Source organism: Planococcus alkaliphilus, assembly GCF_057031095.1.
The window spans coordinates 172,077-228,151 of sequence record NZ_CM168060.1 but is presented as its reverse complement, the minus strand read 5'-3'; the positions used below and the strand labels follow the sequence as shown (position 1 = coordinate 228,151).

At 45.9% G+C, this 56,075-nt stretch carries 64 protein-coding genes, 1 pseudogene and 1 riboswitch (2 of these 66 cut by a window edge); of the genes and pseudogenes, 3 read left to right on the top strand and 62 right to left on the bottom strand.

Going from position 1 to position 56,075, the window contains the following annotated elements; genetic code table 11:
• From fliP to flgB, 16 genes are all read right to left on the bottom strand, one after another.
• Window positions 1-433, bottom strand: partial view of a flagellar type III secretion system pore protein FliP gene (gene fliP / locus AC2EXB_RS01250; protein WP_483603109.1) — the 5' portion only. Its footprint begins 260 nt before the window's first position; the window shows 433 of its 693 coding nt (coding positions 1-433); it begins with the start codon at window positions 431-433; its stop codon lies beyond the left edge, outside the window.
• A complete protein-coding gene (locus AC2EXB_RS01245; protein WP_483603107.1) occupies window positions 433-1,098 on the bottom strand; it encodes a flagellar biosynthetic protein FliO in 666 nt (221 codons plus the stop codon). Before AC2EXB_RS01245 ends, fliP begins: the two co-directional genes overlap by 1 nt.
• A gap of 26 nt (window positions 1,099-1,124) precedes the next feature.
• Window positions 1,125-2,189, bottom strand: a complete 1,065-nt coding sequence (gene fliY / locus AC2EXB_RS01240) for a flagellar motor switch phosphatase FliY (RefSeq protein WP_483603106.1) — start codon at window positions 2,187-2,189, stop codon at window positions 1,125-1,127.
• The gene (fliM, locus tag AC2EXB_RS01235; protein WP_483603104.1) at window positions 2,179-3,168 is read right to left on the bottom strand and encodes a flagellar motor switch protein FliM; all 990 of its coding nucleotides are present in this window, start codon (window positions 3,166-3,168) and stop codon (window positions 2,179-2,181) included. The genes fliY and fliM overlap by 11 nt, the downstream gene beginning before the upstream one ends.
• Before the next feature lie 14 nt (window positions 3,169-3,182).
• Window positions 3,183-3,428 carry a flagellar FlbD family protein gene (locus AC2EXB_RS01230; RefSeq protein ID WP_483603102.1) on the bottom strand — a complete coding sequence of 82 codons (246 nt, stop codon included), beginning with the start codon at window positions 3,426-3,428 and terminating at the stop codon, window positions 3,183-3,185.
• A gap of 19 nt (window positions 3,429-3,447) precedes the next feature.
• Window positions 3,448-4,224: a flagellar basal-body rod protein FlgF gene (gene flgF, locus AC2EXB_RS01225; protein ID WP_235197876.1), complete on the bottom strand. Its 777-nt coding sequence runs from the start codon at window positions 4,222-4,224 to the stop codon at window positions 3,448-3,450.
• Between the two features lie 30 nt (window positions 4,225-4,254).
• The gene (gene flgD / locus AC2EXB_RS01220; protein WP_483603100.1) at window positions 4,255-4,722 is read right to left on the bottom strand and encodes a flagellar hook assembly protein FlgD; all 468 of its coding nucleotides are present in this window, start codon (window positions 4,720-4,722) and stop codon (window positions 4,255-4,257) included.
• Window positions 4,723-4,742: 20 nt separating this feature from the next.
• Window positions 4,743-6,068 (bottom strand): flagellar hook-length control protein FliK, encoded by a 1,326-nt coding sequence (locus tag AC2EXB_RS01215; protein ID WP_483603098.1) that lies wholly within the window; start codon window positions 6,066-6,068, stop codon window positions 4,743-4,745.
• On the bottom strand, window positions 6,065-6,532 hold the full coding sequence (fliJ, locus tag AC2EXB_RS01210) for a flagellar export protein FliJ (RefSeq protein ID WP_483603096.1): 468 nt from the start codon (window positions 6,530-6,532) through the stop codon (window positions 6,065-6,067). The genes AC2EXB_RS01215 and fliJ overlap by 4 nt, the downstream gene beginning before the upstream one ends.
• Complete coding sequence (gene fliI, locus AC2EXB_RS01205; RefSeq protein ID WP_251478085.1) at window positions 6,529-7,851, bottom strand: flagellar protein export ATPase FliI; 1,323 nt, start codon at window positions 7,849-7,851, stop codon at window positions 6,529-6,531. The genes fliJ and fliI overlap by 4 nt, the downstream gene beginning before the upstream one ends.
• Window positions 7,832-8,629, bottom strand: coding sequence for a FliH/SctL family protein (locus AC2EXB_RS01200; protein ID WP_483603094.1), 798 nt, complete (start codon window positions 8,627-8,629; stop codon window positions 7,832-7,834). Before AC2EXB_RS01200 ends, fliI begins: the two co-directional genes overlap by 20 nt.
• The gene (fliG, locus tag AC2EXB_RS01195) at window positions 8,622-9,635 is read right to left on the bottom strand and encodes a flagellar motor switch protein FliG (protein WP_251478092.1); all 1,014 of its coding nucleotides are present in this window, start codon (window positions 9,633-9,635) and stop codon (window positions 8,622-8,624) included. Before fliG ends, AC2EXB_RS01200 begins: the two co-directional genes overlap by 8 nt.
• 11 nt (window positions 9,636-9,646) lie before the next feature.
• On the bottom strand, window positions 9,647-11,287 hold the full coding sequence (gene fliF / locus AC2EXB_RS01190) for a flagellar basal-body MS-ring/collar protein FliF (protein ID WP_483603092.1): 1,641 nt from the start codon (window positions 11,285-11,287) through the stop codon (window positions 9,647-9,649).
• A gap of 32 nt (window positions 11,288-11,319) precedes the next feature.
• Window positions 11,320-11,616, bottom strand: coding sequence for a flagellar hook-basal body complex protein FliE (gene fliE, locus AC2EXB_RS01185; protein ID WP_235197869.1), 297 nt, complete (start codon window positions 11,614-11,616; stop codon window positions 11,320-11,322).
• 317 nt (window positions 11,617-11,933) lie between these two features.
• Window positions 11,934-12,389: a flagellar basal body rod protein FlgC gene (flgC, locus tag AC2EXB_RS01180; protein WP_483603091.1), complete on the bottom strand. Its 456-nt coding sequence runs from the start codon at window positions 12,387-12,389 to the stop codon at window positions 11,934-11,936.
• Window positions 12,390-12,394: 5 nt separating this feature from the next.
• Window positions 12,395-12,796 (bottom strand): flagellar basal body rod protein FlgB, encoded by a 402-nt coding sequence (gene flgB / locus AC2EXB_RS01175; RefSeq protein WP_235197868.1) that lies wholly within the window; start codon window positions 12,794-12,796, stop codon window positions 12,395-12,397.
• An 83-nt stretch (window positions 12,797-12,879) separates the two neighbouring features.
• Window positions 12,880-12,966, bottom strand: a riboswitch (cyclic di-GMP riboswitch).
• A 215-nt stretch (window positions 12,967-13,181) separates the two neighbouring features.
• Here flgB and AC2EXB_RS01170 point away from each other — a divergent pair.
• The gene (locus AC2EXB_RS01170) at window positions 13,182-14,036 is read left to right on the top strand and encodes a flagellar hook-basal body protein (RefSeq protein WP_483603090.1); all 855 of its coding nucleotides are present in this window, start codon (window positions 13,182-13,184) and stop codon (window positions 14,034-14,036) included.
• 18 nt (window positions 14,037-14,054) lie between these two features.
• Window positions 14,055-14,897, top strand: coding sequence for a flagellar hook-basal body protein (locus tag AC2EXB_RS01165; RefSeq protein WP_483603088.1), 843 nt, complete (start codon window positions 14,055-14,057; stop codon window positions 14,895-14,897).
• A gap of 244 nt (window positions 14,898-15,141) precedes the next feature.
• Here AC2EXB_RS01165 and flgL read toward each other — a convergent pair whose 3' ends face one another.
• From flgL to fliW, 21 genes are all read right to left on the bottom strand, one after another.
• Window positions 15,142-15,969: a flagellar hook-associated protein FlgL gene (flgL, locus tag AC2EXB_RS01160; RefSeq protein WP_483603086.1), complete on the bottom strand. Its 828-nt coding sequence runs from the start codon at window positions 15,967-15,969 to the stop codon at window positions 15,142-15,144.
• Between the two features lie 27 nt (window positions 15,970-15,996).
• A complete protein-coding gene (gene flgK / locus AC2EXB_RS01155) occupies window positions 15,997-17,292 on the bottom strand; it encodes a flagellar hook-associated protein FlgK (RefSeq protein WP_483603084.1) in 1,296 nt (431 codons plus the stop codon).
• Between the two features lie 24 nt (window positions 17,293-17,316).
• Entirely contained in the window at window positions 17,317-17,802 is a 486-nt protein-coding gene (locus AC2EXB_RS01150) for a flagellar protein FlgN (protein ID WP_483603082.1), read from the bottom strand.
• Window positions 17,803-17,830: 28 nt separating this feature from the next.
• A complete protein-coding gene (gene flgM, locus AC2EXB_RS01145) occupies window positions 17,831-18,103 on the bottom strand; it encodes a flagellar biosynthesis anti-sigma factor FlgM (RefSeq protein ID WP_235197863.1) in 273 nt (90 codons plus the stop codon).
• Between the two features lie 20 nt (window positions 18,104-18,123).
• The gene (locus tag AC2EXB_RS01140; protein ID WP_483603081.1) at window positions 18,124-18,558 is read right to left on the bottom strand and encodes a TIGR03826 family flagellar region protein; all 435 of its coding nucleotides are present in this window, start codon (window positions 18,556-18,558) and stop codon (window positions 18,124-18,126) included.
• A 63-nt stretch (window positions 18,559-18,621) separates the two neighbouring features.
• The gene (locus tag AC2EXB_RS01135; protein WP_483603079.1) at window positions 18,622-19,047 is read right to left on the bottom strand and encodes a flagellar basal body-associated FliL family protein; all 426 of its coding nucleotides are present in this window, start codon (window positions 19,045-19,047) and stop codon (window positions 18,622-18,624) included.
• Between the two features lie 17 nt (window positions 19,048-19,064).
• Window positions 19,065-19,838 (bottom strand): flagellar motor protein MotB, encoded by a 774-nt coding sequence (motB, locus tag AC2EXB_RS01130; RefSeq protein ID WP_251478121.1) that lies wholly within the window; start codon window positions 19,836-19,838, stop codon window positions 19,065-19,067.
• Window positions 19,828-20,625, bottom strand: a complete 798-nt coding sequence (gene motA, locus AC2EXB_RS01125) for a flagellar motor stator protein MotA (RefSeq protein WP_483603077.1) — start codon at window positions 20,623-20,625, stop codon at window positions 19,828-19,830. The genes motB and motA overlap by 11 nt, the downstream gene beginning before the upstream one ends.
• Before the next feature lie 348 nt (window positions 20,626-20,973).
• Entirely contained in the window at window positions 20,974-21,351 is a 378-nt protein-coding gene (fliS, locus tag AC2EXB_RS01120) for a flagellar export chaperone FliS (protein ID WP_483603076.1), read from the bottom strand.
• Window positions 21,352-21,365: 14 nt separating this feature from the next.
• Window positions 21,366-21,755: a flagellar protein FliT gene (gene fliT / locus AC2EXB_RS01115; protein ID WP_483603074.1), complete on the bottom strand. Its 390-nt coding sequence runs from the start codon at window positions 21,753-21,755 to the stop codon at window positions 21,366-21,368.
• Window positions 21,756-23,267 carry a flagellar filament capping protein FliD gene (gene fliD / locus AC2EXB_RS01110; RefSeq protein WP_483603072.1) on the bottom strand — a complete coding sequence of 504 codons (1,512 nt, stop codon included), beginning with the start codon at window positions 23,265-23,267 and terminating at the stop codon, window positions 21,756-21,758.
• Window positions 23,268-23,279: 12 nt separating this feature from the next.
• Window positions 23,280-23,627, bottom strand: coding sequence for a flagellar protein FlaG (gene flaG, locus AC2EXB_RS01105; protein WP_483603070.1), 348 nt, complete (start codon window positions 23,625-23,627; stop codon window positions 23,280-23,282).
• Window positions 23,628-23,784: 157 nt separating this feature from the next.
• Window positions 23,785-24,543: a glucosaminidase domain-containing protein gene (locus AC2EXB_RS01100; RefSeq protein ID WP_483603069.1), complete on the bottom strand. Its 759-nt coding sequence runs from the start codon at window positions 24,541-24,543 to the stop codon at window positions 23,785-23,787.
• Between the two features lie 272 nt (window positions 24,544-24,815).
• Entirely contained in the window at window positions 24,816-26,315 is a 1,500-nt protein-coding gene (locus tag AC2EXB_RS01095; protein ID WP_483603067.1) for a flagellin N-terminal helical domain-containing protein, read from the bottom strand.
• Window positions 26,316-26,491: 176 nt separating this feature from the next.
• Window positions 26,492-26,719: a DUF5320 domain-containing protein gene (locus tag AC2EXB_RS01090; RefSeq protein WP_483603065.1), complete on the bottom strand. Its 228-nt coding sequence runs from the start codon at window positions 26,717-26,719 to the stop codon at window positions 26,492-26,494.
• Window positions 26,720-26,793: 74 nt separating this feature from the next.
• A complete protein-coding gene (locus AC2EXB_RS01085; RefSeq protein WP_483603064.1) occupies window positions 26,794-26,970 on the bottom strand; it encodes a YjfB family protein in 177 nt (58 codons plus the stop codon).
• 431 nt (window positions 26,971-27,401) lie between these two features.
• A complete protein-coding gene (locus AC2EXB_RS01080; RefSeq protein WP_483604698.1) occupies window positions 27,402-27,503 on the bottom strand; it encodes a flagellin in 102 nt (33 codons plus the stop codon).
• A 353-nt stretch (window positions 27,504-27,856) separates the two neighbouring features.
• Window positions 27,857-28,642 (bottom strand): flagellin N-terminal helical domain-containing protein, encoded by a 786-nt coding sequence (locus AC2EXB_RS01075; RefSeq protein ID WP_483603062.1) that lies wholly within the window; start codon window positions 28,640-28,642, stop codon window positions 27,857-27,859.
• Window positions 28,639-28,794, bottom strand: coding sequence for a hypothetical protein (locus tag AC2EXB_RS01070; RefSeq protein WP_483603060.1), 156 nt, complete (start codon window positions 28,792-28,794; stop codon window positions 28,639-28,641). The genes AC2EXB_RS01075 and AC2EXB_RS01070 overlap by 4 nt, the downstream gene beginning before the upstream one ends.
• Window positions 28,795-28,825: 31 nt before the next feature.
• Complete coding sequence (gene csrA / locus AC2EXB_RS01065; protein WP_235197851.1) at window positions 28,826-29,047, bottom strand: carbon storage regulator CsrA; 222 nt, start codon at window positions 29,045-29,047, stop codon at window positions 28,826-28,828.
• A gap of 3 nt (window positions 29,048-29,050) precedes the next feature.
• Window positions 29,051-29,497: a flagellar assembly protein FliW gene (gene fliW / locus AC2EXB_RS01060; RefSeq protein WP_483603058.1), complete on the bottom strand. Its 447-nt coding sequence runs from the start codon at window positions 29,495-29,497 to the stop codon at window positions 29,051-29,053.
• A gap of 309 nt (window positions 29,498-29,806) precedes the next feature.
• Between fliW and AC2EXB_RS01055 the strand changes: the two genes are divergently transcribed.
• A complete protein-coding gene (locus AC2EXB_RS01055; RefSeq protein ID WP_483603056.1) occupies window positions 29,807-32,230 on the top strand; it encodes an EAL domain-containing protein in 2,424 nt (807 codons plus the stop codon).
• A gap of 52 nt (window positions 32,231-32,282) precedes the next feature.
• Here AC2EXB_RS01055 and AC2EXB_RS01050 read toward each other — a convergent pair whose 3' ends face one another.
• The 25 genes and pseudogenes from AC2EXB_RS01050 to AC2EXB_RS00930 all read right to left on the bottom strand — a co-directional run.
• Window positions 32,283-32,828, bottom strand: a complete 546-nt coding sequence (locus AC2EXB_RS01050) for an N-acetyltransferase family protein (RefSeq protein ID WP_483603054.1) — start codon at window positions 32,826-32,828, stop codon at window positions 32,283-32,285.
• Window positions 32,818-33,369: an SF0329 family protein gene (locus tag AC2EXB_RS01045; protein ID WP_483603053.1), complete on the bottom strand. Its 552-nt coding sequence runs from the start codon at window positions 33,367-33,369 to the stop codon at window positions 32,818-32,820. The genes AC2EXB_RS01050 and AC2EXB_RS01045 overlap by 11 nt, the downstream gene beginning before the upstream one ends.
• A gap of 27 nt (window positions 33,370-33,396) precedes the next feature.
• A complete protein-coding gene (locus tag AC2EXB_RS01040) occupies window positions 33,397-33,882 on the bottom strand; it encodes a tetratricopeptide repeat protein (protein ID WP_483603052.1) in 486 nt (161 codons plus the stop codon).
• Between the two features lie 5 nt (window positions 33,883-33,887).
• Window positions 33,888-34,844: an MBL fold metallo-hydrolase gene (locus AC2EXB_RS01035; protein WP_483603051.1), complete on the bottom strand. Its 957-nt coding sequence runs from the start codon at window positions 34,842-34,844 to the stop codon at window positions 33,888-33,890.
• Between the two features lie 24 nt (window positions 34,845-34,868).
• Window positions 34,869-35,666 (bottom strand): DUF2785 domain-containing protein, encoded by a 798-nt coding sequence (locus tag AC2EXB_RS01030; RefSeq protein ID WP_483603050.1) that lies wholly within the window; start codon window positions 35,664-35,666, stop codon window positions 34,869-34,871.
• An 11-nt stretch (window positions 35,667-35,677) separates the two neighbouring features.
• On the bottom strand, window positions 35,678-36,133 hold the full coding sequence (locus tag AC2EXB_RS01025) for a GNAT family N-acetyltransferase (protein WP_483603048.1): 456 nt from the start codon (window positions 36,131-36,133) through the stop codon (window positions 35,678-35,680).
• A gap of 127 nt (window positions 36,134-36,260) precedes the next feature.
• Window positions 36,261-36,746, bottom strand: a complete 486-nt coding sequence (locus AC2EXB_RS01020; RefSeq protein WP_483603046.1) for a hypothetical protein — start codon at window positions 36,744-36,746, stop codon at window positions 36,261-36,263.
• A gap of 107 nt (window positions 36,747-36,853) precedes the next feature.
• Window positions 36,854-37,420, bottom strand: a complete 567-nt coding sequence (locus tag AC2EXB_RS01015) for an NADPH-dependent FMN reductase (RefSeq protein ID WP_483603044.1) — start codon at window positions 37,418-37,420, stop codon at window positions 36,854-36,856.
• A 12-nt stretch (window positions 37,421-37,432) separates the two neighbouring features.
• The gene (locus AC2EXB_RS01010; RefSeq protein WP_483603042.1) at window positions 37,433-38,488 is read right to left on the bottom strand and encodes an LLM class flavin-dependent oxidoreductase; all 1,056 of its coding nucleotides are present in this window, start codon (window positions 38,486-38,488) and stop codon (window positions 37,433-37,435) included.
• A 163-nt stretch (window positions 38,489-38,651) separates the two neighbouring features.
• Window positions 38,652-40,493, bottom strand: a complete 1,842-nt coding sequence (locus AC2EXB_RS01005) for an adenylate/guanylate cyclase domain-containing protein (protein ID WP_483603040.1) — start codon at window positions 40,491-40,493, stop codon at window positions 38,652-38,654.
• Between the two features lie 11 nt (window positions 40,494-40,504).
• Entirely contained in the window at window positions 40,505-40,849 is a 345-nt protein-coding gene (locus tag AC2EXB_RS01000) for a DUF3307 domain-containing protein (protein WP_251478169.1), read from the bottom strand.
• A complete protein-coding gene (locus tag AC2EXB_RS00995) occupies window positions 40,846-42,000 on the bottom strand; it encodes a GAF and HD-GYP domain-containing protein (RefSeq protein ID WP_483603038.1) in 1,155 nt (384 codons plus the stop codon). Before AC2EXB_RS00995 ends, AC2EXB_RS01000 begins: the two co-directional genes overlap by 4 nt.
• 214 nt (window positions 42,001-42,214) lie before the next feature.
• Complete coding sequence (locus tag AC2EXB_RS00990) at window positions 42,215-42,391, bottom strand: hypothetical protein (protein WP_483603036.1); 177 nt, start codon at window positions 42,389-42,391, stop codon at window positions 42,215-42,217.
• Window positions 42,392-42,576: 185 nt separating this feature from the next.
• Window positions 42,577-43,977 carry a polysaccharide deacetylase family protein gene (locus AC2EXB_RS00985; RefSeq protein ID WP_483603034.1) on the bottom strand — a complete coding sequence of 467 codons (1,401 nt, stop codon included), beginning with the start codon at window positions 43,975-43,977 and terminating at the stop codon, window positions 42,577-42,579.
• Between the two features lie 196 nt (window positions 43,978-44,173).
• Window positions 44,174-45,010 (bottom strand): anti-sigma-V factor RsiV, encoded by an 837-nt coding sequence (gene rsiV / locus AC2EXB_RS00980; RefSeq protein ID WP_052654007.1) that lies wholly within the window; start codon window positions 45,008-45,010, stop codon window positions 44,174-44,176.
• Window positions 45,011-45,505 carry an RNA polymerase sigma factor gene (locus tag AC2EXB_RS00975; RefSeq protein ID WP_483603032.1) on the bottom strand — a complete coding sequence of 165 codons (495 nt, stop codon included), beginning with the start codon at window positions 45,503-45,505 and terminating at the stop codon, window positions 45,011-45,013. It lies immediately after the preceding gene.
• 425 nt (window positions 45,506-45,930) lie between these two features.
• Window positions 45,931-47,733 carry a glutamine--fructose-6-phosphate transaminase (isomerizing) gene (glmS, locus tag AC2EXB_RS00970; RefSeq protein WP_483603030.1) on the bottom strand — a complete coding sequence of 601 codons (1,803 nt, stop codon included), beginning with the start codon at window positions 47,731-47,733 and terminating at the stop codon, window positions 45,931-45,933.
• A gap of 664 nt (window positions 47,734-48,397) precedes the next feature.
• Window positions 48,398-49,608: pseudogene (locus AC2EXB_RS00965) on the bottom strand (ISL3 family transposase).
• Between the two features lie 164 nt (window positions 49,609-49,772).
• A complete protein-coding gene (gene glmM / locus AC2EXB_RS00960; protein WP_483603028.1) occupies window positions 49,773-51,122 on the bottom strand; it encodes a phosphoglucosamine mutase in 1,350 nt (449 codons plus the stop codon).
• Between the two features lie 74 nt (window positions 51,123-51,196).
• Window positions 51,197-52,204, bottom strand: a complete 1,008-nt coding sequence (locus AC2EXB_RS00955) for a CdaR family protein (RefSeq protein WP_483603026.1) — start codon at window positions 52,202-52,204, stop codon at window positions 51,197-51,199.
• Window positions 52,197-53,033, bottom strand: a complete 837-nt coding sequence (cdaA, locus tag AC2EXB_RS00950) for a diadenylate cyclase CdaA (protein ID WP_235197831.1) — start codon at window positions 53,031-53,033, stop codon at window positions 52,197-52,199. The genes AC2EXB_RS00955 and cdaA overlap by 8 nt, the downstream gene beginning before the upstream one ends.
• 283 nt (window positions 53,034-53,316) lie before the next feature.
• The gene (locus tag AC2EXB_RS00945) at window positions 53,317-53,949 is read right to left on the bottom strand and encodes a zf-HC2 domain-containing protein (protein WP_483603024.1); all 633 of its coding nucleotides are present in this window, start codon (window positions 53,947-53,949) and stop codon (window positions 53,317-53,319) included.
• A 12-nt stretch (window positions 53,950-53,961) separates the two neighbouring features.
• Window positions 53,962-54,525, bottom strand: a complete 564-nt coding sequence (gene sigW / locus AC2EXB_RS00940; RefSeq protein ID WP_235197829.1) for an RNA polymerase sigma factor SigW — start codon at window positions 54,523-54,525, stop codon at window positions 53,962-53,964.
• A gap of 222 nt (window positions 54,526-54,747) precedes the next feature.
• Window positions 54,748-55,656 (bottom strand): arginase, encoded by a 909-nt coding sequence (gene rocF, locus AC2EXB_RS00935; protein ID WP_483603022.1) that lies wholly within the window; start codon window positions 55,654-55,656, stop codon window positions 54,748-54,750.
• Between the two features lie 70 nt (window positions 55,657-55,726).
• Window positions 55,727-56,075, bottom strand: partial view of a GNAT family N-acetyltransferase gene (locus tag AC2EXB_RS00930; protein ID WP_483603020.1) — the 3' portion only. It continues 215 nt past the right edge of the window; 349 of the gene's 564 nt are visible here — the last part of the coding sequence; the start codon falls outside the window, past its right edge; the stop codon is at window positions 55,727-55,729.

Here is a 56,075-nt window from a genome sequence, read left to right as displayed (position 1 = left end):
TTTCGAGGCCGGCATATTTAAAGAACAAGGCGAGATCTTTCTCACGTGTATGTTCTGCCATAAAGGTCTTGATCGGAAGCGATGCACTGTCGAGCGCTTCTTCCTGGGTCACTTCACCTGATAAATACGGTTGAAGCGCCGTTTCGTTTATTTCCGTGAACACCGGTGTCATGATGAAAAAAGTTAGGAATAAGGCCAGGCCGACCAACACTTGGTTCGGCGGCATCGACTGGGTGCCGAGCCCTGTGCGGACAAACGACAACACGATGATGATGCGTGCAAAACTTGTCATCATGATGAGAATTCCCGGTGCCAGCGACAAAATCGTCAAAAGCGCAAAAAGCTGGAGCGTCGTACCCACATCTTCCGGCGCATCACTGCCGCCGATGTCGATGCCTGGAATATTTATGAACGAAAGAATATCTAGCATCATTATGAATTACCTTCTTTATCATCGTCGCTCTCAGAAAGCCGCTGTTCGAACTGCTGCTGTTTCTGCTTTTGTTTGCTCAAACTTTGTTTGAATAAATTCTCAAAGCCTCGGTCGGACTGCATTTCGATTTCTGTCGGTTCCGCCGTTCCGCCAAAAAGTTTCGTTGGCAGTTTGAACTTCGGATTCGAGAAGATGGTCGGCTGTTTCTCCAAATCTTTTTCGATTGAGCCAACTTCCATTTCATCCGTGAATTCTTTGATCAACGTGACTTCGTCTCCAACACCGATCATGTAGATTTTGCCGCCGACTTTGACAAGCTGCAGCGACTTATTATTCCCGAGCGGGGTGCCGCCCATCAATTTGACAGCCTGGTTCGGCTGCAGTTTTTGCTGGCGGACTGCTAAGAACTTTATCAATCCGTAGATCAGCACGACGATCAACGCCGTAAAGAAAAAGAGTTTGGCAATAATCGATACGAAGCTTTGCTTTTCCACCGGTTCTACTGCTACGGTTTCAGCCGGCTGTTCTGCGTCGCTATCTTTTTCTTCCAACCAGTCCGTGACGTTCGTATCCGCCGCTGCATAAGCTGCAGCCGGCGTGAACCATGCAAAAAGAGATAAGAAAAAGATGGCCATTGCTGCATAAAAAGTTTTTTTCTGGTTCAAACTCGATGTTCTCCTTGCTTCAAGCATTAGCGCAATTTGGAAATGCGGTCTGCTGTACTTAGAATGTCGGTGACGCGGACGCCGAAGTTTTCATCGATGACGACCACTTCTCCTACCGCGATCAATTTATTGTTGATCAATATATCAACCGGTTCTCCGGCTAACTTATCCAGTTCAATGATGGAACCGTGGGAAACACTGAGGATTTCTTTGACCATGCGTTTTGTACGCCCAAGTTCCACTGTTACTTGAAGCGGAATGTCCAGCAGCATGTTCAAATTATTCGGTTCGGATTGGACAGAAGCCGTTTCATCAAAACTCGAAAACTGCACCGATTGGATATTCGGTTCTTCGTTTGTCCGTCTTAGCTTGCTGGTTGACTGCGTTTGGTTGTTCGATTCAAATTGCATCTGATGTGGCTCCTCTACGTACTCTTCCTGTATGTCATTCGTTAAAATCCCCACTAATTGTTTCGCCAGCTGCACCGGAATGCAAAGATGGAAATCCGCTTTGTTCAAGCTGCCGACTTTCACTTGGAAGCCCGCTTCAACGAACCATTCTTCTTGGGTGAATTTTGATACCGGAAAATCTTTTTGTTTTTCCACGACATCCATGCCCGAAAGTGAGTAGGAAATGTCCTGTTCAAGCACAGCTTCCATCGACTGGGTCACTGAAGCAAACATCGCTGTGATCATTTCCTGGAGCATCTGGAATTGTTTCTCCATATCTTCCGCTTCAGTTTCTGCATCCATCGCTTTTGCCATCATGTGGACATCGCTTTTATTGACCGATAGAATCTGGATGCCTTCTGCGCCTCCTGTATATTCCCCGAGTACAACGAAGAAAGGAGCGGCAGTCGCCGATAGTAAATCGTCTTTTCGTTTGATGGAGATGGAAGGCGTGCTCACTTTCGCTTGTTCTGTGAACAGGGTGGAAAGCACTGTGGATGAACCGCCGAGTGAAACATTCAGCAATTCGGTTAAGGCTTCTTTTTCAACTTGCAATAATGTATTTGTGGACATCGGTTTTCCCTCCGCTCCTTGGCCAAGCAGGCCATTGATTTCATCTGGAGACAATTTCTCAGTTGTCATTCGATTCTTCTCCTTCTCCGTAAACCGCAGTGACTTGTACAGCTGTCCGGCCCTTTGAAACACCGGGCTGCGCAAAGAATTTCTGTTTTTCATCGACCATCACGACAACCGGATCGTCGTAAGCTTCGTCAAGCCGAATCACATCGCCGATTTTCAAGTTCAGGAAATCGCCGACTTCGATCATCGATTTCCCAAGTACTGCCCGGACTTCCATGTGGGTGTTCTGTACTTTCTTTTCAAGCGCAACCGCTTCATGGCTCTCAATCGCTTTTTTCTGATTGGCCAGCCAGTGGCGCGCCGACAATTTTGGCAAGACTTGTTCTAAGACAACATGCGGCAGGCAAATATTAATCATGCCGTCGACTTCGCCGATCTTTGCATGCAAGGAAACCTGAATGACAGTTTCATTCGGCGGCGAAGTCGTCAGGAATTGAGGATTCACTTCAATTTCCTTTAGTTCCGTATTTAATTTCACGACCGAAGACCAGGCTTCCTGAAAGCTGTTTAATGCATTGATGAAGACCCGCTCGATGACGCTCAATTCAATTTCAGTCAGATCACTCGGTTCCGGGGCAATGTCGCCTTGGCCGCCGAGCATTCTGTCGAGCATGATATAAGTGACATCCGGAGAAAATTCCATCAGCATGCTGCCCTGGAGCGGCGCAGCTTTGAAAACGCCCAGCACCGATTTCTTCTGCACATTGCGGATGAATTCTTCATAAGAGAATTGTTCAACCGAAGTTACAGAAATCTGTACGTAGCTCCGCAATAAAGTCGATAAATACGAAGTCAGCAACCGTGCATAGTTTTCGTGGATCCGCGTCAATGTCCGGATCTGGTCTTGTGAGAAGCGCAGCGCTTTTTTGAAATCGTAAGTCTGCACTTTCCGTTTCTTCATTTCCACTTTCGGCTTCGGCGCTTCTTCTTTAATGGTCGCAAGCAGCGCCTCAATGTTTTCATCCGTCAATAAATTTTCCACCGTTGTCCCTCCCTTCATTCATTCCAATTCGGATTTTGCAGACTAGGCAGAAGATTGATCTTCTGATAGTAAGCCGTCACTTTGTCGATGACTTCATCCACTGATTCCAGCACATGGATCTTCTTGCCGGAAAGCATGGTGACCACTGTATCTGGAATCGTTTCAACCCGTTCGATGTAAATCGCATTCAGCGTAAACGGCGTCCGGTTCAATTTTGTCAATTTGATCATATAAGCAGCTGAGAAGGGGCATCCCCTCACTCAGCCTGTCCCTCCCAAATTAGCGTTTCAAGTTAACAACTTCTTGAAGAATTTCATCAGAAGTGGTGATTGTCCGTGAGTTTGCTTGGAATCCACGTTGCGCTACGATCATTTCCGTAAACTCTTCCGTAAGGTCAACGTTTGACATTTCTAACATGCCGGTTCCTAATTGTGTATTAGCTGCTGCTACTGTCTGTACAGCAGTAGATCCACCTGAAGCGTTTGTGATTTCATAAAGTGAACCGCCGACTTTATTCAATCCTGAAGGGTTTGGCGGATTTGAAATTCCGATGTTCGCAATTAAAGTTTCAACGCCAGCTGCGTTTTTCGCATAAACTTCACCTTGACCATTAATTGTGAATGAATCATAAGTTTGCGGGTTAATGGTAATCGGACCGTTCGTTCCTACTACTTGGTATCCTTGAGAGTTAACGAGTTGGCCGGTGTTATCTAAAACAAAATTGCCTGCTCGCGTCAAAAACCGATTAGCTGCATTGTCAGGATCTTGGACAACGAAGAAACCTTCGCCCATGATCGACATATCTGTACCAACGCCCGTCGTCATTGAAGACCCTGGTGTATGGATCGTATTTACAGAAGAAGTCATTGAGCCCAATCCAACTTGCATTGGGTTCACGCCGCTGCCTGACAAGTTCTGGCTCAGCAAATCCTGGAAGTTGATTGTGCTTTTCTTGTAGCCGATTGTATTGACGTTAGCAATATTGTTTCCGATAACGTCTAATTTTGTTTGAAAGCCTTTCATACCTGAAACACCTGAATACATTGAACGCAACATGTGATTTTCCCCTTTCGAGTACCGACTGGATCAGACGGTCTCCTGTTCATTTTTTAATTCCGTGGCTTGTTCGATGCGTTGGATAGAACCGATTGGCAGTTTTGCGTCTAGATCTTGAAGTTCAAACACCACTTCGCCGTTTTTCATCGATACGGCTTTGATGATGCCCTCCCCTGATTTCACTTCTCCGTTTTCGGTTTGTTCATAGGAAACTTTCTTGCCGATCAAATCCGCGTAGTCGCTTAAGGATGAGTTGCCTTGGCCGCCGACGAATTTGGTCATCGTCGTGTTCAAGTTCGTCAATTGCTCAAGGCTGCTGAACTGAGCCATCTGGCCAATGAACTCGGTATCTTTCAACGGTTCAAGCGGGTTCTGGTTTTTCATTTGTGTCACCAGAATCCGCAGGAATGCGTCTTTGCCGAGCGCGTTGCTTGGCTCGGTCGCTTTTGTTGCGGCGGTTGACTGCGTGTTGACTGAAGTTGAATTGGCTACATTCATGGAAACGCTCCTTTCTCCGGTTAAATTGTATAATCGACTTTCATCATTGAACCGTCTGGAGCTTGGCGGCGGCTAGTTGCGGCTGCCACTTCCTCTTCAATTCGCTGATAACCGTTTTTATTGTTCGGCGTGCCTTGTTTTTGCTGCTGATTGGAGCGCTGTTCCGGGTTCGCCGTTTGCTGTCCAAATGATTGCTCCGCGCTTTGCTGTGTGATTTCGATGCGGTCGAGATTGACGCCTTGCTGAAGCATCGTATTGCGCAGCTGGTTCAGCTGCATTTCAATCGCTTCTTTTGCCATCAAACTGCTCGTGAAAATCTGCGCTGCCACTTTGCCGTCAACTGTCGTCAACCGGATATCCAAGTGTCCGAGATGTTCAGGGAAAATGCTCACTTTGATTTGGGCGTTTTCACCAGTTCCGCTCAAGCGCATCGATCCGCGAAGCAGTCCGCTTAAGTCCTCCATTAAATTGGCCATGCGCACTACGGGTGTTTCCGCCCGAGGTGCCGGTTGAACAGTTTGTGCTTTTGCACTTTCAACCGGAGCTGCAGTAGCTTCTGTTTGCGGAGCCGACTCTACTGAAAAATTCTCTATTTCTAAGGCTTGAAAAGCAGAGGGTGTTTGAGTCATTCGCCCACCTTCAGCTAGCGGCGGCTTAGCCGCTTCTGCCGGTAGGCCTTGGGCTTCAACATCCAGATTTAATTGAGCCAGTTGTTTCATTACTTGCTCCATCTTCTCTGACTGTTGAGAAGCAGTCGGTTTACCGCTCACCGCTTCTGCATTTTCAAGCTCTTGGACCATTTGGGTTAATTGTTTTACTGCTTGTTCAAGCTGTTCAGGATCTGCAGAAAGAATTTCTGTTTCAACCCCCACAAATTCTCTAGGTATATCGAACTCTGTAATATCGTTATTCATCAATTGCTGGAGTTTCTGTTGAATCTGCTGCAATAAAACCGATGTCGTTTGTTGGTCTCCGGATTGTGCGGCGGGGACAACTTCTGGATTTTTCGGTTTTGCTTGAATCAAATTTTGTTCTTCCAGACTTGTTTCAAGCTGTTTCACTTGAAGGGACAAGAGCTGGACAACGGCTGAGAGCATTTCCTGCTGCTCAGGCGCTAATTCTTCTTCGGGCAAATCCTGAAGGGCCTTCAAGATTTCTTCCAGCTGCGCTTGGATTTCCGCCGTCGGTTCAGAGCCTGTTTCCGTTGTTTCAGCGGTAGCAGAAGCTAAAAGCTGAGAAAAGGTGCCGAGTTCTGCAGCTGTTCCTTCTGTTTTTGTTTTAGAAGCTTTTGCGGTCTGGTTGACCGCTGGTTGAAAAGATACCTTCAAGGCGTCGATCGGATTCACCTTCTTTCAGCGATATTGGATTGGGATGTGCGGTAGAAACGCGTACTGGCCAGTTCATCGAAGAAATTCTGTTCGATGACTTTATTCTGCTCATGGAACAGGTCGGCTTTATGCTGTTTCAAGTTGTCCCAGGTTTTTTCTTCCTGTGCTTTTTCCTGCAAATGATTTTGGGATCTGGAGACATTGTTCTGCAGCCGCTCCAGTTCCCGGTTGGAAGAAAGCAATTGCTCCTGCAGCTGGTGGATGTAATTGACAAGCATGCGGAGTTCAGAGATGTTGACGCCGTCTTCTTGCTTCTCATTTTTCATGTGTTCAGCTTCTGCAAGCTTTTGATAGATAATCGCATTGCGTTCGTATCCTGCTTCTTGTTGTTTGATGGCATCGGCCATTTGGATTTGTGCAAACCCTTTTTCATTTCCTTTTAAATCAAGGATCTTTTGAAATCGAAAGTTGAATTGTGTCACGTTTTGATTCCTCCAAATTGTGCGGTTAACCGTTCAACACTTTCATCAAGCTTGGCTTTTTCGTAGATATCCTGCTGCAGGAATTCACGGATCAGCGGATAGGAACGGATGGCATCGTCTATTTCTTTATTGGCGCCGCTCTTGTAAGCACCGATATTGATCAGGTCTTCGGAAGATTCGTACGCTGCAAGCAGCCGTTTGAATTCCACTGAAGCCTGGTTGTGTTCTTTTGTTGCGACTTCGTGCATGACACGGCTGACGCTCGACATGATATTGATTGCCGGGAACTGCCCTTTTTGGGCAATCTTCCGGTCGAGTACAATGTGGCCGTCGAGAATCCCGCGGACTGCATCGGCAATCGGTTCGTTCATATCATCACCGTCAACGAGGACGGTGTAGAATGCAGTGATCGATCCTTTGCTTGAAGTTCCGGACCGTTCCAGCAGCTTCGGCAGCAGCGCGAATACAGAAGGCGTGTAGCCTTTACTGGTCGGCGGCTCCCCTACAGCGAGGCCGACTTCACGCTGCGCCATCGCGAAACGCGTAACAGAGTCCATCATCAGCATGACGTTTTTGCCTTGGTCGCGGAAATATTCCGCAATGGCTGTCGCTGTCAATGCCCCTTTGATGCGCTGAAGCGGTGTCTGATCGGATGTCGCTGCGACGACCACAGATTTCTTCAACCCTTCAGGACCGAGATCACGTTCGATAAAGTCCCGGACTTCGCGTCCCCGCTCGCCGATCAATGCGATGACGTTGATGTCCGCTTCTGTATTTCGTGCGATCATCCCGAGCAAGGTACTTTTTCCGACGCCGCTTCCGGCAAATACGCCGATGCGCTGGCCTTGTCCGACTGTCAAGAGTCCATCAATGGCACGGACACCGACTTCCAAAGACTTAGTGATGCGCGGGCGCTTTAACGGATTCGGCGGCATATTGTTCGTCGAATACTTCGTTAATCCGGCAGGCAATGTGCTCTCATCGAGCGGTTTGCCGGTGCCGTCCAGGATTTTCCCGAGAATGGACGGCCCTACTTTGATCTGCAGCGGAACCCCCGTTGCGACGACCAAACAGCCCGGTCCGACTTGTGAAAGATCCTGCAGCGGCATCAATAAAATCTTATTCTCTTTAAAGCCGACCACTTCCGCTTCGATCGGCCGCTCGTAATGGTTTGGGTACAAAAGACAAAGTTCACCGATTTTCGCATAAGGCCCTTTCGATTCAATCGTAAGTCCGATGACTTGAATCACTTTGCCGTGCTTTTTCACCGGTTCGATTTCTTCTAATAGCTCCAGGTACTCATCTGTGCGTTGGTTCATTATTTGTCTGCTCCTCACTATAAGCGAGTAATTGGCGTTTGATTTCTTCGAGCTGCCCGCTGACTGTGGCGTCATAAGAGCCGCTCGCTGTATGGATCATGCAGCCGCCTTTTGAAAGATTGGCGACCGGAATTAATTTTAATTCGGAATCTCCGCGAATATAGGTTTTAAGTTCATCGAAGAAGGGTAATAGTATCGGGTAGTCTTCTAAAGCCACTTGCATCACGACATCTTCCGACTCTTCGAGATGCTTAAGTGCAAGCTGGACGATGTTCAATAATTGATCGTCATGCTGTTTGAGTTCTTTTTTTACGATTTTTTCAGCAATCCGGACACTCATTGATAGCAGGAACGGTTCAGCCTGTTTTACGATTTTCGCTTTTTCTTCATAAGCTTGTTCAATCAGTTCTTGCATATACATACGTTTTTCCCGGTATTCTTCTGAAGCTTGAGCCATACCGGCATCAAAACCCGATTGAAAACCTTGTTCTGCCGCTTGCTCGGCCAAGTTCTTCGCTTCGATTTCAGCTTGTTCTCGCTGCGAATCGCGCCAATTTGCCATCTCAAGCTGTGCTTGTTGCTGGTCAAGGTTGATTTGATTCCGCAAGTTTTCATGCTGCAATTTCAGCGATTCAATTTCCTGCAATAAACTCTGTTTTTGTTGCACGGGGTCCAATTCTGGGACCTCTATTTGGAATGCCTTATTTTCAATCTTTTTTGTGCGAATAATTTTCTTTTCCAGTTTGGAAGACGGATAGGAACGAATGATATTAGACAATCATTTCCTCCCCTTCTCCGCGGGCTACTGTAATTTCACCTTTTTCTTCTAAGCTGCGAACCAAGGAAACAATATTCGTTTGGGCATTTTCGACATCTTTCAGCTTGATCGGGCCCATTGTGTCGATTTCTTCTTTGATGCTGTCTGCACGGCGCGTTGAAATATTGCGGTAGATGCCTTCTTTGACGTCTTCGTTCGCCACTTTCAATGCATACACCAAATCGATGTCCTGCACTTCGCGAATAATGCGCTGAATGGTGCGTGTATCGAGAAGAACAATATCCTCAAAGACAAACATGCGTTTCTTGATTTCTTCGACCAATTCCGGAGACTCCATTTCGAGTTCTGTCAGAATCGCTTTTTCCGTGCCGCGGTCCACTTTGCTCAACACTTTGACGATGGCTTCTACGCCGCCTGTGGATGTGTAATCTTGTGAACCCGTTGCTGAAAGTTTGCGTTCTAAAATCTGTTCTACTTGATGGATCACTTCCGGAGAAGTACTTTCCATCATGGCAATTCGCTTTGCCACTTCTGCTTGCTTAGCAGGCGGCAATTGCGAAAGAATTTGTGAAGCTTGTTTTGGATCTAAATACGATAAAACCAAGGCAATTGTCTGTGCATGTTCATGCTGCAAAATCGTTAAGATCTGATTCGGATCTGCTTTTCTGGCGAAACTGAAAGGTTTCACTTCCAAACGGCTCGTCAAACGGCCGATCGTTTCGAGCGCCTTATCTTTCCCGAGCGCTTTTTCCAAAATATCCCTCGCGTAATCCAAACCGCCTTCATTCATAAAATCCTGCCCAAGAATCATGCCGTAAAATTCATTGAGTACTTGTTCCGTCTGGCTGTTTTTCAACTGCCGCACATTGGAAATTTCCAAAGTCAATTGGTCGATTTCCGCCTCAGTCAGCTGCTTGAATATCTCAACAGATACTTCCGGCCCTAATCCGACCAGTAAAACGGCTACTTTCTGGACGCCGCTTAATCCTTTTGTCCGTTTAGACATGCGCCATTCTCCTATTCATCTGCCATCCATGAGCGCAACAATTTCGCGAAATCTTCCGGGCGTTCTTTAGCCAGTTTCTCAATTGTCTTACGCTTCGGATTTGATTTTGAGCCCAGTTCCGACAAATCGATCTCTTCGATTTCGTTGATTCCGCCGCCATCAAGGACTGGCTGTTCAAACATATCGAAGTCCAGATCTACATCGTCATATTCATCGACTTTTCTTCTGCGTTTCACTAATACAACGATCAATACGATGATCAATAACGCCATCGCTCCGGCAACTCCTAAAAGAATGCCATCCGGGATTTTACTCCACCATGAAGTCACTACCGGTTTTTCTTCAACAAGTTGCGGTTTCCCTTGGAATTCCGTTGCAAAAACCGATATCCGGTCGTCCAAGTCTTCTTCCGTCACTTCCGTACCGTTCATGCTTAATGCTGTCGCTACTGTGTTTTTCAATAAGTTGCTGATGTCATCGATATTTTCCTGCGTCAAACTCGCAACGTTCTGTGGATTCGGAGGTTCAACTCCTACGTTTACCGTCAAATCATCAATGATATAAGGGCTTGCTTCAATCTGCCGGTTGATGCGATTGACTTCCCGGTTGATCCGCTCTTCTGTTTTTTCAGATTCGCTCGTTCCGCCTTCTCCAGCTGCCGGGTAGTTCGCAATTTCCGTATCACCGGTTCCGGTTGTTTCTTCTACAACTGCGCCTTCGCTCGAATACGACTCAACAATTCGCTCAACGCTCAAATCTATGCCTTCACCGGTTTCTGTATTGACCGGCTCCACCAAGTTTTCTTCGCGCTTTTCTTTTGTAAAGTCGACACTCGCCATAACCGATACAACCACTTTATCTTGGCCGAGCGTCATGCCGAGCATTTGCTGCAATTCGCGCTGGATGTCTTTTTCGATATCCTGTTTGATTTCTCTTTGCTGCTGATAGACAGATAACGTCGTGTCCATCTGGCCTTCTTCTATCATTTCAAAAGCTTGTCCGTTCTGGTCCATGATGACAATTTCTTCTGCGGGCAAGCTCGGTACACTCTTGCTGATCAAATGGTATAAGCCATTTACTTGTTTTTGGTCCAATTGAAAACCAGGATCTCCTTGAACAACAACAGAAGCTGTTGCAACTTGCTCTTCTTCAGTGATCCAAATATTTTCTTTTGGAAGTGTGATCATGACGTTCGCTTCATTCACACCATCGATTTGTTTAATCAAACCTGCAAGTTCATTTTGCATCGCATCGCGTTCGACGACATCAAAATGGCGGTCGGTCATTCCTAAACCCATATTTTCACTGAAAATACTGTAGTTTACGTTGCCGCTCTCAGGAATGCCATCCGCCGCTAGGCTTACTTTCAAATTAGAAACTTGTTCTGCCGGGACGCTGATCGTTTTGCTGTCTGCTGAAACTTCGACAGGAATTCCTTGCCCTTCAATGGCAGCTTTGATTTCGCCTGCCTCTGATGCGGACAGGTCCGAATACAGGACTGCATAGTCTGTCTTGGAATTCATGAACACAAAAACAGAAATCAGCACAATTGTTGCAAAAAACGATCCTGCCACCGTCCATTTGATCGTCGGTGATAAATTGCCCCAGGACTCTTGAGCCTTGTTTTTATAACCGGTTAATTTTTCTTTCATGAATCATACATCCCTCTTCTTTGCATTAAGAATCATAATTGCATTCTCATCACTTCTTGGTAGGCTTCCACTACTTTGTTGCGGACTTGTACCGTAAGCTGCAAAGAAAGACTGGCTTTCTGAGCTGCGACCATTACTTGTGAAACATCTTCCACTTCACCGGTCACGAGCTGATTTGTTAATTTATCTGAAGTATTTTGAAGCTTATTGACTTCTTCTAATTGGTTTTTAAAAATTTCGCTAAATCCTTCCGTCTTGTTTTCAGTTTGGGGTTTTGCGATTGATTGGTTTTGGATAAAAGGGGTTTGGATCTGACTTATTTTTTCCATCATGGCCTCCGTTACGATGTGATTATATAAGTTGAACTGAATAGCTGTAACTGATATTCCACAAAACAGCTACGCTTTCCGCGGGCTCGCGCTAAGCTAACTCGGGCTATACGCCCGAGTGGATCTCAGCACTTCGCTAGTCCCGCAGGAGTCTCCGCTGTTTTGCTCCATATCAAGGTATCTTTTAGCGCCGGCGCGTCCCCGGGCTGAGCGGAGCAATAAGACGAGCGTCCTTCTCGGCTTATTGCGGGAGCTTTGCCCAGAGCGGCCGAAGCGGTGTGTAAAAGCTAATTCTTCAATTCAACTTATATTAGGTATTATTTTCCGATTTCCAATGCTTTCATGAACATGCTTTTCGACGCGTTCATCGCCGTGACATTCGCTTCATAGGAACGGGTTGCAGACATAAGGTCGACCATTTCTTTGATCGGGTCTACATTCGGTGATTGGACATAACCATTTTCATCCGCATCAGCATTGGTTGGATCATAAGTCTGGACGAAAGGGGTTGGGTCTTCTTCAATTTTGGAAACGGCGACGCCGGAGACTTGGGAGTTTCCTTTGCTCATGGCCGATTGAAGTTGTTGTTGAAAAGGTGAGATGCCGCTTTGGGACAATTGAACTGATTTACGGCGGTAAGGAACCCATTCCCCGTTCACCAATTCAGCTCTCGTCGTATTTGCGTTTGCAATATTAGAGGATACGACGTCCATGCGCAAGCGGTTTGCCGTTAAACCTGAAGCACTAATATTCAATCCATTAAACAAGCTCATTTTACTTACCTACCTCCGTTAATGACAGTGCTTAAAGTGCTAAGTTTTCCACCAATTCGCTCTGTCAATGCATTATAGTGTAGTTGATTTTTCGCTAACTCCGCCATTTCATGATCCATATCGACGTTGTTACCATTCGGACTATAAGAAGTGGAATTATTTTCCTTTATCCCAGGAGTAGCATTCAAAGCCCCTCCACTAAATTCGATATGCTTTGCATCGGTTTTGTAGCTAGTCATTTTTTGGTTGGCTGCTGCATTATTCAAGATCGATTGAAAATCCACTTGCTTGCTTTTGTAGTTCGGGGTATCGACATTGGCGATATTCGCTGCATGGACTTTTTGCTTTAAAGCCGATGCAGACAAGGCTTGTTCCAGTGATTGAAACGATTGAGGAAAGATATTCATCGTTCGACTCCTTTTCTTTTTATTGATTTTCATATAAAAATCCACCCTTAAGAAAAGGTGGATTTATAAAAAACCTACCATCCTTCGGCAACCCGGCTACCTTGTATCGAGGATATTTAGGCCCGTGGCTTTGCGTCCTCTTCTTTCGAAAAAGTTTGCCATTGTCGACATGATACGACTATTTTACTTTTTAAACTCGGTAATAAGTATCATTTTCAAAAAATTGTACCAAATTATAGTATCATGTTTTTTTATTTTTGTATATTTTTCTCTCAAAAAATTTTTTGTACTATTTTTTCCATATTCGTGTATATTTTTGCCCCAGTCATATGGTATGCTAACGCGGTAATATTCTATCATTTTCGTACGAAAGGAAGAATCGCTTATGTTCCGTGGTTTATACACAGCCACTTCTGGAATGCTTGCCCATAATCGGCAGCAGCAAATCCTGACAAATAATTTAGCGAATGCCGCTACACCCGGCTTTAAAGAAGATCAGACCGTGCTGCGTGCATTTCCTGAGCAATTGATCAAAGCTATGGAAGCTGGAAAAGTTTCAACGAACGGCCAAAAAGGTCCATCCACCCAAACGACAATTGGACAGTTGAATACAGGTGTTTATGCTCAAGAAGGAATCCCTTCTTTTGCCCAAGGCGCTTTAAAAGATACAGGCAATAACACGGACTTTTCGCTTATGGATGAATTGCTTCCTGTGAATCCCGAAACCCGGCAAAGAGGATCACTCGTTTTTGCGGTTCAAGGCGACAACGGACAAGTCCGCTATACGAAAAACGGACAGTTTTCCGTTGGTACAGATGGATTCTTGAAAACTGCAGACGGCAATAACGTCCTTGGCCAAAACATGCAACCGATTCCCGTTAACTCGACAGACTTTACCGTAGCAGATAATGGCCAGATTACTCTGGCAAACGGAGATGCGACAAATAGCCTATGGATTGGCTATACCGAAAATCCGCAGCAATTTGTTAAAGAAGGCCATGGTTTGCTCCGTTGGGAAGGCGCTCCGGATGCTGCGCCGCAAAATGCGGAAACCGTCGCTTTATTGAATAATTCCGGTTCGTTCGTCAAGCAAGGGTTTATTGAACAGTCGAATGTCGACCTTACGCAGACGATGACCGAGATGATGGCCACGTACCGCGGCTTTGAAACAAATCAAAAAGTGCTGCAGGCCTATGACCGCAGCATGGAAAAAGCAGTCAATGAAATTGGCCGCGTTTAACCTGGAGGTCTTTAAGAGATGAACATTCAAATGAATTCCGCCGCTACGTCCATGCGCGAACTTCAGAAAAAAGTCGACGTCATCGCGAATAATATTTCGAACGTCAATACAAACGGCTATAAACGCCAAGAAGCTAATTTCTCGGATACGCTCGTCCAATCGATCACGCGGCAAGCCGGTGCTGATAATGAAATCGGCCGCGTGACGCCGAACGGCTTGCGCGTCGGTTCAGGTGTACGCGTGACGCAGACGAGCCTTCGCAACGAGCAAGGTTCAATCCAGCAAACGGATCGCCCGCTCGATTTCAGCATCCAAGGAAATTCCGCCTTTTTCCGGGTAGCTTCTGAAGGAAAAACTTTCTATACAAAAGACGGCTCTTTCCAAGTCCAACCCGTCTTGAACTCCAACCAAGTCAATCTCGTGACGTCGAACGGCGATGCAGTACTCGACAGCAACAACAACCCGATTTCATTCGATAACGATTTCGCTTCGATTAAAGCCGATCAAAACGGTACCTGGCAAGTAACTTATAAAGACGCTGGCAAACAGCCGACGCAAATCCAATTGAGCATCGCAGACATCAACCGTCCGAACTTGCTTGAGAAAGTCGGCGGCAACCGCTACCAGCTGCCTGGCACAGAAGCGGAACAGGTGGCGAACGGCACTTTGCAGGTAGTAGACCTCAGCCAGCAGAACAATAAAAACTTCCGGATCAATCAAGGCTCTCTTGAAACGTCGAACGTTGATTTGACCGAAGAAATGACCGAACTGATTGCTACACAGCGCTTGATCCAGTCGCAAGGGAAAGCCATTTCCTTCGCTGACGACATGATGGGGCTCGTGAATACAATTCGCGGATAAGATTTTGAAGCAACTGTGAAAGCAGCTGCTTCTTTTTTATTGGAGGTCGGGGTGATTTCAGGTCGCCCAGGGGTGATTTCGAACGGGATTGGGGTGATTTCAGGTCCCCTAGGGGTGATTTCGGAGCACAAACAGGTAATTTCGCTTAAAGCCAAACTCTGAATGCAATAAAAACTTAACGAAAAAATTACAAAACAAAAAGCTGGATCCGTTCGATTAAGAACGGATCCAGCTTTTATTTATCTTATCTCAAGAAATCCATTAATGTGGGTTGAATGATTTTAGCCGAAGAAGCAAGACTTGCCTGGTAGACGCTTTCTTCGCTCTTCAAGCGTATCATGGCCTCTGCATAGTCGACATCTTCAATGCTCGAAAGCATTTTTTTCAGCTGCAAATTATTGTCGAGCAAGCGGTTTTCAAACGCTTCTACTCGGTTTGCGCGCGCTCCGATTTCGGATTGAACGCTCAATAACTGATCCACTTTGGTGTCAATTTCATCGATTGAAATCTCTCCGCTATTTTTGATTGCTGTGACAAGGTCTTCGAGAACTTTATCCAGAGATTTTGTATTCTTAGCATCTCCCACAATCGGTCCTAGTAACTTATCTGCCGAAACATTCGCCGGTATCGAAATGCCGTCACTGACGGTGAATTTCTTTTCCGTTCCAAACAATTCCTGGCCATTCACTTTGGCTTTTGAAAACTCGGAAATTTGTTCTTTCAGTTGTTCGATTTCAGATGCGATGGTCGTTCGGTCTTCAGCGGATAAAGTCCCATTGCTCGCATTTACCGTTAGTTCCCGGACACGCTGCATAACGTCTGTCATCTTGCCGATTGTCTGGTCGGTTTCATCCAACCACAAGTTTGTTTCATCTATATTTTTCTCGTATTGGCCATTTGCGGCAAGTGAGCTTTTCAGGCTCATCGCTTTGCTGACGCCATTCGGGTTATCCGATGGAAGCTCAAGCATTTTGCCGGACGCCACTTGGCTATTGGTTTTTTCGAAGCGGCTCAAATTCTGTCCCATGTTGCGGACCGAATTTTGATGCAGCATTTGTTGAGTGACTCTCATTACAATCTACCTCCGTTGCTTAAAACATTAATTCGCCATGCGGTTAATGATGGTATCGAGCATTTCATCCGTCGTTGTGATGAAACGGGCAGCCGCACTGTATGCGTGCTGGAACATGATCAAGTTCGCCATTTCCTCGTCGATGGAAACCCCAACCACTGACTGGCGGCGGTTGTCGGTTGCGAGCAATGCGGATTCATGATTTGCTACGGTGTTCATCGCCGTCTGGCTTTGCGCACCGAGCTTGCTGACAAGTGCGCGGAAATCTTTTTGAACTTTTTCTATGTCACCTTTATCTGCAATTGTTACTGTAGCTGATTTATTGACTTGAAGACTATCAATTGTGAAGGCTGCATCAGCTTTGAACAATTTACTGTCATCCGTAGCCATACCGTTTGCCTGAGCAAAGTTCTTAACTATCGTTGCCAACTCTGCTTGGTAACCTTCTGCTAAAGTAATTGATTTCTGAATTCCAGCCAACTTGCCGCCAGGAACCTCGACTTCAACTGGTACTTTAACGCCATCTACTTCTATTTCAACCGGCACTTTAACCCCGTCTACTTCCTTTACTTGACCTTTAAGTTTCAGTGCCCCAGTTTCTGCATCTACTTGGAAAACATCTTTCGGAAGCTCAACTTCCGCAGTCCCGTCTTTCATTTCCTTCACGGTCACCGGCACAATCTCCGAAAGCTTGCCGATCAATACATCCCGCTTGTCCTGCAAGTCATTCGACAAGTTGCCGCTTTTCTTGATGCTCGCGTTCAACTGATCGATTTGCTTCATTAAGCTGCCAGCTTCTTCTAGCGCAGCATCTTTTTGCGAATTAAGATCCGCCGTAATGTTCCCCATCGATTTATTCATCGCCTGCGCCGTTTCGACAAACGCTTCTGCGCGTTCTTTCAAGACGGCTTGAGCCGATGCGTCGCTCGGGTTGTTTTGTACATTCTGCCAAGCGGCATTCAACTCATCCATTGCGGCGTTCAGGCCAGTCGTGCTCAGTTCATTGATGGCGACTTCTAGGCGGCCAAGTGTTTCCTGCCGCACGGTCCATTCGCCAAGCGTTGATGATTGGTCGCGGTATTGCGCATCCAGAAAGCGGTCTCTCACACGGATGATCGAGTCAACTTGAGCTCCGGTTCCAAGCTGGCTGGTTTGGCCATTTGTCCAGATATCCAATGACGGCGTCGAGCTGGAGTTCACTTTTTGGCGTGAATAGCCTTCTGTGTTGGCGTTGGCAATATTGTGGCCCGTTGTGGTGATATTCGTTTGGGCGACAGATAAGCCGCGCTTTCCTAGCTCTAGTCCATGAAATGTTGAAACCATGTAATTCCCTGCTTTCTGGCACATTTAAGCTTTTGTATCGAAAAAGCCGCGGTTGCCGGTTTGTAATTTTGGTTGGCCCATTGGCGATTGGTAGTTGAAGTTTTGCTGTTTTGTTTTCGTGACTTGATCGATCATGTGCTGTACAAAGCTCATGGAATCGATCAGGAGCCGCTCGTTGATTTTATTCTTCGCTTGCAGTTCGACCAGTAATTCCTGCAAGGTTTCGATCTGCGTCTGCAATCTCTTTTTCATGATCTCGTCCGGAAGCTGTGCGACAAACTCACTGAACGTCAGGTCCGGATGTTCTTGCCGAAGTTCTTCCGCCAATTGTTCGCGCCCGTTTTCAGCCTGGTTCAGCTGTTTGACAAGCTTCGCTTCCTCTTTTACCAATCCATTCAGCTCATCGACTTTGCGCTCGATCAAAACAATCCGTTTCTGTTCCGCAAAGTCCAGGAGCTGCTTCTGGATGCCGATTAATTCTTCTAGCGTCGCGGCTAATGATGTAAGCATTCGACACCCTCCTCTTTAAAGCAGCGTTCTACTTGTCATACCAGAAATCAAAGACGCTTTCAGCCACTTTCGAACTGTTGACTTCGTATTCGCCTGATTGGATCTGGAGTTTCAAAGCATTGATTTTTTCTTGTCTGTCCATGTCTACCCCTGTGTTCTTCTCAAACATCTCTTTTGCCCGGTTTGAGATCTGCACTTCGTCTTCCTTCTGGATCGGTTTTGACCGCTCCACCGGCGAGACCTGCATCTGTTTTTGATAAGATTGAATAAAGGAAGAACCATTTGTTTTATCGATATTCATTCCTTCACCGCCCTGTTCGTTTATTTTTCCTGCTTGACCTGCCAGTACTTCCCTGCCCGCTCCTGCGGCTTTCTGCCGATCTCGTCTGCGAGTTTGTCCCGCTTCAAGGTCCGGCTGATTTCCGATGAAAACTCCTTGTAGCAGGAATTGCACAGCACTTGCCTTTTTATCACTGTACCACAATGCGCACACGGGTAACCCAAGTTCGGGAAATCCTCCCCGTAAATGCGCCCGTCGCGAATAAAATCGGCAATGCGCTTTTCCGAGACATCCGTCGCTTCGCTCAGCTCTTCGAGCGTTGCATCGCGGTTCACTTCGTCTTTTATGAAGGCATCGACTTTCTTGAAATCCGCCTCGATTTCCTTGTAGCAATCCAAGCAAAAATCAGTGTAGGATTTCAAATAAAGCCTGCCGCAAAGTACACAATTTTCCAATTGATTTGAGTGCACATCCATCACCTGGTGCTTTCTATTATTTATATCGGCATCCCCGCCAAAATGTTTAGCCTAAATTTAATTTTATTGCAATTTAAATTCAGTCACAAGCACGCGCTCCACTTTGCCTTCGGTGATGGTTTCGCTCAACTTCGTTTTCAGCTGCGTCTCAAGCATCGTGATGCCTTCTTTGCCGACCAATTCTTCTTTCGTGAATCCGGCTACGGTTGAAATGATCGCTGCCCGCACTTCAGCTGTGCGCTTTTCCGTCGCTTCTTTCGCTTTCTTGCTGTTCAGCTGGATATTGAACTGGACTACGGCGTAATTTTCGCCAGTCGCCAAGTTTGTCGTAATGATATCCGTGTCGATGCTCATTTCCACCAACTCTTCAGCCGACAGCTTTTTTTCCGTCTCCGCTTCAGCAGTAGTGCTCTTCAAATAATACATCGCACCCCCGCCAAGGACCACGACCGCGATCAATAAAATAACCAACACTTTCATTTTCCCCATGGTGCACCTCTATCTCGTTAAATTTCTTCGCCGTACGGGGAAATCAACACTTCCACGCGGCGGTTTTCTGCACGGCCTTCCGCTGTATCGTTTGATGTGATCGGACGGTACTCGCCGTAGCCGGTTGCACTGAATGTCCGCGGATCAAGCTTATCGTTTTCAAGAAGGATCTTCATGAAATTGATGGCGCGCTCCGAACTAAGTTCCCAGTTGGACGGATAATCATCGGTCTGGACCGGCACGTTATCGGTATGGCCTTCAATATAGATATTCCGCGGCAAATCGGTGATCAAAAGTTCAGCGATTTCAGCCGCCATTTTCTCAGCGTTTTCGGTAATTTCAGCGCTTCCGGAAGGATACAAGACGCCTTCTTTAATCGTCAAAAGCAAGCCTTTTCCGGTAAGTTCCGTCTCCAGCCTAGTCGATAGCCCTTTTTCTTTGATGTACGCTTCAATCTTTTCGCGTACTTCTCCGAGCTCTTTAAAATCCTGCTCCAACGCAATTTCTTCAGCCGTTTTCGGCCCTTCATCGTCTCCCGGTTCATCTTCCCCGAGATCCGCTAGTTTCGACGTCGTGTCCGGCGTCTCAACCGGCGCCTGGTTTTCCAGGATGCCCGTGCCGCCTTGCAATTCTTTATTGAACGACTGCGAGATTTCCTGGAACTTCTGCGAGTTCACTTCACTTGCAGCGAATAAAACAATGAACAGTGCGAGAAGAAGCGTCAAAATATCGGCGTAAGGGATCAACCACGACTCATCGACATGATCTTCATGCTTTTTCTTACGCTTCAACCTGACCACCCACTTTTTCCGGTTCTTTCAAGACACGGTCTTTCGCCGGTAAGTATGTTAATAATTTCTCTTCTACAGTGCGGACTGGCAAGCCTTCCTGTACGGCAAGCAAGCCTTCCAGCATAATCATTTTCATCTTCGCTTCCTGTTCGGATTTGCGTTTCAGCTTATTTGAAAATGGATGCCAAAGCACGTAACCCGTGAAAATCCCGAACAGCGTCGCAATAAATGCCGCTGAAATCGACTTCCCAAGAAGTGCAATATCGTCCAAGTGGCCAAGTGCCGAAACGAGGCCGATTACCGCTCCCAAAACTCCAAGCGTCGGTGCGTACGTGCCCGCTTGCGAGAAAATCTTCGCGCCCACTTCATGGCGTTCTTCCATTGCCGCAATTTCCTCTTCCATGAGGCTGCGGATGTATTCCTGCGGCTGGCCGTCAACGACCATTTTCAAACCGCGCTGCAAGAATGGATCTTCCACTTCTTCTGCGCGCTCTTCCAAAGCGAGTAAGCCTTCTTTTCGTGCAAGCAATGCCCATTCCGTGAATGTTGGAATCATTTCCTTGATCGGAATGATTTTCGGGCCGCCGAACAGTACTTTGAACAGTCCCGGCACGTTTTTCAATTCTTCCATCGGGAACGCCACCATCACTGCGGCAATCGTTCCGCCGAAGATGATGACCAGCGCCGCCGGATTATATAAAGCGACCGGGTCTGATCCTTTGAGGATCATCCCGCCGACCAATACGACAAAGCCAAGTATTACGCCTATCCATGATGTCTTATCCACACCAAAAACCTCATTTCACTCGTTAAAAAGTATGTTTTCTACCCCTGCTGTGCCTGCCTTTGAGTTTTTTCTATTTCTGTCAGACTAACTAGTTATACTAGCTGATATTCCGCAAAACAGCTCCGCTTTTCAAAACCTGTGCTCCTGCATCGCTGCGCTAGCTTCGGCACTTCGCTATCCCACGGGAGTCTCCGCTGTTTTCCTCCATATCAAGAAATTTCTTAGCGCCGGCGCGTCCAAGGGCTAGACGAAGCAATAAGACGAGTGTTCTTCTTGGCTTATTGCGGGAGTCATGCCCAAAGCGACCGGCGCGGTTATAAAGGATTATTTTTATTCGATTTACTTAAATCAGCCGTTCTTCACAAGCCCCATAACCTGTTTCCATGTGTCGCGAAGCTCGACCATCAAGCCTTCGACTTCTTCCAGAATCCCCACGTCATTTTTCGTATTCGCTTCGATCAAGCGGGTGTACATGTATTCATATAATTGTTCCATGTTCTTCGAAATCTCCGCATCCGGATCCAAGGTCACGCGCAGTTCCTGCGTGATGTTCTGCGCTTTGATGATGTTGGTGTTCTTTTCCTGGAAATTGTTATCCGCCATCGCCTTTTTCGCGAGTTTCATGAATTTCAGACTGCCGTTATAAAGCATCAAGGTCAATTCCTGCGGAGATGCCGTCATCACCGAGTTTTGCTGATACGCCTGATAAGGATTAATCGTTGCCATCGTCGTTCCCCCTCTTACTTCCGTATATCTAAAAACGTCCCGTCCGCCGGCGTGCTTTGGTAAGCGCCGCGGTATTTCTTCGACATCTGTTTCGTTTGGTTGATGCGGTTCATCTGGCTTGTGAATGCTTGGTGCAGGCTGTTCATGAGCGGATTCAATTCGAGCTCCGCTGCTTGTAAGCTCTTCACCATTTCTTTGCCTTCAACGGACCAGTTGAACTCCGCTCCGTTTTTCGAAGCTTCCATGCGGTCAATCACTGCTTGCCGCCTGTCGAATAAAATCTGGACTTCCACCAAGTCTTCCGTCTGGTTATCGTCCATTTTGGAACCGATTGTTTTCGCTTTTGCGAGGATCGCTTCCGTCAGTTCCAGAAGCTCCTGCAAACTTTCATGCTGTTTGTCCATTTACATCATTCCTAAACTTTGTGAAATCCATGAACTTTGCGAGTTCATCTGGCTGATGGCTTTTTCCATCGCCGTGAACTGCTTCCAGTAGCGGTCTTCGATTTTCTCTAAACGTGTCTGCCAGCGGCTGATCTCTTCGTCCATCTGCTTGATGTATTTTGTGATTTGGCTGTTGTCGACCAGGCTTGTCGGGCTTCCCGCCTTATCGCTCAATTTTTTCACGACATTATTCAAAGCATCGTAAACACGTCCGCCAACGCCGACGTTTTTATCATCAACCCGGTTCGTGAATAGCGCCATCACTTGATCCGGTTTATCTGTTAAGGCTTTTTTCAATTTATCTTCATCAATGAAAAGCTTTCCGCCTTCCGACCATGTTCCGGTATTGATGCCGATTTGCGACAGCATGTTGATGCTGCCTGCAGGCATGCCCGCAACCGGACTTGTAAACGACTGGCGCAATTCCTGGATGGCACTTCTTAAAATTGGATCGTTCCGAAGCAAGCCGCTGCGCGCTTTCTCTTCCCACAATTCAATTTCGTTGTCTGTCATTTCTTTCTTTTGTTCTGCAGAAAGCGGCTGGAAATCCGGATAGCGTTTTTCGACTAGCTGCTTTTCGATTTCTTTGATCGTTTCATTGTATTTATCAATAAAGCCTTTGATTTTATCGAAAGTTTTGGTTGGATCTGCTTGGACGGTGATGGTCGAAGTACCCGTCTCTACAAGATTCAAAGTTAATCCATTAATTGTTGTTTTATTGGATGTCAGATTATCGACAGTAATGCCGTCGAACTTTACCGAACCATTTGTGGCAGATTTCATAAAAGTGTTTGTAGATGTAGAAGCTGTATCAAATGAAGTTTGTGTACCATTATTGATGATTTGCTTGGCTAATGCCGTATTGGCCGTTGTTTTGTCTGCATCCAGAAAATCCATTGTGAAATTCTGGTTCGCTCCCATCCCTTTCGTAGAGATGAAGAAGCTTGAAGTTGTGTTATCAAAACTCATCCGGAGTTCTGGAATCTTTCCAGCCGTTTCATCCTGAATTTTTTTAGCTACATCGGCATATGTCATATCTGCTTTAATTTCAATTTCCGGCAAACCATTAATCTTAACGAAACCAGCTACACCAATTTTATCTGTGGATGTTGCTGAAACAGTCGAGGTTGGATCTAATTTAATCGGCGCCGCTGAGTTAATCTTTGCACCCGCTGCTAAGCTAATTACTTCTACTTTATAAGAACCGCTGACCGACAGTGCAGTTGTTTCGGGCGTCACACTACTTCCTGTAGCGGTCGAGCTGTATGAATTGAACGAACTTTGAAGACGCATATCGCTTGCCAGTGTCCGCAAGTTTGATAGCGATAAGTTTACGTCACGGTAAGCGTCTTTCTGCCATTCCGTGAACGTCTTTTGCTGTGTTAATTTATCCTGCGGCAATTTTTGTGCAGCCATCATTTCTTTTACTAAGGAATCCGTGTCGATTCCAGATGCTAATCCACCAATACGCATGAGGTTCACTCCTTACAGTTTTTCGTCTACTAGCAATCCTGCGAATTCAGCCATCGAGGCATACATATCGAGGAATTTCTTATTCGGGATTTCTTTGATCAATTCGTCGGTGATCGTATCGATGACTTGAACGTAATACTCGCCCAGTTCGTCATGGAATTGGAATTTAACAGATGTATTCGTCGGCTCAAGGAAGTCGTTCATGCCTTCCACTTTTTCAATGAGCTTTTCTTTTGTAACGTTTGTCGTTTTATCAGCTTCGAGTTCTACTGTTTTTTCTTTCGGCTGAACAGCGGGTACAACTGCTGCTTCAGCTGTCTTTATCGGAATATAAACTACAGGCGGCTGCTTCACTTCCATGGTTACCTCTCCCTTACCGTTCAATTAGCGGTTTGGTCGAGTCCCGAATGCGAGCTCGAACCGTCACCTATCTATAGTAGTTATCGGCAAACAAAATCATTTTTTAACGGATTTCTGCAAAAAAATAAAACCGATTCACGGAGGAACCGGCCTTAACTCAAGCTAAGTTATTGAATTGCTTGCTGACGCCTTGTGTCCAATGGTTGTTGAGTCCAGTCGGATCGTTCGTTGCACCCACTGGAGCGTATTTCGCGCCAATGGCTGCGATGGTGTCTTTTCCTTGATTCAAGTAATTCTTCCGCAAGTTCCGTGCCATATCGAAAATGCTGTCTTCGATCGAGTCGTAGCTGCGGAGGCCGTTCTTGCCCATCATGCCGGCAACATTGTTCTTTTGGTTGACGGCGTTTGACGATCCGTTGCCGGTTTCATGAATCGCAATTGCTGAAAGAAGATTTGGATTGATATCGTATTTCTTCCCAGCATTGATGAAATGATTCGCTGCGCCGCTGAGTTTTCCTTCAAGCGTATTCTCGAGCTTAATGAACTGCACAGGTTTGAAACCAAAGTCGCTCGTATCTTGCGGACTTGTTGGAATGGCTCTCGTATCGATCGGCGAAGCCGTATTCTTAGCAGTCGGTGCTGTTTCCGATTCAAGCGGTTTGATTGTCACTTGAATCGGCGTAAATGAACCATTCGTCTGTGGAAGTAATTGAGTTGGCATTTGCATCGTCTGTTCTGTTGAAGCCGGCTGCATATTCTGTATTGCCGCATTCAAAATCATCATGAACAGCGAATTATCGTTCGGCATGCCACCCATTGGCGATGCCGCATTTGTCTGATTTATCGAAGGCGCTGCTTGCGCCATAGAAGCCATAGTCATGTAATAAAACCAATTTGAAGAAACTGGACCGGTCATTTCGAGGGTTCCCACCTTTTGCTTAAATGAATGCACGTTTATTGTATAGGATAATGGAGGAAAAAAGAATAGGATAATTGTGGCAATAATAATGTAAAAATTTATTTTCTGGAACCGCTTTGGATGTCAGAAGAAAACTCCCACAAAAAATCGGGCATGTCTTTGCAATGCTTCTTGCAGGAGTGAATGTTCTTTCTTATAAGACTATTGTTTCAAAGATACTATAAATGTCAATCAGTCCAATGAAGAAGCTTCACTTATAATTCTTCAATTTAACGCAGTAATTCAAGCACTTGTTGCGGAGCTTTGTTCGCTTGAGCCAACATCGCTTGAGCAGCTTGACTTAAAATCGAGCTTTTAGTTTGATTCATTACTTCTTTTGCCATATCCACGTCTCTTATACGTGATTCAGCAGCTGCCAAGTTCTCTTCAAAATTCATTACATTATTATTAATATGTTCTAAAGAATTTTGATAAGCACCAAATTTAGAGCGTTCGCCCGTTATTTGTCGGATAGCTTCATCTATTTTACTAATTGATTTCTGGGCTTCTTCCCAGGGATCCACTTTCATGTTGTCGATTCCCAATGCAGTTGTCCTCACATCGGTTAAATCTACTTTAAAAACTTCACCTGAATTAGCACCAACTTGTAAATAAAGGTCTGTATTTTCTTCTTTTAAAGAATCTTTTACAATATCTATAGCTAAGTCTTGGAGTTGAGTTGAAAAGTTTCCTTCTATTTCTAAATATCTTCCTCCAGTAGGTCCGGAAAGCCGCTTAAGTTGTTCATTGGCTCTATCGCTTTCACTCTTAGGTCCTACTACAGTCATTTTTATTCCTCGCTCTTTCATTTCGAATGCAGTGTCATCGATATCATAAATGGAAAGGCCATCTCCCCCGTCGGGATCTGCTGCCGTTTTATTGTCATGTACCGGCGCGTCCGTGACAAGGATAAATTGTTTAGAAGCCTCTAATCGAAACGACTGACCTAACGCCACATGAATGCCTTCTAATCCAGACTCTTCTCTATCCACGCCTCCTGCAATACTGCCGCCTATATTTGAAAGACTCTTTTTAAATTCATCTACATTATTTGTAAATGGAACCGTATTGATCGGATCGCCTCCCATTGAAGGGACTATGTCACCATATGTCACTAAACCAAGTCTTATATCTATACCTTTGGATTGCAGAGTGGAGGCAAAATCTTGAATATTCGCTTCTACACGTACAATTTCTGATTTCATACTTCCTGTTCTGTCTATAATAAAAATGATATCCGAGCTTCCTTTTATAGTTTCAGGAGGCGTAACACTATCTATCCCTGGGACGTTCAATAAATTAATCCCATTAAATTCAGTATTATTAGCAATATCATTAATACCTTTTAATATTTGATTAACTTCTTGTTGGATTGCCTCTCTATCATTAGCTGTAAGTGTACCGTTTGAAGCTTGAACAGAAAGTTCTCTTAACCTCTGCATATTCGGATCAATGATTTTGGCTAAACCACTTTCTGCTGTTTGAATCAAGGATATCCCATCTTGGATATTTCTTTGTGCTTGCTGTAAGCCTCTTACTTGGGCTCTCATCTTTTCAGAAATTGCCGAACCGGATGCATCATCCCCCGCTTGATTAATACGCATACCAGATGAGAGTTTCTCTATACTTTTAACATTCATTTTTTCGTTGGCATTTAAATTCCTCATAGCTTTTAACCCTGAAATATTATGGTTAATAATCAATTTTTTATTCCTCCAAAATTTATTCATTTATATTATATCAACATTTTTTTCCAATTCATCAGTTTTTAACCAATTCAATAAATTTTAGTAGAGGGGCTCATTTAAGGTAAGGAGTTTTATAAAGTCCAATAGAGGTTATTTCACGCTGTTTATAAATGAGGAGATTAGAGGGAAATCAAAATTATTCAATCCATTTCTAACATTCATTGAAGTTGTATATACCGATGTTTTTCGAGGAAGTCATATTCATTTTTCAACTTCTCTAATTCGATATTTAATTCTTCTCTTTCACTTAATGACAAGTCGTTGCCGGTAGCATACTCGGCTATCTTTTTCATTTCTTGCAGCTTTTCCTCCAGATCATCTAAAACTTCGATTTGCTTTTTTGTCCATTGAAGTTGCCGCTCCAGAATTTCTTTTTGTTCTTTCATTATCCTATTCTCCTTTTCACAAAATTAAAATGAGCAGTCACAGATATTTTGTGGCTGCTCATTTCATTAAAAACTTACCCTTTCAAATCCACCGACCCGCCAAGATGCGGCTGAACAGATTGCTCTAGCATCTTTACTACGCTATCGCCATTCACTTCTGCTTGGTCCATCGACTTCTTCATAACTGAAATACTTGCTTCTTGCCGTACATTCATCTGGCTCAACGCCATTGATAAAGCTGCGATATCCATTTGAAATCCTCCTTATAGAAAAAGGAGCCTATTTCTAGGCTCCCGTTTTTCATCAAGATTAACGTAGTAATTGAAGAACAGCTTGTGGCTGTTGGTTGGCTTGCTTTGCCGCTATGTCTTTCGATCATAGAATAGACTATATCTTCACCCTTAAATCTCTAAGGGGCTGGGCACTTCGAATGGCGCTTGCCACCCTACGGATTTCATCGTCATAGCATCTGCCTTAGACGGTCTATCCTAGTCGTTGAACCTTCTCCAAAGTTTCCTCACAGGAGCTTGGCTGCTGATTATCCATTGGTGCATCCTCATCATTTTTAAACCGTGACGCCGACCGTTTCCAGTTACGCTGTGGTTGATGAGGCTTTAGGAAGTTCCAGCAATTCACCCAGTTATACTCTAACCCGTTACCCGGTTAGACGCCCTAGAATCAATTATCTCAACAGTTGCAAAACTGCTTGAGGAAGTTGATTGGATTGAGCCAACATTGCTTGTGCTGCTTGTGAAAGAATCGAGTTCTTAGTTTGTTCCATCATTTCTTTCGCCATCGTGCGAACATTTACTTTCATAAATGACTAGACTATATCTTCACCCTCTAATTAGTAGGGGCCGGGCACTTCGGATCGATCAGTGCTGATGTACACTGTGTCACCTACGGATTTCATCACCATAGCTTTCGCCTTAGATGGTCTATCCTAGTCGTTGAACCTTCTCCACTCTTTCGAGACAGGAGCTTGGCTGCTGATTGCCCAATCTTTTATTTTTTCAAGCCGTCACGTCTGCCGTTTTCAGCTGCGTTGTGGCAATAAAAGCTATAAGGGGTTTCCAGCAATTCACCCGATCGTAATCTCTGGCTGTTACCGGCCAGGACGACTGTACCTTTGCTCGCTTACGCGGCTTCGGCATAATCAACGTCGCGGATACGTGATTCCGCAGACGTTAAGTTTTCAGCTGAGTTATTCAAGTTATTGATAGTGTGATCTAAACGGTTTTGGTTCGCACCAAGGTTAGAACGTGCTGCAGAAACATTTTTAATTGCAGCATCGACTAGAGCGACATCTGCATCAAATGAAGTTCCAGTTGCCTGGATACCTTTAGTGGCATCAACAGTAGCAGCATCACCTGGATTCGCACCTGGAGTAACCAAAGCACCCACCCCTAAATCACTAGATGAAAATCCTTTAGTAGCAGCAGATGTAATTGTTAAATCTAATTTTTGACCAGTATTCGCTCCGATTTGGAACTGTGCATCGAATGTTCCGTCCAACAATTTCTTGCCGTTGAACTCTGTACGTTCAGAAATTCCAGTAAGCTCATCATTTAAAGACTTAATTTCGTCTTGAATAGCTTTTAAATCATCAGTTTGCAGCGTACCTTCATTACCAGCTTGAACTACAAGTTCACGTTGGCGTTGAAGAATTGAATGAACTTCATTCAATGCACCTTCAGCTGTTTGCATTAATGAAATGCCATCTTGAGCATTCGCTGAAGCTTGTTCTAAACCACGAATCTGTCCACGCATTTTTTCGGAAATCGATAGACCAGCTGCATCATCTTTCGCGCTGTTAATACGCATTCCAGAAGACAATTTCTCCATGCTGCTTGCTTGAGCATTCGTTGCAGAACCCAATTGACGGTGAGTGTTTAAAGCTGTGATATTGTGATTGATAATCATTTTGTATTACCTCCGTGTAATGTTTTTTTGTTTTTTGCAAGCGCCCAAATCCGTTTGGACTGCCTTACAGTATTTATATCGGAGGTCGTTTCGAAATGTTTAGCGTTTTTTAAAAGTTTTTTATAAAGTTTTTCCATTTTCTTTTCTTCCATCAAAAAAGCCTGCATCTCTGCAGGTCTCTCCTCACTTCTTCATCTTCAAAAAATCACTGATATTAATCACATTCGATGTCGCTTGCTTATTTTCTTCCTGAATCTCCAAATACACTTCTTTCCGGTGGATGGTGATGTGCTTCGGCGCGTTGATGCCGAGCCGGACCATGTCCCCTTCAATTGCCGTGACCGTGATTTCGATATTGTCGTCGACGACAATCGATTCGCCTTTTTTTCTGCCAAGTACGAGCATCGCTTACACCTGCCCTTGTTCAGTCTGGAATAAACGCTGTTTGATCTGGTAGGTTTTGTTATCCAAGACAATTTGCATGCCGAGTTTCTTCCTATTGTTAATGACGAGCGGACCTTTCAAGTTCGTCGTCGCATCTTTCATATCGCCGGTAACGGAAACGGTTGTTAAGACGATGGCGTCTGTCGGTTCTTCCAGTTCCAGCCGCTCCACCAATTGCTCCGCGAGTTTGATGTCGTATTCCGGGAAGAATGAAAACGGATCGACGAGGAAAAAGCTGAGTTCTGCCGATTCGATCGACTGCAGGAAAAAGAATGGCGAGTCGCTGCTTTCGTCTGCCGGCAGCAAAACGTATTTTTTCATTTCTTCAAAGCCTGGAATTCCTTTTGCAAATGTTAGGACGCGGTCGTCCGTGAGTTCAATTTCGCCGAATTGGCGTGTTTGGATTTTCATGATTGGCCCCTTTCTGTCTGTTCCATTACATAAAATGAGTAGGTTCTCTTATTAGCTTAACCGATATTCTTGAAGCTTCAAGACATATCTTATGCCCTAAATGTTTAAACATTTATAAAATCTTTACAATTTTCTGCTTAAAACTAGTGAAAAAAGACTAGTCATGTGCTATCTTAATAGAGCTATCTCCTAAGACAGTAGGAAATTCGCTTTATTCCAATAAAGTATCATCCGGTTATTCTCGTAATTTTACCATAAATCACCTTTTTGAGAATCCCTTATCATTAACCGAGAAAGAGTTGTGTAATCATGGAACCTATTTCATTCACTTATAATTGGCCGCTCGTCATTCTTTCCATCTTTGTCGCGATGTTTTCCGCGTTCGTCGCCCTCGACATCAGCAGCCGCCTCGCTATATCCAAGCAAGGCTTGAAGAAACGCTGGATCTTGTCCGGTGCCATCGTCATGGGGCTCGGTATTTGGGCGATGCATTTCATCGCCATGCTCGCTTTCCATACGTCGATGGAAGTCAGCTACAGCGTACCGATTGTTATCTTGTCAATCCTGCCGGCGCTCGCTTCCTGCTGGGTAGCTTTCCGCATCATCAGCCGACCGTCGAATTCGTGGAAACGGCTGCTTGTCGGAGCGTTCTTTATCGGGCTCGGCATCATTTCAATGCATTATATCGGCATGGAAGCGATGCAGATGGGCGCGGATATCCAGTATGATCCGTTTCTTTTCGCTTTGTCTGCCTTAATCGCTTTCGCTACGTCGCTTGCGGCGCTTTACTTATTATTCCGTTTGCGCGGTTTATCCAATTTCCACTGGGGCAAATTCGGCAGTGCAATTTTGATGGGCTTTGCGGTAGCGGGTATGCATTATACCGGGATGGCCGCTGCAACGTTTACGCCGGTGGAAAATCACGTGCATACCGGCGCTTCGTCCATCAATGGCACACTGCTCGGCTACGCGGTCGGGCTTGGGGCGATGCTGATTTTGAGCCTCGCTTACAACAGCGTCCGCATCGACCGCCGAATTGCCGCGCAGTCGGATGAATCGGAGTTGAAATTCCAGTCGGTCATCGAATCGGCCAACGATGCGATCATCGTGGCCGACCATACCGGCAGCATCAGCCAATGGAATAAAGGCGCTGAGCGCATTTTCGGCCATGCAGCGAAAGACATGATCGGCGAAAAGCTGGATCTGATCATCCCGCCGCATTACCGCGAAAAGCACCAAGCCGGCATGGACCGCTTCTACCAGTCCCGGACACCGCACGTCATCGGCAAAACGCTGGAGCTTGAAGGCTTGCGAAAAGACGGCAGCGTGTTCCCGATCGAGATTTCGCTTGGCACGTGGGAAACGGAAGACGGGGTATTTTTCAGCAGCATCATCCGCGACATCACGGAACGCAAACTCGCCGACGAGAAAATCAGCAGCCTCGTCTACTTGGATCCATTGACCGGCTTGCCGAACCGCCGCTTGTTCAATGACCGGCTCGCCTCCATGTTGTCCCGTGCCGCTGAAAACCAGCAGCGGTTCTCCTTGCTGTATTTGGATATCGACCATTTTAAATTGGTCAATGATACATTCGGACATGCCACCGGAGATCAATTATTGATTGAAGTGACGGAGCGTCTGAAAAAGCACGCCGCGGAACGGGATACTATTTCCCGCCTCGGCGGCGACGAATTCATTCTTTTATTGCCGCAGACCGATTCCAGCAAAGCGGCGGAATTTGCCCAGCAAGTCCTCGACTGCTTTAACGAGCCGTTCCAATTTAACGGCGAGGAAGTGTTCATCACGCCGTCGATTGGCATCAGCCTTTACCCGACAGACGGGCAGGACGCGGAGACGTTGATCAAAAACGCCGATCTTGCCTTGTACCGGGTAAAAGAGGAAGGCAAAAACAATTACCAGTTCTTCACAAAAGACATGAACGAAGAAGTGTCCCGCCGTTCGAAAATCGCCATCGGCCTCCGGAAAGGCTTGGACCGCGGCGAGTTTACGATCAACTACCAGCCGCAGATCGACATCAAAACAGGTTCGATCATCGGCGTCGAAGCGCTCGTCCGCTGGGTGCACCCGCATATGGGACCGATTTCCCCAGGCGAATTTATCCCGATTGCGGAAGAAACCGGCACGATCATCCAGCTCGGCGAATTTGTTATGCGGAATGCCTGCCTGCAGAATAAAGCCTGGCAAGATGCGGGATTGCCGAAGTTCCGGGTGGCCATCAATATTTCGTCGCGCCAGTTCTCGCAGACGAATCTTAGCGACTTAGTCCACAGCGCCCTTACCGACTCCGGCCTTGAACCGAAGTATTTGGAACTCGAACTGACCGAAAGCATCATTCAAGGATCCACGAGTGCGGTTGCGACGATGATGGAACTGAAAGCGATGGGCATCCATTTGTCGATCGATGATTTTGGAACCGGCTATTCGTCACTTAGCTATTTGAAGCTGTTCCCGATCAACACCTTGAAGATCGACCAGTATTTTACGCGCAACATCCATGTTGATGTGAAAGACGCAGCGCTTGTCGATACGATTATCCGCATGGCGCATAACTTGGAGTTGAATGTTATTGCGGAAGGCGTGGAGACGAACGAACAATTGGATTTCCTGAAAGAACGTCAATGCGACCAGGCACAGGGCTATTACTTCAACCGTCCGCTGCCGGCAGAAGATATTTTGAGATTGTACGGAGACCCGGCGCCTGCCGGGGTATAGCATAGGAAAAGGCTATTGAGACGGAATGTCTCGAGAGCCTTTTTCTTTTTATTCAAATGCTGATTCTGCCCATTACTACGGTATTGTAATAGTTTCCATCGGATAAAAGCTTGTCTTGCCGGAGGATTCCTTCTACGTTGAACCCATGCTTTTCGTAGAGCTTTATCGCTTTTTCATTCGTTTCGAGGACCGTCAAGACCACTTTCTTGATGCCGGCCGCGTCTACCCAGTCGAGTGTTTCGCTTAAAAGCGCGCCTCCGATGCCGTATCCCCAGTAGGCCTGCAGCACACAAACACCGAATTCCACTTTATGCGCAGTCCGCTTAAGCGAATTGCCTTCGCATCTTGAAAAGCCGACAATCGCCCCGTCAACTTCTGCCACGAGAAATAAATGATTGGGTGCTTGCGTGTCTTCTTCAATAATCTTTTCAAATCCGGCGCGGTCTATATACGCTTCGCCTTTTTCCCGGTCCATGTTTTCGGTTTCCCCGTCAACTTGAAGCCTTACTTCTGATAATTGGTCAGCATCCTGAATTTCAGCAGAACGGATTGTATAGCTTAAACCGCGAACGGTTGATTCTTTGCTGTTAATTCGCATATTCAGGATCTCCATTCTCTAGCCGAATGCCTTCCGCCTCGCATCTCAACTTGTAAATGCGCTGGACCCATTCCGGTTCATTCGCGATTCTTTTTTCCATTTTCACCAACGTCCGCTTGCCCACGCGCCGGTCCATTAAGCTAAGGATTTGGATAATGTGATTTTCCGACGCCAGCGATTCGGAAATCGGTGCGTTGAAATAAGATTCAAGCGCATCGAAAAAATCGTATTGTCCGTAGATGCCTTCTTTTTTGATCAATTGATGGGCGATGTCCTGAATCCGGATATTCTCATCGACATCATCAAACGCATAGAATTCCTGCGAATGCCGCAGCGCCCATTCCTTTCCGTACTCTTCCCGCTCCGCTGTAATGGTGCACATGCTGAGCAGTTCTTTTCCGTCCACCGTGATAACGGCGCGCCCAAGCCCGTCATGCGCTTTCCGGTAGTTGATGACTTGGAAATCCACTCGTCCAGCGAGCGATTCACAGGTCAGGCTCTTCAAATTTTTTTTCGCTTTGCTCCATTTTGGACTGTACACTTGTTTTCTCCTGTATCATTTCGGATTTCAGTTCCACACTTTGTCCAAGTCTCCTGCATAGAAGCCGATTGCTTTCTGATAGCTTGAAATTTCTTCGTCACTCGTTGTTTCAGCCAAACAGCGAAGCAAGATTTCCATCGCTTGGCTATGCTGTTTTAGATTATAGAGCGTCATCGAATAAAACACACGGATGGCTCGATTTTCCGGAAAAAGTTCAATTCCATTCAAAAAGACGTTCTGCGATTTTTTATACTCGCCTAAAGTTCTCCAAGTACTTCCGAGGCCAATGATGGCCCCTTCCAGATCTTTTCCGGACAAGCCCAATTCAATTGCCTTTTCGTAGTAAGGGACAGCTTCCGCTTCTTCGCCCAATACATCAAAGCTCCAGGCACACTGGTAATTCACCAAAGCATCTTTTGGAAACTGCTCGGCTAATTCCACCAGCAACTTATTCGATTCCCTTGTTTTGCCTTCATTTCTTAACTGGATCGCTTGGTTTAATTGTTCTTCCATCCTATTCATTCCTTCTCTTTTGCCTCATAGAAATTATAGACAGTCTTCAAGTTCCGCTGGATGCCATTCGTCCCTCGCCATTTCGCGTAAGCTTCCGGCAATAAAAATTCCGCTACATACTCCTCGAGAGCCACTTTTTCATCGTGTGCTTGCTTCGCCGAATCACTCAGCAGCAGGAGATAATCATGCATCGCTTCGATGATTTTCACCGAGTGGATCGCGCCATGGCCAGGCAGCACCGCATCAATTTCGAAAGTTTTTAATGCTTCTAAGGTTTTCAAAAAGCCATCGGGGTCGTAGATAGGCAAATGCAACGCTTCTGTCACGATGTCGCCCGCAAACAGGATTTTTTCTTCAGGGAGATACAGAAAACTATCGCTCGGTGTATGCGCTCCGCCCAGGCAATGCAGTTCCACCGTCCGTTTTGAGCCCTGGAAAATGCGGCTGTCTTCAAACGCAACAGTGGGCAAGACCATTTTCAAGTGCGGCAGTTCTTCTTTCACTCTTGCCATCTCTTCCGATTGATTGATGAGGCTCGCCCGGATCACCGGATTTTCGGCCGCTTTGATTTGATGTTCCAAACTGAGAAGATAATGCGCCATTTCCGCTTGTTCAACGGCAATTTCCTTTAGAACGTTTTGTTCTTCAAATAACTGCCGGGTCAATGAAGTTGAAATGGTGGCAGCATCTTCAAATACTTGATTGCCAAAAACGTGGTCGCCGTGATAATGGCTGTTAATAAGATGCTTCACTTTTTTTCCGGTCAGTTTCTCTGCTTGATTTCGCAGCTCCTGTGCCGCAGAAGGCGTACTGAACGAATCGAAGACCAACAGCTCTTCTCCTAAATCCACTACTCCCGCGTTGCTCCAAGCGCCGGTGCCGGGTTTCGCGACCGCCGCAAATACCCCTGCAGCCATTTCATATAAGTGAAAAAAATCGGTTTCTGCCCTTAACTCCGCCATAATTCCTCTCCCGTCCGCAAACCTTTACTCCATCGCTTTTAAGCTCTCTCCAATATTCTTTTGCAAGATTGATAAATTCAGCTTCTTACCGGTTTCCACATAGAAACTCTTCAAAAACTCTTTGCAGTTCGCCACCAAAAACCAATAGTTCTCTTCAGGCAGCTGCTGTTTTTGAAGCAGCACTTTCTCCGGTATTTCCATTAATAAATCTTCTATAAGCTTCAGGTCCATTCCGCGTTCCATCATTTCCAGAAGGGGCACCAATAGCCGCTCCTCTTCCGCATGGACATACACACTTTCGGAGATAAAGATTTTATTCCATAGCGCTTTTGCGAGTTCCGGGTAAGCCACTGCATCCAATTTCGGGTTTTGCACGAGTTCATCAAACGCATCCGCCGCATGGGCGACGCTATGCGCCCAGCCTTTCACGGGTACGTAGCCGCGGACATCCTGTTCTGCCGGCATATATGCGAGAAGGGCTTCATGAGTTTTTTCAATCGCCGCTTCCGGCAAAAAATCATGCTTATTGTCGCTGTAAAGAATTGCCGCAATCCAAAGCGATGCGAAAGAACGCGTAAATACCGTGTCCGTTCCGTTCTCGCCGATGCCTTTAAACAGCAGCTCCAAAGAGATGTCGAGCAGCTCAGCCAATTGATCGCCCGTCAGCCGGTCTTCCATGATCCACGTCGAAAAGGTTCCATAAATCAGTTTGTCCCGGAGTTCACTGTCCACAGAACCGATATGGTTAATCATCGATTGGATCAGCGAATCGTCTATCGCGTGTTCCCCTTGCAGTTTCTGCTTTAACTCTTCCTCTGTCATAGTTAATTTCCTCACTTGTTCAAATAATGGATAACTGCCATTTCCTTCCCGAACCGATTGCCTTCATCAATAAACCCTAAGCTTTTATACAGCTGATGGGCTCCCGTATTTTCGGGATGGTAGCCGACGACGATTTTCTCGGCGTTCCATTTTGTTTTCATTTCGTTCATCATCAGCTGTGTTGCCGCTTTGCCGATTCCTGAGCCTTGGAACTTCCGGTCAATCATGATGCGGTAAATCCAGTGGCCGTCCAGTTCTTCCGGCACCGTGTTGAACATCAGGAAGCCCGCAAGCGTTTCATCTGCGTAAATTGCATACGCTTTTAAGGTCGGCTCAAAATGCAGTTGCGCAATCGATACCGCATTCGGTTCAATATGGGCTGCTTGTTCCTCGGATACTTCGAGCCCGCAGCAGGCATACCAATTTTCTTCATTTACTTCTGTGATCGTTACATTTCTTGCGTTCATCTAGGTTCCCCTTCCAATTTGCGGGGAAAACGCAGAGCTGTTCGTCAGTCCTTCGCAATCCCTTGTTGATTGTTTCGATATGCATGTAATTATTTGACATAATGACCGCCTCCTTTAATGGTTTTTCTTATGTATTCTTTAAATCCTCATAAATCGATACCGGCTGGGCTTCTACCCATACTTCAAAATTGTCCTTTTCCACATCGACAATCTGCTTCCAAGCTACTCCGAAAGGCAAAGTGAACGGCTCACTTGGCCGAATTCCCTCAATGGTCACAGATAGTCCATTTTCCAAATACTCCATCGCTGACAGCTTCACATCTCGGCTTTGCTGCAGCCAACTGTCGTCGACCGTTCCGATGCACATCTTCAACTCCCCGCTCATCCAACTTTTCAGCTCTAGCCATTCGCCAGTTTCGACGTCTGTATCGTCAATAGCAATTGTTGGAGTAAAACTGCAAATAAAACGGATCTCTTGCGCGTATTCCGTTCTGACTTCAGCTTTAATCAAATAGCGTCCCTTTGTTTTAAGCTCCACAACATGAAAATTTACTTCCATCAAATCTTTCGGTTCCACTTCCACGATGATGATGCCGAACGGTGTTTGCAGCATATCGACCTCTCCTTAGGAAACTCTTTTCCACACAAAAAAACACCTTCTAAGATAAACATATCTCAAAAGGCATTTATTGGCAATCTATTCTGAAATTTCATCACTTCTTAAAAATCGTACTCCGCTTCTTTCGCTTCCCGGATCTGCGTAAACGTCTCGGTCAAAATTACCGTGTCTTCCACCAACCGCTCAAGGCGAAGGCGGACATCGTCGTTGACGATTTCTTTCCGGTAGAAATCCTGTTCTTCAATAAAGACGAAGGTCTGAACAAGCTGCGCTTTCATATAGGCGAGGATCGGCTTGAGCTGAAGTTCCGCAATTAAGTAATGCTTCGAAGATCCTGCCGTGATGAACATGCTGACGACTTTGTCGCGAAGCGCGTCCACCGGAAGCAAGTCGAAGATGTTCTTCAAGGTCGCCGGAATCGACGCCTGGAAAATCGGTGTACCGATGATGATGGCATCCGCATCCATGAGGGTGCGCGTAACATAGCCCGTGTCGCCTTCGTATTCCAAGTAGTTGCGGCCGTCGCTGAACTGGACGTCGTAATCTGCAAGGTCGAGCAAGACGGTTTCTGCGTCCGGGTATTTCGCCGCCAAAACGCCAAGCGTATAATCCATCGCAATCCGGGTTTTGGATCCGACTCTTGAACCGGATAATCCTACGATTTTCATTTTCATCGCCTCCTATTTCGCCGTGTATTTCTTGATGGCCGGCAAGATTTCCGTACCGATCAATTCCAGGTTTTTGCGGATATTGTCAAATGGCATGCCGCCGAAATCGATTTGCGCGATATAGCGCTGGTGCCCGAAGACTTCGTGCTGGTGCAGGATCTTTTCGATGATCTGCTGCGGGCTGCCGACGTTCATGATGTTTTGTGGATCGGCGCCTTGTGCGAATAGCTGTTTCGGAAAGCCTTGTCCGTTTGTCAACTTCATGCCTTCATTGATATGCGGGTACAGGTCTTTCAAGGCCTGCTGCATCGAATCGGCTGCATAGAAAAAGCCTGCTGTAGCAACTGGCAGCTGTGCCGGGTCGTGCCCGCCTGCTCTTGCCGCTTGCCGATAAGCATCAATCGTGCGTTTGAAAACAGCTGTCGAACCGCCAAGATGCGCCATGAACATCGGCACACCGGCGTATCCCGCTTTCATCGCACTTGCCGGCGTCCCGCCGACTGCGCGCCAAATCGGCATTGAACCGGTCACAGGCCGCGGCAGCACGCGTACGTCTCTTAACGGTGCCCGGAACTCGCCGTTCCAATTGACCACTTCTTCTTCGTTCAACTTCAGCAGCAATTCGAATTTCTCTTCGAATAATTCTTCGTAGTTGCGCACGTCATACCCAAGCAAATCAAATAAGCCAACGCGGGAAGCACGCCCTGCGACGATTTCTGCACGTCCACCTGAAATCAAATCGATCGTCGAGAAGTCTTCATAGACACGCACCGGATCGGACGTGCTGATGATCGTCGACGAACTCGCGATTTTAATCTTTTCTGTCGCTTGTGCAATCGCCGACAATACGACCGTATGTGCCTGCGTCGCGAAATAGTCCTGATGGCTTTCGCCGACGCTGAAAAAGTCGACGCCTGCCTGTTCCGCGAGCTTCGCGTATTCAATAATTTCATGGACCCGTTCTTTTGCGGAAATCCGTTCACCTGTCAGCGGATTCGGCAAATGATCCCCCAATGTATAAATCCCGAATTCCATCCCTTTGCTTTCATCAATGCGATACTTCTCCATCTATTCCTCCGCCTTTCCATCTATGGTACTAGTATAAACAGTCTTTCCCGCAACTATCTAGAAGAATGTCTCGAATTCAATGCATTTCAGCCAAAGGTCTGAAGGAAAAAATAAAACAGTCCAGAAAGAAGCTCGATAGCTCTCTCTGGACTGTCTCCATTTTTTATCCGACTGTTTTGATGGCTGGCGCAGCCGTCTTCAAGCGCATCAATTCCACACTGCCTTCGATGCCTTTCAAGTTCGCCGTGAAGGCTTCAAGCTGCATGCCTTTTGCATCCACTAGTTTCCGCAAATTCGCCTGTTCCATATAGTCGCTGCTAAAGACGATGTCGCCGCCTTCCGCTTTTCCTTCAATGCGCGCTGCAATATTGACGGTGCGGCCGAAATAATCGAGCCGGTCATTTGAATTCACCGCAATTGCCGGTCCGCTGTATAAGCCGATTTTCAAAACGATGTCTTCATTCGCACCGTCATTGAACGCAGCCAGATTCTGTTGGATTTCAAGTGCCGCTTTCAAGCCGTCTTCCGGCAAATGGAACACTGCCATTACGGCATCGCCGATGGTTTTCACGACGCTGCCGGAGTTTTTCGCGATGTGCTGCGTCAAAAATTCAAAATGCCGGCGCACTTGGCCGTAAGCTGCGGCATCGCCGACCGATTCGTATAACGACGTCGAGCCTTTTAAATCCGTAAACAGGATCGTCACCCGGTCGATGCCGATTTTCTTGCCGGGCGATAGCACTTCCGACGAAAACAGATCATGGAATTCCTGCATCGCCGTGACTTTCGCCGCCGTGACTTTTTCGGCATTCCATGAATCCTGCTCCAGCACGATGACGATATCATTCGAACTGGAATTCGTGATCTCGACTTCTGACGGATTTCCAATCGATGCAAACGACCACCCTCCATCGGAATAAACCAAGGAATCGCGCCCTTTTTGCATCTCGCCTGTCTCAAACCGCACTTGATCATTCGCCTGGACTACCCGTACCCGCAACGATTCCAAGCTTTCGGGAATGTTGAGTAAAACGGTTTCCCCTATCCCAACGATTTTCTGCATCTTTACGTGCGGCGTAATCATCGGCCCGCCGACGCAATACACTTCCGCATACGCTTTTCGTACAGACGGATGCACCGAAAACTGCAATTCAACGTATTGGTCGAAATTCACGTCGTAATTGATGCCGCACAAGTCGCAGTGGAATTGTTCGGTGATGTCCGACAACGAATTCTGTTCCGACTTCGATATGCGGCAATTCGGGCAGATCAGATTCCAGCTCAAGTTCAGCATGCCTTCTTTCGTTGCATACAATAAGAGCCGGAGCACTTCGTCTAAGTCTGCATTCCATAAGTTCGCAAGCAGCGCGGGTTCGATATGAGCGACGTCTTGGCTGCTTTTTTCGATCAAATAATCATGAAGCAGTTCCACATACTTTTCTTTCACAGGCCGCTTCCGCAATGCTGTTTCCAGCCGCTCGAGTTCATCGAGCTGTACTTTATGGTTGGGCGATTTCTGCGGAGCATTGAACGGATCGTCCGCTCCCGATGCCAAATATTCTTCCAAGTACTTCATGCTGTTTTTCATCGATTGCAAACCGATGAGCGGAATCGCCGCAGCACCTAAAGCGTTGCGCGCTTTGAACGAAGCCTTGATGCGCACGCCGGTTTTATTCGGCGAACCGTCTTTTGCTTCGAATAGTTCAACACCCCACAGGTAATAGTGAAGCGGGCCGCCGATATAACGGCGCTCCACGGAATACGCACGGTTCTCTTCCCATTGGAACGGATATTCCCGCCAGTGCAGCGGAACCGTGTTGGCGATTTTCGCCCGGCCTTCCCGGAAAAAAACACCGTTGCCTTCTTTTTTCGCTTCACTGAAGGCGACCGGAAAAAGGCCGATGTATAAATTCAAGCGATTGTTGTCGCTCAACAATTTCCAGATCGTTTCTTTACGAAGCGGAAATTCCCGCTCCATCGTATAATTCTTCACTGCATAATTCATCTGCTTCGCTCCTAAGATATCGCAATCGCGACAGCTAATAAAATCACATGGAAGATCTGGTCAGCCATGATGGACAGCCAGACCTTTTCAGGCCCTTTAGCTGTTTGGACACGGCGTACCCAGAAAGCGACAAAAGTTTTGCGGTCTAAAATGACATGTCCGATGAAGATGATGGCAATTCCTTCTAGCGATAAGCCGCCGGATAACCAGCCGACACTCCCCACTATGATTGTATAGACCGACACATGGGTCAATAAAGGCAGCCATTTCGTCGCCTTGTATTTCGCCATCCAAGAAGTCTGCAATAGAAAATCACCGATTAAATGCCCGATTAACAGCCAATCAAACTGGCTCATAGTTTATACTCATCTTCATGTTCGATATCGCAGTCATCGAAGTCATAATCGCATTCCTCGAGGATGCTGATGAACGCATCGACAATTTCTGCATCGAACAGCGTGCCGCGGCAGCGGAGAAGTTCCGCTGCACTTTCCCGGTAAGACAAGCCGACGCTGTAAGAGCGGGTTGTCGTCATCGCATCAAAGGTATCCGCTACGCCGACGATTCTTGCAAATAGCGGAATGTCCCCTTCTTTTAAAGCATCCGGATAGCCGGAGCCGTCTAAGCGTTCATGATGCGAGCGCGTCGCCTCGATTGCATAGACCATCGAAGACTTCGGCTCCATATTCGATAAGATATCCGCTCCGATGACGGTGTGCTGCTTGATCAATTCGTATTCTTCGAATGTCAGGCGCTCCGGTTTTCTGAGCACTTCGTCGGTAATGCCGATTTTGCCGATATCGTGGAGCAGCGCCGCTTTGTAAAGTTCCTCCTGCATTTGCGGTTCCAAGCCCAGACGCTCTCCGATCCATAAGGAGTATTTCGCTACCCGTTCGGAATGCCCTGCTGTATACGGGTCCCGGGCATCCAGCACTTTTGCGAGCGTTTTGATCATGCTGACGAACATTTTGTAGAGCGCATCGTACATTTGGCTGTTCTGCAGCGCAAGTGCCGATTGGTTCGCGAGCGCTTCGGCAAGTCTCATGTCCTGTTCCGTGAAGAAAGCGGTGTGTTTTTTATTCAGCAATTGCAAAGCGCCAAGTACCGTATCCTTCACGATCAACGGTACGGTGATCATCGATTTCGTTACAAAGCCGCTTGAATGGTCGACCCGGTTTGTCCAGTTCGGATCGGCCGCTGCGTTTTCAATCAGCTGTGCCTGGCCTTCCGTAATGACTTTTCCCACAATGCCTTCATCTTTTTTCAATTTGATATTTAAAATGGTCGAAGACGAGGGGCCGAAAGCCGCCACCGCCTTGATTTCTTCTTTCTCATCATCATCCGTTATCCAAAGCGTCCCCGCTTCCGCGCCGACTACTTCCACCATCTGCAAAAGAATGTTCTGAAACACCTCTTCGATCGCCAAATTAGCATTCAATTGCTTCGATGCATCCAATAAGCTTAAAAGCTCCTGCACTTTTCCTTCTAACTCCGCTATCTGCTCCACATGATTCCCCCATTTTTCAATTAACGTCTTTATTTACTCTATCGGACATTTTCACCTTTCTTTTAACGGGGAACTTTTTGCCATAAATTTTTTATCCGGATGAGTTGCTCGCAAACTTGATTGAGCTGCTCGCAAATGATGGTGAGTTTCCCTCAAAAAAGCTCTTAATAAAAAAGCCGGCACCTTTTGGCACCAGCTCAGCTGAAAAGTCCCATCATGCAATCATATTTCCAATCCACTCAAAAATCATGGCCAAGAGATAAAGCGGTACTCCCACAATCAGCATCCCGGCAAAAATATAGCCTAAGCCTTTCAGCAGCATCTTCATCACATCATAAATAGCTCCAGCCAAATCGTCGATAAAGCCCAGCATCCAGCGCACCCCTTTCATCGAATCCCTCGCTTTTTTGCTTTATCATACCATTTCAAAAATCAATAAAATAGATTTTTTCCAGTTTTATTCCTTTTTCTTTATAAAAAATGCCTCTTCGGATGGCTAACTCCGGAGAAGCAAAATTTTCAGCGTTAAAAATAGCGTTTTTAATTTTTGATGCAGTCCGCCTTTATCCGCGAGTCTCAATCGGCTGAATACAACTCAGAAACAGTAACAAGTTCATATCCTTCCTCTTCTAAGAACGCTAATACTAATTCAACTGCTTCAACAGTAGACTTATGAATATCATGCATCAGAATGACAGACCCATCTGAGATATTCTCCTTGACTATGCTTAGCACTTCATTTGGATTATGTGATTTCCAATCCAATGTATCAATTGTCCATAATACCGCCGGCAACCCGATTATTTCTCGCACTTGATCATTTACAGCACCATATGGAGGCCGGAAAACTGTAGGCTGTTCGCCCGTTGCATTGAGAATTACTTCATTAGTCGTTTCAATTTCCTGTATAATTTCTGTTTCGCCAAGGGAAGTTAGATCTTTATGGGACCATGTATGATTTCCCATTTCATGGCCTTTTGCAGCAATTTCTTGAGCTGCTTCCGGATAGAAATCCACTCTATTTCCTAGCATAAAAAAGGTCGCTTTGGCATTATATTCATCTAAGAGCTGAAGAATCGCTGCCGTATTAATGGGATGGGGTCCATCATCAAACGTAAGAGCAACTTGCTTCGCATCGGATGTACGGTCCTCTATCTTCTCCCATTCGCTTTCCTTACTTGATTTTGATTTTTCTTCGCCTTCATTCTCAAGGTCCATTGTTTTTTTCCACTCATCTGTTAACAAATCGCTCATTTTATCAAGTGGTATGGAGATCTCCGGCGAACCTGCTGCCCCAGCCGCAATCTCGTATTCATTGAACTTAAAGAAAACGGAGTTATTTGTTAGGTACATATTGGCAAACTTATTACGTTCATCTTCAATCCATTCCTCAAGTAATTCATTCAATAAATAGGAGCTGTACTTCTCTGAACTTTCGATGCTGTTAAGTAATAACTGATGAATTGTATCCCGGGTCTCTTCATTATCATTTAAAATTTCCGTTTGCTGGATAAACCGCTCCTTTTGAATATCAGCTAGAAACACTTTTGAATTTTGAAATCCGTTTGCTCCTGTGATATAACTTTCCTGAGTAAAGACAATAGCGTACATATTTTCAGCAAATGGATGGAGGTCGAAAGAAATATGCAATGACGCGGAATTGTCTTTAAGATTGTCTTTGTTTCTGTTTACCTCGGCGAGGAATTCCTGCATAGACTTATTTATGTACTTATGAATTTCCTCATTTAAAGAGCTAACTTTAAATTCCGGATAATGGATGGAGATATTATATGTTGTTTCTTCGGTTACTGCAGTATGTATGTCGATTCCGGTGTATGCGGAGTGTTCCGTTTTCTTGCTGGTTTTGTTGTGTGAAGAGTAAACATTGTCCTGTTCTACAAGAGAATTTACTGCTAGAAGAACAGCTATAATACTGAAGAATAGTAGAATATTCTTCGTTAACTTTGTTGGCCTCATCCTATTTCTCCTTCTTGAAGTTTCGTTCTGTTTACTAAATAGACGCAGGAACCTGCCCATTTTGTTTTCGAGAATAAACATTTTTAATAGAAATAACTTCCTGAAACGAAGGTCATCCTGATTTTTTTAATAATAAAAAAGGCAAGCACCTTTTTCTTCTTCAACAGAAGCGAAAGACACTTGCCATGTTTTCAACTTAATGAAGATATTTATCCCCAACGAGGATATCGGAAATAATATCCGTTGGAATTTCAAACGCTACTGCTCCCATGTATCCAGGCGCGACTTCATATTCGTCAAATGCGATAGTTAACTTATGGTCGGGGCTGATATAAAATTGCTGGTCTGGATTAATTTGTGTAAAAGGCTCCATTTCGTCTTCTGAAATAAAATAAACCTTATTCGGATCTGCTTCCATCTGTTGCCTCATTTGTTCTTTGATGTTTTCGCTAATCACAGGTATATATTGATCGTTTTTAAATAAGCTTTTCAAAGTAATTAACAACTCATTCTCTTTATCAATCACCACATAATGGTTTTGCACATATCCGGAAGCTTGTGTGATTTCGGTACTTCGGCTGATGGATAGCAGCTCTGGAGTATCTGTGATAATTTCAAAATCACTATTAATTGCTAAATGTTCATTTTTATCGGCCGCAGCAAACTCTTTATAGAGCTTTTTACTTTCTTCTAAGTACTTTTCGTTTACGCTGTTTTCTAATGCCTTATTATCAAGGCCAGAGATGGCAGGTGTTTTTATAGTAATACTTGTGTTATTTGCTGCTTCATTGAGTTCATTGAAAGTTAGTACTTCCACAATCCCTTTCATAATAGGCACTTTCGACATGGCATTTGCTACATCCGGACTGAAGTTGACGGTTGCAGTGAGCAATAAAGCGGCTGCTACTGGCCACATAAACAAATGTTTTTTCCTTTTCTTTTGCGGTATCGTCTTTAAGATGATTTCATCCAATTCCTTTGGAATGGGTACATTCTTATACGCTTCCCTCAAGTCTTTTAATTTTTTATCCATTTAATAATCCTCCTCAACAATGGTGATATGTAAGATCTTTAATCCTTTGTATAGTCGAGTTTTTATTGTATTAATATTTTCATCAAGAATTTCTGCGATTTCCTCCAGTTTCAAATCCTCAAAGAAGCGAAGGGCAATGACCGTTTTATACTGTATCGGCAATTCATCTAAGGCCTTATGGAGATCCATGTCTTTATAGGTATCTTCCTTTCCAGCGCTTAAAAAATTAATCATGCTGTCATCAGCCAAAGATACTTTCTTTTGCTTTCTTACAAGGTCAATGGCAGTCCTTACTACGATTTTATAAAACCAGCTTTTCATTGCATTCGGGTCTTTTATTTTGTCCAAAGAAGTCAATGCTTTTTTTATCGATTCCTGAACAATGTCCAATGCATCTTCCTGATTTTTTACATAGCTGTAGGCCAATCGATAAAAGTCTTCCTTGTGGTCGGTAATACAGTCGATAAATAATTGATGTACATCATATGTCTTCATTTCATTTCAAGAGCTCCTTTAAAAAAAAAATACATTTCATAACTAGTTACATAATATAGACGTTGTAGCTTAACAAAAAAGTTTGCTTAAAGTGGATAGATTCATCCTTAAAAATAATCCGTCACTTAAAGAAATGTTTTTTTGCAATCACTAACTATAGAAAACGCAGATTCATCCCCTGAAAATGCACCTTTTTATTGGATAATTCTTATTCAAGCAGTTACCTTTAAAACATTCTGCCCCTTTATAATTACAACAATGAACGTTTCAAAAAAGACCCGAAACTATAAAAAAGACGTTCATAAAAGTGTGCAGCCACTTTACGAACGTCTTCTTATTTCAGGATACATTTATGGAACGGCAACCCGTTCAAATTTCCCAGCTTTATTGTTGCTTAACAAACTATGTTATTAGTTTGAATTATTTTATTCAACCGTTACGGATTTCGCCAAGTTGCGCGGCTTGTCCACGTCGCAGTCGCGGTGAAGCGCTGCATAGTAAGAAATCAATTGCATCGGGATGACCGATACTAATGGAGACAACAATTCATGGACTTTCGGAAGCACAAGGCTGTCGCCGTCTTCTTGCAAGCCTTCCATTGAAATGATGCAAGGGTGTGCGCCGCGCGCCGCTACTTCTTTCACATTGCCGCGGATGCTCAAGTTAACCGCTTCTTGCGTCGCAAGGGCGATAACCGGTGTGCCTTCTTCGATCAAGGCAATCGTACCGTGCTTCAATTCGCCGCCGGCAAAGCCTTCCGCTTGGATGTACGAAATCTCTTTCAATTTCAATGCGCCTTCTAAGCCGACGAAGTAATCCATCACGCGGCCGATAAAGAAGCAATTGCGTGTCGTTGAAAGGAAATCGCGGGCGATTTGTTCCATTTCTTCTTTCATGTCGACTTGCGACTGGATCGCGTTCGCTACGATTCCAAGTTCCTGCACAAGATCAAAGCCGATGTCGATTCCTTTAGACTGTGCAGTAACAGCAGCCAAGATTGAAAGGACCGCGATTTGCGCTGTGTAAGCTTTTGTTGAAGCTACAGCAATTTCAGGTCCTGCATACAACAATAACGTATGGTCAGCTTCACGTGAAAGCGTTGATCCTGCTACGTTTGTGATCGTTAGTGACGGATGGCCGAGTTTCTTGATTTTCACCAATACTTGGCGGCTGTCCGCTGTTTCCCCTGATTGGGAAATAAAGACGAACAATGGTTTTTCAGAAAGAAGCGGCATGTTATAGCCGAATTCACTTGCTACATGCACTTCCACTGGAATGCCAGCCATTTTCTCCAAATACTCTTTTCCGATCAATCCCGCGTGGTAGCTTGTACCCGCAGCAATGATGTGGATGCGGTCTGCTTGTTTCACCGCTTCGATGATTTCAGGCTGGATTGTCAATTTGTCGTCCGCGCCTTGGTAAGCTTGGATGATTTTGCGCATTACAGCTGGCTGCTCATCGATTTCTTTTAACATATAATGAGGGTAAGTCCCTTTTTCGATATCGCTCATGTCGATTTCCGCTTTGAATGGCTGGCGGCTTACCGCTTCCCCGTCCAATGTCAGGATTTCTACGCTGTCTTTGCGAACGATGACGATTTCTTTATCCATCAATTCCACGAATTGATCCGTGATTTGAAGCATCGCCATTGCGTCACTTGCTACAACGTTGAAGCCGTCGCCAAGGCCGACAAGCAATGGGCTCTTGTTTTTCGCAACGAAAATTGTCTGTTCTTCTTCTGCATCAAGCAAAGCGATTGCGTAAGAACCTTTTAATAGCGTCAATGTTTTGCTGAACGCTTCTTGAGTCGTCATGCCTTCTTCGACAAATTTGCCGATCAATTGCACGATGATTTCCGTATCTGTATCAGATTCCATTTCCACACCCGCTAAGTAATCGCGCTGAATGTGGTGATAGTTTTCGATTACGCCGTTATGCACCAAAGTGAAACGGTCGTTTTCGTTTTGATGAGGGTGGGCATTGACGCGGTTCGGCTTCCCGTGAGTTGCCCAACGCGTATGTCCGATCCCTGTTGTTCCAACCACTTCGTCTTCTACGACAGCACGCAAGTCAGCGATGCGTCCTTTTTCTTTAAAGACCGTGATGCCTTTTCCGTTGCGTACAGCGATACCCGCTGAATCGTAGCCGCGGTATTCCAGGCGCTCAAGCCCTTTTAACAAAATTTCTTTCGAGTCGTTTTCCCCAATATATCCAACAATTCCACACATAATCCAATTCCTCCAGTTTTCTGCAAGTTAAAATAAGCATTTGCATGCGTTCGCAAACACCTTAGTGAGCCCATCCATACCGTTGTACAGCCGATTGCTCCGCTGCTTTAAGTATTGGATATGACGACCGGGCTTCGCGGCCGGGAGGTATCCGCCGAAATCTCGATACTCCTCCTCCTCGTCTACTGGAAACTGACTTGTCCGTCCAATTTTTCCAGTACAGGCGCTTTAACTAGTTTCCTCGTACGCATTACTATCCCCCTTTTTCTGCGGCCCTAAACAGGCAACTTTATCATAACCTCTAACCTGCACCGCGTCAACGATACACCATTGAAATAGGGCTTAAGGCGAGAACCCGATGGTGCGAAAGACTGGAGGGATTTTCGGAAATAAACCCGGCGTTCTTTACGCGAAGAATTGGAAAATTTTTGCCGCTGATGGATGTGAAATAAAAAATGCGCGCTTGGATGAATTTGTGCGCGTTCATGGGAAAATACGCGCGTTCAAGAAGATTTGTGCGCGTTCAGTGAAAAATGCGCGCGCTCGTAGAGATTTGCGCGCGTTCAACTGAATTTGCGCACGTTAGTCGCTTCCACACTCTCCTCAGCTCCCCATAAAAAAGGTTCTCCGTCAAATGTTGGGGTGAGGTGAAATCTTCCTCACTCTAACCAACGTGAACTCCCATATTCTTATACTTGTGTGTCAGTAGTATTTTGGCGCGGGCGCGTTCGAAATTCTGAAAGCCGAACGCGTTCCGCTTAATCACTTTTGTCAGGTTATTGATGCCTTCCAAGAAACCATTGGAATACTTGAACGAGAAGCTGTTCAAGATTTCCGTCTGCCAGTTTCGGAAGGTGCCCATGGCTTTCTGGAACTCGGGAATGCCCGCTTGTTCCACCAGCCGATAAAATTCCAGCAACGCTTCTTTGGTCTTGAGGATTTCCTCGGGATCTCTTTTTTTGCTTGCCTGAAACCACGTGCAATACGCTTCCTTCAGTTCGTATGCTCGTTTGAGCTCCTCATCCATTTCAAGATACCGCTTCAAGTACCAACGGTCCTTTTCGGTTAACTTCTCACTGTTTTTGTAAAAGACGTAGCGCATCCGTTTGCCTTTTTTGCGGTCATAGTCGTTCCAACTTTTCTGCACGCGTCCAGCGCCCAGTAAATGTACCGGCAGAAGTGGAAGCGATCGGCGATGATCACCGGTTTGCCGAGTGCTTTTTTGACCGCGGCTTTAAAGGAATGGCTCATGTCCATGACGACGATTTCCACCGCAGCTCCGTGCTGTTGGAGATACTGTTTGATCGTCTCTTTTTTCCGGTTGGGCAGGATATCGATCGGTTCTCTCGTTTCGCCATCGGCGATAATCAGTTGGTACTTTCCTTCACGGGTGTCGCCTTTGTATTCGTCGATGGCGATCACACGCGGTAATTTTGCGGTTTCAGTAACTTCCTGGAGCGCCACCAGATCGAAACGCCGAACGATGGTCGAAGCGGAAGCGCCGTATTGTCCGGCCACTTCCTTGAACGTTTTCGCCTTGACGCTGCGCACATGAACCGCTTGGTTCCACTCTTTTGAGAACCGTTGATAGCGATCGATGAATGAATTCTTCTCGGCAAATTTCTTGCCACACGCCCCGCAAGCATAACGTCTTTTCTTGTAAAACAGGTAGGTCAGCCGTTCAAACCATTTCAGGTGCTTAATCTTTTGGATGCGGTAATCGTGGACACGCCGGGTCTTTTCCTGGCAGCGCGGACAGCTTTGGGCCCCCACCTCCAACTCCACATGTAGCGCCACACGGTCCTCCACTTGTTCCATTTTCGTTATTTTCACATCTTCTAATCCGGGAAATTTCATGGTAAAATTCAAGTGCACGCATCTCCTCTTCTTTACTTGTTATTCGACATTTCAAGTATAAAAGAATTTGGAGATTGCGTGTCTTTTTTTGGGCCGAATTGTTTCAACACCCCAACAATTAGTGTAGAACCATAAAAAAAGACCGGAAGCATCTGCCTCCGGTCTGTCTCGCTTTATTAAACTTAGTTCATGCCCATTTCTGCTCGCACTACTTCAGCAATGCGCTCCACGTAGCTTTCACAGTCTTCCACTGAAGCTGCTTCCACCATCACGCGGACAAGCGGTTCTGTTCCGGACGGACGCACAAGTACGCGGCCGTTTCCATTCATTTCGCTTTCCACTTCGGCAATCTTCTGTGCCACTTTGGCATTGTCCGTCACGGCGTGTTTGTCCGTCACGCGGATATTGACGAGCTTCTGCGGGAAGATCGTCATTTCCTCTGCCAGCTCAGACAATTTTTTGCCGGTGATCTTCATGATGTTGACCAACTGCAAGCCTGTCAATAAACCATCGCCGGTTGTGTTGTAATCAAGGAAAATGATATGGCCGGATTGTTCGCCGCCCAAGTTGTAATCATTTTTCTTCATTTCTTCCACTACGTAGCGGTCGCCGACAGCTGTCTGTTTGCTTTCCATGCTGTGTGCTTCCAACGCTTTATAGAAGCCCATATTGCTCATCACAGTAGAAACGACCGTGTTTTTCTTCAATCGTCCTTCGGAATGCAAATGTTTCGCGATTATGTACATAATCTGGTCGCCATCTACAATAGTTCCTTTTTCATCCACTGCGATCAAACGGTCGCCGTCGCCATCAAACGCAAGGCCGATATCCGCTTTTTTCGCTACTACCAGTTCAGCCAGTTTTTCAGGATGCGTCGAACCGACATGGTCGTTAATGTTCAAGCCGTTTGGCGAAGCGCCCATCGTTGAGATGTCTGCATCCAAATCAGCAAATACGTGTGTCGCTAATGTTGAAGTAGCACCGTGTGCACAGTCAAGCGCCACATGGATGCCTGCGAACTCTTCGTCCACCGTCTGTTTCAAATACTGGATGTATTTCTGTCCACCTTCAAAATAATCCGTCACGCTGCCAAGATCTCCGCCAGTTGGGCGCGGCAATGTATCTTCTTCTGCGTCAAGCAACGCTTCGATTTCAAATTCCTGGTCATCCGACAACTTAAAGCCATCCGAACCGAAGAATTTGATGCCGTTATCTTCTACCGGGTTGTGTGAAGCTGAAATCATGACACCGGCTTCTGCACTCATGACACGGGTTAAATAAGCAACTCCTGGTGTGCTGATGACGCCGAGGCGCATCACTTCTGCACCGACGGATAAAAGGCCGGCTGCTAGTGCGCCTTCCAACATTTCCCCGGAAATACGCGTATCGCGGCCGATTAACACTTTCGGTTTGCCTTTTGAGCTTTTTGTTAAGATATATCCGCCGAAGCGGCCTAATTTAAATGCTAATTCCGGTGTTAGTTCGGTATTCGCTACACCCCGCACACCATCAGTTCCAAAATATTTTCCCATTATTTTCTCTCCTTCAATTCCTAAGCTTGAATTGTTTTATGCTGCTCAATTTTGTTTTATTGCGCTAAAGACATTCACGACGGATCGTCTTCTGCCAGAACCGGATTTTCCACGTCTTCCGGCAGCTGGACCGATTCATCCACGGTGATTTCCGCTTCCACCGTCAGTTTCCCAGGCGACACGCTGCTCGTGCCTTTCGGCTTTTTCAGTTCCGCTTCCACCGTCATATCGGTCGGCGTGATGACACCGGCATTAACTTCGACGACAAATTCCGTCAACGCATCCACCACTGCCGGTGGACCTGAAATCTTCACGGTTTCACTGGACGGCGTCAGTGAATCGATCGTAACACCTGTCTGAGGCTCACCGTTCTCTTCAATCGAGACGGGCACTTCTTTGCTGTACTCTTCAATATCCACGGCCACTTCGACCACTTCAGGTTCAATCGTCACGTTTTCGAGCTTCGTCAAATCATTGGCAAGAACCCGGACCCGCGCTTCCGTAGTAAAGGAATCGTCCAGTCCCGCTTCCCCCGTAACGGTCGCTTTCACAAAACTGATGGCATCAATGACGCTCTTCGGCCCGGTAACAGCCACCGTCTTCGGCTCAGCAGTTATGCCTTTCAGCACAAATCCTTCCGCCAGCAAACGCTCATTAATTTCCGGATCAATCCGGAATTCCTGGGTCACCCGCTCTTCAATCGTAATATCAATAAAAGCGGGAGAAATCTGCACACGCAGTTCTTCCGATAAATTCTCTGTCTGGATCGGCACTTGGTGCTCCCCAAGCGTCAAATTGCGCAAATCCACGAACAGCGTGAAATCCTTCAACTGACGTGTTGTCTGGACAATGCTTGTGGGACCTGAAATCGTCAAATCGACGGTCTCAGGCAATCCGCTGACCATTAAGTTCGTATCATCATAGAAAACTTCCAATGCCACATCTTCTATCTCTTCCGTTACAGTTCCGCTGCCAGCCGAATCGACTGCCTCATCGCCGGACTTCACCGTGAAAAACAGAAGAAAGGCTAATAGAAGGGCCATAATCCGCAAAAACCAAGGGTTGTCCATCATTTTATCCATTCTTTTTCCCCCTCCAATTCCAACGGGAAGAGTCGGCTGCCTGTTGTTCTGCGCCAAACCAGATGCGGCGCAATTTCACTTCGAAATCTTCCAATGACAGATTGCGGTGCAAATCACCGTTCGCCGTTAAGCTGATCGCTCCGGTTTCCTCCGACACAATGACCGTAATCGCATCCGTCACTTCACTGATTCCAAGCGCTGCCCGGTGCCGCGTCCCCAGTTCTTTTGAAATGAACGGGCTTTCCGACAAAGGCAGGTAGCAGGCGGCTGCCGCTATCCGGTTTTTCTGGATGATCACAGCTCCGTCATGCAAAGGCGTATTCGGGATAAATAAATTAATGAGCAACTCTGACGTAATGTCTGAGTTCATTGGGATTCCAGTTTCGATATATTCACTCAATCCCGTTTCACGTTCAATCGAAATAAGCGCACCGATGCGGCGTTTCGCCATATAACTGACCGATTTCGACATCGCATCAATTAAACGGCCCCGTTCCGATTCCTCATTCAACTGGCTGCTCGAAAACAGCTTCCCTCGCCCTAACTGTTCCAATGCACGGCGCATTTCAGGCTGGAATATGATGATAATGGCCAAGAATCCCCAATTCAATACTTGCTGCATAATCCATCCAAGCGTTTCCAAATTGAGTGCCTGGGTAATCAGATACGCAATAATGATAAAGAAGATTCCTTTTAACAATTGGACGGCTTTCGTCCCTTTAATAATCGTGATCAATTTATATACAACGAACCATACCAATAAAATATCAATGACATTCACTAAAAGTTCGAGTGGTGTTTGGTCGGTTAAATTCTCCAAAAACGGCATCTGCAACCCTCACTTTTCAACATCTGCATATCTAATAGTATAGCATAATCAAATCACGCCTGCCTTGCTTGGAGGGGTTCTAAAACGTATAAACTCTCTTCAAAATTTTTACAATGCGGACGATACAACCCATTTCCGAATAATTTGGCCCACGCTATTTCCGTTGCCTTCCCAAACAGCCAAACTTTTCTCCCGCAATCCGCAGTCAACTGCAGCTTTCTTTTTTATTTTCCCATTAAAAAAACTCCATAAGCCGATTTCACTGGCTTACAGAGTTGTCTCTTTATTCTTCCGTATCTTCGCTGCCGCTAAAAATAGTGGCCGCTTCTTTCACGCCTGATTTGATCTGATACCAAAGCCATTCGAAAGCACGGTCGATTTCTTCAATCTCCCCGGTGATGACACCACTTGATGCCATATACTTGCCGTTGACGATGGTTACGTCTCCGCGCAGTTCACCTTCGACCCGGATGTCTCCGTTCCGGACGGTGATATCCCCTGTCACGACTTGCCCTTCCGGCACGACCACCGTTTCACCCTCCACTACCAGGTTTTCCTGTTTTGTGAAGGCAAATTGCTGATCGTCATTGAAGTTCGTGAACAAGGCCGCGCTCATCAAAATACAGAACAGCGCTGCAGCCGTCAAAATCGGATTTTTGCGGAACCAGCGTTGGACGCCGCCGCGTTGGCTTTGTTTCGGCAGCCGCTGCATCGTCTTTTGGACAAAATCGGCAGGTGCCTGTATATGAGATGCACTTTGGACAAATGCAATCGTTTTGGTCAGTTCATGGTATTGCTTTCGACAATCGATGCAGCTTTCTAAATGCGCCTTCAAAACGGCTTCGTCGGCAGCATTTATATCCCCATCTAAATAATCATCCATATACTGAATGATGTTCTCCGGACACGTATTCATCGTGCTCGCCTCCTACAAATTGCTCAATTGCTTCCGAAGAGCTTCTCGTCCCCGGTGTATCCGCGTTTTCACGGTCCCAAGCGGCAAATCCAAAATCTCGCTGATTTCCGCCAGCGGCAATTCTTCAATGTACTTTAATACAATAGCGGCACGGTACTTATCTGGCAAGCGGCTGATCTCGTATTGCACACGTTCCTGGACTTCCATCCGCATCAGCTCTTCTTCAGGCAGCTGATCATCGCTTGCAATAGAGGAGTACATATCCAAGCCTTCCGTTCCGCGCACCTCCGCATCCAGATGGTAATCCGGCTTTTTCTTGCGGATCCGGTCAATGCATAAATTCGTCGCAATGCGGTAAAGCCATGTCGAAAATTTACGCTGCTGATCGAACGTATGAAGATTGACGTAAGCACGCATAAACGCTTCTTGCGCAATGTCTTCCGCTTCATGCTTGTTGTTCAGCATACGGTAGCAGATTTGATAAAGCTGGTGCTGATACAGCTCAACGATTTCGGCGAATGCGTTCTGATCGCCTTTTAACACTTTTTTTATTCGTTTATTGACTAACGCATCCATAATCTCATTTCCCTCCGCCTATGCGGCTGTCTTTTATATACGGACTAGATTCCAAAAGGTTTCAAATTAAATTTTCTTTTTTACAAATCTCTTTCTATCGTATCAAAGTTTACCCATTTAAATCCATGAAATTTTGTGACTCTTTCCGATATAAAAGCTTTTGGCAATAAAAGACTCATTTCTGCCCATAAAAAAACAGGCTTTCGCCTGCTTTTCGCTCGTTTATACTAATTTTTCACCAAACAGCGAACCGATTAATGCGACCGCTACATCCGCCGTCCGGTTCTTTTCGTCTAGAATCGGATTAACTTCAACAAATTCAGCAGAAGTGATGATGCCTGAGTCAAATAATAATTCCATTGCCAAGTGGCTTTCACGGTAAGAGATTCCTCCTGGAACCGGTGTGCCAACCCCTGGCGTGTACAAAGGATCGATGCCATCAAGGTCAAGCGATAAATGCACAGCGTCTGTCCGGCGCTCTTCTTTCAAGTACTGGATAGCATCTGCAATGACTTCATTCATGCCCATTTTATCGATTTCGTGCATGCTATATACACGGATGCCGCGCTCTTTGATCAATTCCCGCTCTCCCGGGTCGACCGAACGCGCTCCGATGATGACAATGTTTTCCGGTTTCACTTTTGGCGAATAGCCGCGGATGTGCGTCAATTGCTCATGCCCAAGCCCGAAGCTTGCAGCAAGCGGCATGCCGTGGATATTGCCGGATGGCGATGTGTCGCTCGTATTCATGTCTGCGTGCGCATCGTACCAAATGACGCCAAGATTTTCATGGCGTTCTGAAATTCCTGCAAGCGTTCCGATTGCAATACTATGGTCGCCACCTAGAACTAATGGGAAGTTTCCAGCTTCCGCCACTTCAAAAACTTTTGCGCCCAGCGCTTCCGTTGCTTCTGTAATCACTTTCAAATTGCGCAGATTCGTGTTTTCTTCCACTGAACCGTCCGCCTGCCCGATTTGGATGTCCCCTTCATCCTTCACCGTATAGCCAAGTTCCTCGATGCGTTCGACCACCCCTGCGTAGCGGATGGCACTTGGCCCCATGTCGACGCCGCGGCGATTTTGCCCGTGGTCCATTGGTACACCGATAATCGATACATTCTTTTTATTCATGATTTTATTCCCCCTTAACAAGATGCATTCATTGTAACTGCTAAAGGGGGCTTGGCTCAACCGCACAAAATCACGTATATTTATTCAACTTTTTCAACAATTCTTTTTCCACTTCCGGCCATTCGCGATCGATAATGGAATAGACCACAGCATCTCTCGGTTTGCCCGTAGACCGGATCCGCTCATTGCGCAGCACCCCTTCTTTTACTGCGCCGATGCGTTCCAATGCTTTCTGTGAACGGATATTTTCCGCATCTGTCTTGAATTGCACACGAATCATGCCGCGTTCTTCAAAACAATAGTGGAGAAGCGCCAATTTCACTCGGGTATTCACATGTGTGCGCTGTGCCGATTCTGCATAGAACGTCGATCCGATTTCACAGCTTTTATTCGTTTCATCGATTGCATAGATGCGGGTT

Bases quoted from the DNA above. Each gene is read 5' to 3' on its own strand.
- AC2EXB_RS00945 (WP_483603024.1), bottom strand. From the start codon at position 53,949: ATGAATACGTGTCCGGAGAACATCATTCAGTATATGGATGATTATTTA.
- flgC (WP_483603091.1), bottom strand. From the start codon at position 12,389: ATGAGCTTGTTTAATGGATTGAATATTAGTGCTTCAGGTTTAACGGCA.
- AC2EXB_RS01070 (WP_483603060.1), bottom strand. From the start codon at position 28,794: ATGGAAGAAAAGAAAATGGAAAAACTTTATAAAAAACTTTTAAAAAAC.
- flgL (WP_483603086.1), bottom strand. From the start codon at position 15,969: ATGAGAGTCACTCAACAAATGCTGCATCAAAATTCGGTCCGCAACATG.
- AC2EXB_RS01135 (WP_483603079.1), bottom strand. From the start codon at position 19,047: ATGGGGAAAATGAAAGTGTTGGTTATTTTATTGATCGCGGTCGTGGTC.
- AC2EXB_RS01165 (WP_483603088.1), top strand. From the start codon at position 14,055: ATGAACATTCAAATGAATTCCGCCGCTACGTCCATGCGCGAACTTCAG.
- AC2EXB_RS01050 (WP_483603054.1), bottom strand. From the start codon at position 32,828: ATGCGAATTAACAGCAAAGAATCAACCGTTCGCGGTTTAAGCTATACA.
- rocF (WP_483603022.1), bottom strand. From the start codon at position 55,656: ATGAATAAAAAGAATGTATCGATTATCGGTGTACCAATGGACCACGGG.
- AC2EXB_RS01140 (WP_483603081.1), bottom strand. From the start codon at position 18,558: ATGGATGTGCACTCAAATCAATTGGAAAATTGTGTACTTTGCGGCAGG.
- fliE (WP_235197869.1), bottom strand. From the start codon at position 11,616: ATGGAAAAAATAAGTCAGATCCAAACCCCTTTTATCCAAAACCAATCA.
- flgB (WP_235197868.1), bottom strand. From the start codon at position 12,796: ATGAATATCTTTCCTCAATCGTTTCAATCACTGGAACAAGCCTTGTCT.
- fliY (WP_483603106.1), bottom strand. From the start codon at position 2,189: ATGACAACTGAGAAATTGTCTCCAGATGAAATCAATGGCCTGCTTGGC.
- flaG (WP_483603070.1), bottom strand. From the start codon at position 23,627: ATGGAAGTGAAGCAGCCGCCTGTAGTTTATATTCCGATAAAGACAGCT.
- fliT (WP_483603074.1), bottom strand. From the start codon at position 21,755: ATGGACAAACAGCATGAAAGTTTGCAGGAGCTTCTGGAACTGACGGAA.
- AC2EXB_RS01055 (WP_483603056.1), top strand. From the start codon at position 29,807: ATGGAACCTATTTCATTCACTTATAATTGGCCGCTCGTCATTCTTTCC.
- AC2EXB_RS01020 (WP_483603046.1), bottom strand. From the start codon at position 36,746: ATGCTGCAAACACCGTTCGGCATCATCATCGTGGAAGTGGAACCGAAA.
- AC2EXB_RS01030 (WP_483603050.1), bottom strand. From the start codon at position 35,666: ATGACAGAGGAAGAGTTAAAGCAGAAACTGCAAGGGGAACACGCGATA.
- fliF (WP_483603092.1), bottom strand. From the start codon at position 11,287: ATGAAAGAAAAATTAACCGGTTATAAAAACAAGGCTCAAGAGTCCTGG.
- AC2EXB_RS00990 (WP_483603036.1), bottom strand. From the start codon at position 42,391: ATGAAAGGGGTGCGCTGGATGCTGGGCTTTATCGACGATTTGGCTGGA.
- sigW (WP_235197829.1), bottom strand. From the start codon at position 54,525: ATGGATGCGTTAGTCAATAAACGAATAAAAAAAGTGTTAAAAGGCGAT.
- AC2EXB_RS01080 (WP_483604698.1), bottom strand. From the start codon at position 27,503: ATGATGGAACAAACTAAGAACTCGATTCTTTCACAAGCAGCACAAGCA.
- fliD (WP_483603072.1), bottom strand. From the start codon at position 23,267: ATGCGTATTGGTGGATTAGCATCTGGAATCGACACGGATTCCTTAGTA.
- AC2EXB_RS01085 (WP_483603064.1), bottom strand. From the start codon at position 26,970: ATGGATATCGCAGCTTTATCAATGGCGTTGAGCCAGATGAATGTACGG.
- AC2EXB_RS01150 (WP_483603082.1), bottom strand. From the start codon at position 17,802: ATGCTTACATCATTAGCCGCGACGCTAGAAGAATTAATCGGCATCCAG.
- AC2EXB_RS01000 (WP_251478169.1), bottom strand. From the start codon at position 40,849: ATGAGCCAGTTTGATTGGCTGTTAATCGGGCATTTAATCGGTGATTTT.
- csrA (WP_235197851.1), bottom strand. From the start codon at position 29,047: ATGCTCGTACTTGGCAGAAAAAAAGGCGAATCGATTGTCGTCGACGAC.
- AC2EXB_RS01095 (WP_483603067.1), bottom strand. From the start codon at position 26,315: ATGAATAAATTTTGGAGGAATAAAAAATTGATTATTAACCATAATATT.
- glmS (WP_483603030.1), bottom strand. From the start codon at position 47,733: ATGTGTGGAATTGTTGGATATATTGGGGAAAACGACTCGAAAGAAATT.
- AC2EXB_RS01010 (WP_483603042.1), bottom strand. From the start codon at position 38,488: ATGGAGAAGTATCGCATTGATGAAAGCAAAGGGATGGAATTCGGGATT.
- fliS (WP_483603076.1), bottom strand. From the start codon at position 21,351: ATGGCAACGATTAATCCTTATCAGGCGTATCAGCAAAACTCGGTGATG.
- fliI (WP_251478085.1), bottom strand. From the start codon at position 7,851: ATGAACCAACGCACAGATGAGTACCTGGAGCTATTAGAAGAAATCGAA.
- AC2EXB_RS00955 (WP_483603026.1), bottom strand. From the start codon at position 52,204: ATGGATAAAATGATGGACAACCCTTGGTTTTTGCGGATTATGGCCCTT.
- AC2EXB_RS00975 (WP_483603032.1), bottom strand. From the start codon at position 45,505: ATGAAGACATATGATGTACATCAATTATTTATCGACTGTATTACCGAC.
- flgM (WP_235197863.1), bottom strand. From the start codon at position 18,103: ATGAATATCGATAAAACAAATGGTTCTTCCTTTATTCAATCTTATCAA.
- fliG (WP_251478092.1), bottom strand. From the start codon at position 9,635: ATGTCTAAACGGACAAAAGGATTAAGCGGCGTCCAGAAAGTAGCCGTT.
- flgK (WP_483603084.1), bottom strand. From the start codon at position 17,292: ATGGTTTCAACATTTCATGGACTAGAGCTAGGAAAGCGCGGCTTATCT.
- AC2EXB_RS01005 (WP_483603040.1), bottom strand. From the start codon at position 40,493: ATGAATTATGCAGTGAAGAATTATACGATGGAGCGGGAATTTCCGCTT.
- AC2EXB_RS01035 (WP_483603051.1), bottom strand. From the start codon at position 34,844: ATGGCGGAGTTAAGGGCAGAAACCGATTTTTTTCACTTATATGAAATG.
- rsiV (WP_052654007.1), bottom strand. From the start codon at position 45,010: ATGGATAAAAAATTAAAAGACTTGAGGGAAGCGTATAAGAATGTACCC.
- AC2EXB_RS01100 (WP_483603069.1), bottom strand. From the start codon at position 24,543: ATGACCGGTCCAGTTTCTTCAAATTGGTTTTATTACATGACTATGGCT.
- AC2EXB_RS01170 (WP_483603090.1), top strand. From the start codon at position 13,182: ATGTTCCGTGGTTTATACACAGCCACTTCTGGAATGCTTGCCCATAAT.
- glmM (WP_483603028.1), bottom strand. From the start codon at position 51,122: ATGGGAAAATATTTTGGAACTGATGGTGTGCGGGGTGTAGCGAATACC.
- flgD (WP_483603100.1), bottom strand. From the start codon at position 4,722: ATGAATGTAGCCAATTCAACTTCAGTCAACACGCAGTCAACCGCCGCA.
- AC2EXB_RS01090 (WP_483603065.1), bottom strand. From the start codon at position 26,719: ATGAAAGAACAAAAAGAAATTCTGGAGCGGCAACTTCAATGGACAAAA.
- flgF (WP_235197876.1), bottom strand. From the start codon at position 4,224: ATGTTGCGTTCAATGTATTCAGGTGTTTCAGGTATGAAAGGCTTTCAA.
- AC2EXB_RS00985 (WP_483603034.1), bottom strand. From the start codon at position 43,977: ATGAGGCCAACAAAGTTAACGAAGAATATTCTACTATTCTTCAGTATT.
- cdaA (WP_235197831.1), bottom strand. From the start codon at position 53,033: ATGCCGTTTTTGGAGAATTTAACCGACCAAACACCACTCGAACTTTTA.
- AC2EXB_RS01040 (WP_483603052.1), bottom strand. From the start codon at position 33,882: ATGGAAGAACAATTAAACCAAGCGATCCAGTTAAGAAATGAAGGCAAA.
- AC2EXB_RS01075 (WP_483603062.1), bottom strand. From the start codon at position 28,642: ATGATTATCAATCACAATATCACAGCTTTAAACACTCACCGTCAATTG.
- fliW (WP_483603058.1), bottom strand. From the start codon at position 29,497: ATGAAAATCCAAACACGCCAATTCGGCGAAATTGAACTCACGGACGAC.
- AC2EXB_RS01025 (WP_483603048.1), bottom strand. From the start codon at position 36,133: ATGAACGCAAGAAATGTAACGATCACAGAAGTAAATGAAGAAAATTGG.
- AC2EXB_RS01015 (WP_483603044.1), bottom strand. From the start codon at position 37,420: ATGAAAATCGTAGGATTATCCGGTTCAAGAGTCGGATCCAAAACCCGG.